Source organism: Amycolatopsis sp. NPDC041971, from assembly GCF_055588925.1.
The window spans coordinates 1-55,021 of the sequence record NZ_JBVJCE010000023.1; the positions used below are offsets into that span (position 1 = coordinate 1).

56 protein-coding genes and 1 pseudogene (1 of these 57 cut by a window edge) are annotated in these 55,021 nt (G+C 69.0%); 32 read left to right on the top strand and 25 right to left on the bottom strand.

The annotated features are described in order from the left end of the window. Positions 1-20: 20 nt before the first annotated feature. Positions 21-575 (bottom strand): hypothetical protein, encoded by a 555-nt coding sequence (locus tag ACZ6DT_RS34570; RefSeq protein WP_465603172.1) that lies wholly within the window; start codon positions 573-575, stop codon positions 21-23. Between the two features lie 908 nt (positions 576-1,483). Between ACZ6DT_RS34570 and ACZ6DT_RS34575 the strand changes: the two are divergent. Beyond that, positions 1,484-1,624 (top strand): annotated as a pseudogene (locus ACZ6DT_RS34575) (daunorubicin/doxorubicin resistance ABC transporter ATP-binding protein DrrA); the annotation flags it as partial. A gap of 147 nt (positions 1,625-1,771) precedes the next feature. Here the strand turns inward: ACZ6DT_RS34575 and ACZ6DT_RS34580 are convergent. The 4 genes from ACZ6DT_RS34580 to ACZ6DT_RS34595 form a co-directional block, all read right to left on the bottom strand. Then, positions 1,772-1,903 carry a hypothetical protein gene (locus ACZ6DT_RS34580; protein WP_465603447.1) on the bottom strand — a complete coding sequence of 44 codons (132 nt, stop codon included), beginning with the start codon at positions 1,901-1,903 and terminating at the stop codon, positions 1,772-1,774. 155 nt (positions 1,904-2,058) lie between these two features. Further along, entirely contained in the window at positions 2,059-3,117 is a 1,059-nt protein-coding gene (locus ACZ6DT_RS34585; RefSeq protein WP_465603174.1) for a fatty acid desaturase family protein, read from the bottom strand. A 511-nt stretch (positions 3,118-3,628) separates the two neighbouring features. Next, positions 3,629-4,306 carry a fasciclin domain-containing protein gene (locus ACZ6DT_RS34590; RefSeq protein WP_465603176.1) on the bottom strand — a complete coding sequence of 226 codons (678 nt, stop codon included), beginning with the start codon at positions 4,304-4,306 and terminating at the stop codon, positions 3,629-3,631. Between the two features lie 118 nt (positions 4,307-4,424). Continuing rightward, complete coding sequence (locus ACZ6DT_RS34595; RefSeq protein ID WP_465603177.1) at positions 4,425-6,008, bottom strand: molybdopterin-dependent oxidoreductase; 1,584 nt, start codon at positions 6,006-6,008, stop codon at positions 4,425-4,427. Between the two features lie 207 nt (positions 6,009-6,215). On the opposite strand from ACZ6DT_RS34595, the gene sigK reads away from it, so the two are divergent. The 8 genes from sigK to amaP all read left to right on the top strand — a co-directional run bounded on the left by sigK (position 6,216) and on the right by amaP (position 10,203). Further along, a complete protein-coding gene (gene sigK / locus ACZ6DT_RS34600; protein ID WP_465603179.1) occupies positions 6,216-6,824 on the top strand; it encodes an ECF RNA polymerase sigma factor SigK in 609 nt (202 codons plus the stop codon). After that, positions 6,821-7,522 carry an anti-sigma factor gene (locus ACZ6DT_RS34605; protein ID WP_465603180.1) on the top strand — a complete coding sequence of 234 codons (702 nt, stop codon included), beginning with the start codon at positions 6,821-6,823 and terminating at the stop codon, positions 7,520-7,522. Before sigK ends, ACZ6DT_RS34605 begins: the two co-directional genes overlap by 4 nt. A 170-nt stretch (positions 7,523-7,692) precedes the next feature. After that, entirely contained in the window at positions 7,693-8,163 is a 471-nt protein-coding gene (locus ACZ6DT_RS34610) for an Asp23/Gls24 family envelope stress response protein (RefSeq protein WP_465603181.1), read from the top strand. Between the two features lie 41 nt (positions 8,164-8,204). Then, positions 8,205-8,492: a hypothetical protein gene (locus tag ACZ6DT_RS34615; RefSeq protein WP_465603183.1), complete on the top strand. Its 288-nt coding sequence runs from the start codon at positions 8,205-8,207 to the stop codon at positions 8,490-8,492. A 32-nt stretch (positions 8,493-8,524) separates the two neighbouring features. Then, positions 8,525-8,701, top strand: coding sequence for a hypothetical protein (locus ACZ6DT_RS34620; RefSeq protein ID WP_044850562.1), 177 nt, complete (start codon positions 8,525-8,527; stop codon positions 8,699-8,701). A 4-nt stretch (positions 8,702-8,705) separates the two neighbouring features. Continuing rightward, the gene (locus ACZ6DT_RS34625) at positions 8,706-9,110 is read left to right on the top strand and encodes an Asp23/Gls24 family envelope stress response protein (protein WP_465603185.1); all 405 of its coding nucleotides are present in this window, start codon (positions 8,706-8,708) and stop codon (positions 9,108-9,110) included. Next, positions 9,107-9,634: a DUF6286 domain-containing protein gene (locus ACZ6DT_RS34630; protein WP_465603186.1), complete on the top strand. Its 528-nt coding sequence runs from the start codon at positions 9,107-9,109 to the stop codon at positions 9,632-9,634. Before ACZ6DT_RS34625 ends, ACZ6DT_RS34630 begins: the two co-directional genes overlap by 4 nt. Continuing rightward, positions 9,631-10,203 (top strand): alkaline shock response membrane anchor protein AmaP, encoded by a 573-nt coding sequence (amaP, locus tag ACZ6DT_RS34635; protein ID WP_465603188.1) that lies wholly within the window; start codon positions 9,631-9,633, stop codon positions 10,201-10,203. Before ACZ6DT_RS34630 ends, amaP begins: the two co-directional genes overlap by 4 nt. A 70-nt stretch (positions 10,204-10,273) precedes the next feature. Here amaP and ACZ6DT_RS34640 read toward each other — a convergent pair whose 3' ends face one another. Then, positions 10,274-10,813, bottom strand: a complete 540-nt coding sequence (locus ACZ6DT_RS34640; protein ID WP_465603190.1) for an STAS domain-containing protein — start codon at positions 10,811-10,813, stop codon at positions 10,274-10,276. Between the two features lie 842 nt (positions 10,814-11,655). Here ACZ6DT_RS34640 and ACZ6DT_RS34645 point away from each other — a divergent pair. From ACZ6DT_RS34645 to ACZ6DT_RS34655, 3 genes are read left to right on the top strand one after another with little or no spacing between them, the layout of a single operon-like run. After that, complete coding sequence (locus tag ACZ6DT_RS34645; protein ID WP_465603191.1) at positions 11,656-12,711, top strand: fatty acid desaturase family protein; 1,056 nt, start codon at positions 11,656-11,658, stop codon at positions 12,709-12,711. After that, positions 12,708-13,394 carry a GAF and ANTAR domain-containing protein gene (locus ACZ6DT_RS34650; protein ID WP_465603193.1) on the top strand — a complete coding sequence of 229 codons (687 nt, stop codon included), beginning with the start codon at positions 12,708-12,710 and terminating at the stop codon, positions 13,392-13,394. Before ACZ6DT_RS34645 ends, ACZ6DT_RS34650 begins: the two co-directional genes overlap by 4 nt. Before the next feature lie 4 nt (positions 13,395-13,398). Then, positions 13,399-14,202, top strand: coding sequence for a GAF and ANTAR domain-containing protein (locus ACZ6DT_RS34655; protein ID WP_465603195.1), 804 nt, complete (start codon positions 13,399-13,401; stop codon positions 14,200-14,202). Here the strand turns inward: ACZ6DT_RS34655 and ACZ6DT_RS34660 are convergent. After that, the gene (locus ACZ6DT_RS34660; RefSeq protein ID WP_465603197.1) at positions 14,191-14,577 is read right to left on the bottom strand and encodes an HPF/RaiA family ribosome-associated protein; all 387 of its coding nucleotides are present in this window, start codon (positions 14,575-14,577) and stop codon (positions 14,191-14,193) included. The two genes, ACZ6DT_RS34655 and ACZ6DT_RS34660, sit on opposite strands and share 12 nt — an antisense overlap. A 260-nt stretch (positions 14,578-14,837) precedes the next feature. Here ACZ6DT_RS34660 and ACZ6DT_RS34665 point away from each other — a divergent pair, with 260 nt between their 5' ends. Beyond that, entirely contained in the window at positions 14,838-15,350 is a 513-nt protein-coding gene (locus ACZ6DT_RS34665) for a DUF5994 family protein (RefSeq protein WP_465603198.1), read from the top strand. A gap of 222 nt (positions 15,351-15,572) precedes the next feature. Here ACZ6DT_RS34665 and ACZ6DT_RS34670 read toward each other — a convergent pair whose 3' ends face one another. Continuing rightward, the gene (locus ACZ6DT_RS34670) at positions 15,573-16,421 is read right to left on the bottom strand and encodes a hypothetical protein (protein ID WP_465603200.1); all 849 of its coding nucleotides are present in this window, start codon (positions 16,419-16,421) and stop codon (positions 15,573-15,575) included. Positions 16,422-16,474: 53 nt separating this feature from the next. Continuing rightward, positions 16,475-17,236 (bottom strand): hypothetical protein, encoded by a 762-nt coding sequence (locus ACZ6DT_RS34675; protein ID WP_465603201.1) that lies wholly within the window; start codon positions 17,234-17,236, stop codon positions 16,475-16,477. A gap of 951 nt (positions 17,237-18,187) precedes the next feature. Between ACZ6DT_RS34675 and ligD the strand changes: the two genes are divergently transcribed. Continuing rightward, positions 18,188-19,780: a non-homologous end-joining DNA ligase gene (gene ligD / locus ACZ6DT_RS34680; RefSeq protein ID WP_465603203.1), complete on the top strand. Its 1,593-nt coding sequence runs from the start codon at positions 18,188-18,190 to the stop codon at positions 19,778-19,780. A 71-nt stretch (positions 19,781-19,851) separates the two neighbouring features. Here the strand turns inward: ligD and ACZ6DT_RS34685 are convergent, their stop codons facing one another. After that, positions 19,852-20,340, bottom strand: coding sequence for a hypothetical protein (locus ACZ6DT_RS34685; protein ID WP_465603205.1), 489 nt, complete (start codon positions 20,338-20,340; stop codon positions 19,852-19,854). Positions 20,341-20,367: 27 nt separating this feature from the next. Further along, positions 20,368-21,645: an amidase family protein gene (locus ACZ6DT_RS34690; RefSeq protein WP_465603207.1), complete on the bottom strand. Its 1,278-nt coding sequence runs from the start codon at positions 21,643-21,645 to the stop codon at positions 20,368-20,370. A gap of 217 nt (positions 21,646-21,862) precedes the next feature. On the opposite strand from ACZ6DT_RS34690, the gene ACZ6DT_RS34695 reads away from it, so the two are divergent. From ACZ6DT_RS34695 to ACZ6DT_RS34710, 4 genes are read left to right on the top strand one after another with little or no spacing between them, the layout of a single operon-like run. Next, positions 21,863-22,846 (top strand): ornithine cyclodeaminase, encoded by a 984-nt coding sequence (locus tag ACZ6DT_RS34695; RefSeq protein WP_465603209.1) that lies wholly within the window; start codon positions 21,863-21,865, stop codon positions 22,844-22,846. Beyond that, positions 22,837-24,192, top strand: coding sequence for a type III PLP-dependent enzyme domain-containing protein (locus ACZ6DT_RS34700; protein WP_465603211.1), 1,356 nt, complete (start codon positions 22,837-22,839; stop codon positions 24,190-24,192). Before ACZ6DT_RS34695 ends, ACZ6DT_RS34700 begins: the two co-directional genes overlap by 10 nt. Then, complete coding sequence (locus ACZ6DT_RS34705; RefSeq protein ID WP_465603213.1) at positions 24,189-25,247, top strand: PLP-dependent cysteine synthase family protein; 1,059 nt, start codon at positions 24,189-24,191, stop codon at positions 25,245-25,247. Before ACZ6DT_RS34700 ends, ACZ6DT_RS34705 begins: the two co-directional genes overlap by 4 nt. Next, the gene (locus ACZ6DT_RS34710) at positions 25,244-26,626 is read left to right on the top strand and encodes an MATE family efflux transporter (RefSeq protein WP_465603215.1); all 1,383 of its coding nucleotides are present in this window, start codon (positions 25,244-25,246) and stop codon (positions 26,624-26,626) included. Before ACZ6DT_RS34705 ends, ACZ6DT_RS34710 begins: the two co-directional genes overlap by 4 nt. On the opposite strand, the gene ACZ6DT_RS34715 is transcribed toward ACZ6DT_RS34710, so the two are convergent. Next, complete coding sequence (locus ACZ6DT_RS34715) at positions 26,509-27,564, bottom strand: hypothetical protein (RefSeq protein WP_465603217.1); 1,056 nt, start codon at positions 27,562-27,564, stop codon at positions 26,509-26,511. The two genes, ACZ6DT_RS34710 and ACZ6DT_RS34715, sit on opposite strands and share 118 nt — an antisense overlap. A gap of 126 nt (positions 27,565-27,690) precedes the next feature. Here ACZ6DT_RS34715 and ACZ6DT_RS34720 point away from each other — a divergent pair, with 126 nt between their 5' ends. Together ACZ6DT_RS34720 and katG are read left to right on the top strand one after the other, a co-directional pair. Further along, positions 27,691-28,116 carry a Fur family transcriptional regulator gene (locus ACZ6DT_RS34720; protein ID WP_465603219.1) on the top strand — a complete coding sequence of 142 codons (426 nt, stop codon included), beginning with the start codon at positions 27,691-27,693 and terminating at the stop codon, positions 28,114-28,116. Between the two features lie 25 nt (positions 28,117-28,141). Further along, complete coding sequence (gene katG, locus ACZ6DT_RS34725) at positions 28,142-30,376, top strand: catalase/peroxidase HPI (RefSeq protein ID WP_465603220.1); 2,235 nt, start codon at positions 28,142-28,144, stop codon at positions 30,374-30,376. Positions 30,377-30,450: 74 nt separating this feature from the next. On the opposite strand, the gene ACZ6DT_RS34730 is transcribed toward katG, so the two are convergent. Together ACZ6DT_RS34730 and ACZ6DT_RS34735 are read right to left on the bottom strand one after the other, a co-directional pair. Beyond that, complete coding sequence (locus ACZ6DT_RS34730) at positions 30,451-31,233, bottom strand: GAF and ANTAR domain-containing protein (RefSeq protein WP_465603223.1); 783 nt, start codon at positions 31,231-31,233, stop codon at positions 30,451-30,453. Between the two features lie 83 nt (positions 31,234-31,316). After that, a complete protein-coding gene (locus ACZ6DT_RS34735; RefSeq protein WP_465603225.1) occupies positions 31,317-31,694 on the bottom strand; it encodes a VOC family protein in 378 nt (125 codons plus the stop codon). A gap of 94 nt (positions 31,695-31,788) precedes the next feature. Between ACZ6DT_RS34735 and ACZ6DT_RS34740 the strand changes: the two genes are divergently transcribed. Beyond that, positions 31,789-32,340 carry a hemerythrin domain-containing protein gene (locus ACZ6DT_RS34740; RefSeq protein ID WP_465603227.1) on the top strand — a complete coding sequence of 184 codons (552 nt, stop codon included), beginning with the start codon at positions 31,789-31,791 and terminating at the stop codon, positions 32,338-32,340. Between the two features lie 57 nt (positions 32,341-32,397). Next, positions 32,398-32,754: an STAS domain-containing protein gene (locus ACZ6DT_RS34745; protein WP_465603229.1), complete on the top strand. Its 357-nt coding sequence runs from the start codon at positions 32,398-32,400 to the stop codon at positions 32,752-32,754. A gap of 125 nt (positions 32,755-32,879) precedes the next feature. On the opposite strand, the gene ACZ6DT_RS34750 is transcribed toward ACZ6DT_RS34745, so the two are convergent. Continuing rightward, a complete protein-coding gene (locus ACZ6DT_RS34750) occupies positions 32,880-33,212 on the bottom strand; it encodes a plasmid stabilization protein (RefSeq protein ID WP_465603231.1) in 333 nt (110 codons plus the stop codon). 175 nt (positions 33,213-33,387) lie between these two features. Here ACZ6DT_RS34750 and ACZ6DT_RS34755 point away from each other — a divergent pair, with 175 nt between their 5' ends. Next, positions 33,388-34,242 (top strand): SigB/SigF/SigG family RNA polymerase sigma factor, encoded by an 855-nt coding sequence (locus tag ACZ6DT_RS34755; RefSeq protein ID WP_465603232.1) that lies wholly within the window; start codon positions 33,388-33,390, stop codon positions 34,240-34,242. Here ACZ6DT_RS34755 and ACZ6DT_RS34760 read toward each other — a convergent pair. The 3 genes from ACZ6DT_RS34760 to ACZ6DT_RS34770 all read right to left on the bottom strand — a co-directional run bounded on the left by ACZ6DT_RS34760 (position 34,212) and on the right by ACZ6DT_RS34770 (position 35,469). Next, positions 34,212-34,517, bottom strand: coding sequence for a hypothetical protein (locus tag ACZ6DT_RS34760; RefSeq protein ID WP_465603234.1), 306 nt, complete (start codon positions 34,515-34,517; stop codon positions 34,212-34,214). The two genes, ACZ6DT_RS34755 and ACZ6DT_RS34760, sit on opposite strands and share 31 nt — an antisense overlap. 51 nt (positions 34,518-34,568) lie before the next feature. Further along, positions 34,569-34,949: a DUF6292 family protein gene (locus ACZ6DT_RS34765; RefSeq protein WP_465603435.1), complete on the bottom strand. Its 381-nt coding sequence runs from the start codon at positions 34,947-34,949 to the stop codon at positions 34,569-34,571. Positions 34,950-35,028: 79 nt separating this feature from the next. Further along, complete coding sequence (locus tag ACZ6DT_RS34770) at positions 35,029-35,469, bottom strand: Hsp20/alpha crystallin family protein (RefSeq protein WP_465603236.1); 441 nt, start codon at positions 35,467-35,469, stop codon at positions 35,029-35,031. A gap of 115 nt (positions 35,470-35,584) precedes the next feature. Between ACZ6DT_RS34770 and ACZ6DT_RS34775 the strand changes: the two genes are divergently transcribed. Both ACZ6DT_RS34775 and ACZ6DT_RS34780 read left to right on the top strand, forming a co-directional pair. Continuing rightward, positions 35,585-36,190 carry an HSP18 transcriptional regulator gene (locus ACZ6DT_RS34775; protein ID WP_465603238.1) on the top strand — a complete coding sequence of 202 codons (606 nt, stop codon included), beginning with the start codon at positions 35,585-35,587 and terminating at the stop codon, positions 36,188-36,190. 69 nt (positions 36,191-36,259) lie between these two features. Then, positions 36,260-36,439 carry a hypothetical protein gene (locus tag ACZ6DT_RS34780; RefSeq protein ID WP_465603239.1) on the top strand — a complete coding sequence of 60 codons (180 nt, stop codon included), beginning with the start codon at positions 36,260-36,262 and terminating at the stop codon, positions 36,437-36,439. A gap of 76 nt (positions 36,440-36,515) precedes the next feature. On the opposite strand, the gene ACZ6DT_RS34785 is transcribed toward ACZ6DT_RS34780, so the two are convergent. From ACZ6DT_RS34785 to ACZ6DT_RS34800, 4 genes are all read right to left on the bottom strand, one after another. Then, positions 36,516-36,641, bottom strand: a complete 126-nt coding sequence (locus ACZ6DT_RS34785; RefSeq protein ID WP_007031507.1) for a hypothetical protein — start codon at positions 36,639-36,641, stop codon at positions 36,516-36,518. A gap of 92 nt (positions 36,642-36,733) precedes the next feature. Then, positions 36,734-37,495: a nucleotidyltransferase domain-containing protein gene (locus ACZ6DT_RS34790; protein WP_465603241.1), complete on the bottom strand. Its 762-nt coding sequence runs from the start codon at positions 37,493-37,495 to the stop codon at positions 36,734-36,736. Positions 37,496-37,554: 59 nt separating this feature from the next. Then, positions 37,555-37,899, bottom strand: a complete 345-nt coding sequence (locus tag ACZ6DT_RS34795) for a hypothetical protein (RefSeq protein ID WP_465603242.1) — start codon at positions 37,897-37,899, stop codon at positions 37,555-37,557. 369 nt (positions 37,900-38,268) lie between these two features. Further along, entirely contained in the window at positions 38,269-41,298 is a 3,030-nt protein-coding gene (locus tag ACZ6DT_RS34800; protein ID WP_465603243.1) for an AfsR/SARP family transcriptional regulator, read from the bottom strand. A gap of 270 nt (positions 41,299-41,568) precedes the next feature. Here ACZ6DT_RS34800 and ACZ6DT_RS34805 point away from each other — a divergent pair, with 270 nt between their 5' ends. Both ACZ6DT_RS34805 and ACZ6DT_RS34810 read left to right on the top strand, forming a co-directional pair. Beyond that, positions 41,569-42,777, top strand: a complete 1,209-nt coding sequence (locus ACZ6DT_RS34805; RefSeq protein WP_465603244.1) for a hypothetical protein — start codon at positions 41,569-41,571, stop codon at positions 42,775-42,777. Continuing rightward, positions 42,774-43,160: a hypothetical protein gene (locus ACZ6DT_RS34810; RefSeq protein ID WP_465603245.1), complete on the top strand. Its 387-nt coding sequence runs from the start codon at positions 42,774-42,776 to the stop codon at positions 43,158-43,160. The genes ACZ6DT_RS34805 and ACZ6DT_RS34810 overlap by 4 nt, the downstream gene beginning before the upstream one ends. On the opposite strand, the gene ACZ6DT_RS34815 is transcribed toward ACZ6DT_RS34810, so the two are convergent. Continuing rightward, a complete protein-coding gene (locus ACZ6DT_RS34815; RefSeq protein WP_465603246.1) occupies positions 43,061-45,199 on the bottom strand; it encodes an ATP-binding protein in 2,139 nt (712 codons plus the stop codon). The genes ACZ6DT_RS34810 and ACZ6DT_RS34815 overlap by 100 nt on opposite strands. A gap of 270 nt (positions 45,200-45,469) precedes the next feature. Between ACZ6DT_RS34815 and ACZ6DT_RS34820 the strand changes: the two genes are divergently transcribed. Then, a complete protein-coding gene (locus ACZ6DT_RS34820) occupies positions 45,470-45,946 on the top strand; it encodes a TspO/MBR family protein (RefSeq protein ID WP_465603247.1) in 477 nt (158 codons plus the stop codon). Here ACZ6DT_RS34820 and ACZ6DT_RS34825 read toward each other — a convergent pair. Further along, positions 45,939-47,261: a type VII secretion protein EccE gene (locus ACZ6DT_RS34825; protein ID WP_465603248.1), complete on the bottom strand. Its 1,323-nt coding sequence runs from the start codon at positions 47,259-47,261 to the stop codon at positions 45,939-45,941. The genes ACZ6DT_RS34820 and ACZ6DT_RS34825 overlap by 8 nt on opposite strands. Positions 47,262-47,556: 295 nt before the next feature. On the opposite strand from ACZ6DT_RS34825, the gene ACZ6DT_RS34830 reads away from it, so the two are divergent. From ACZ6DT_RS34830 to ACZ6DT_RS34845, 4 genes are read left to right on the top strand one after another with little or no spacing between them, the layout of a single operon-like run. Then, positions 47,557-49,698 (top strand): fibronectin type III domain-containing protein, encoded by a 2,142-nt coding sequence (locus ACZ6DT_RS34830; RefSeq protein ID WP_465603250.1) that lies wholly within the window; start codon positions 47,557-47,559, stop codon positions 49,696-49,698. Then, positions 49,695-50,648 carry an AAA family ATPase gene (locus ACZ6DT_RS34835; RefSeq protein ID WP_465603251.1) on the top strand — a complete coding sequence of 318 codons (954 nt, stop codon included), beginning with the start codon at positions 49,695-49,697 and terminating at the stop codon, positions 50,646-50,648. Before ACZ6DT_RS34830 ends, ACZ6DT_RS34835 begins: the two co-directional genes overlap by 4 nt. A gap of 2 nt (positions 50,649-50,650) precedes the next feature. Beyond that, positions 50,651-51,778 (top strand): DUF58 domain-containing protein, encoded by a 1,128-nt coding sequence (locus ACZ6DT_RS34840; protein WP_465603252.1) that lies wholly within the window; start codon positions 50,651-50,653, stop codon positions 51,776-51,778. After that, on the top strand, positions 51,775-53,946 hold the full coding sequence (locus ACZ6DT_RS34845) for a transglutaminase TgpA family protein (protein ID WP_465603253.1): 2,172 nt from the start codon (positions 51,775-51,777) through the stop codon (positions 53,944-53,946). Before ACZ6DT_RS34840 ends, ACZ6DT_RS34845 begins: the two co-directional genes overlap by 4 nt. A gap of 100 nt (positions 53,947-54,046) precedes the next feature. On the opposite strand, the gene ACZ6DT_RS34850 is transcribed toward ACZ6DT_RS34845, so the two are convergent. Further along, positions 54,047-55,021, bottom strand: the 3' portion of a protein-coding gene (locus ACZ6DT_RS34850) for a serine/threonine protein kinase (RefSeq protein WP_465603255.1). 453 nt of this gene lie beyond the right edge of the window; only the last 975 of its 1,428 coding nucleotides appear in the window; the start codon falls outside the window, past its right edge; the stop codon is at positions 54,047-54,049.

Consider the following 55,021-nt stretch of genomic DNA (forward strand, 5'->3'; position numbering starts at 1 on the left):
ACTCACAAGGTCCGATGTCATCACTCACAGTGCCCATCCCGCCGGACCTCAGCCCGGCGTGTCGGGCCGGAAACACCGATCCTGGAACAGTCCCCCAGTCGCTCTCGGGCCATGTTGCGGAGTAGGGCGGCGCCTGTGGCGAGTGCTCCGGATTCCGCGACAGTGGTCACGCGCTCGATCAGCGGGCGCGCACTGCTGTCTGGTGGTTCGTGCAGTCCGATGCCGTAGCCGACGAAAAGCAGCACGATGCCGTGCCGTGTCGCTTCTGGAATCCAGTCGTGGGGCAGGTCGACGGGCACGTGATCGAGCAGTGGTCGGCGGTGCGGCCAGTGCAGGGTCACCGCGCCGGTGTGGTCGATGAGGGCACGCCATCCAGGTGTCGGGACGGTGGGGAAGTGTCGGAGGTCGGTGGTCAGCTTCAAGCCGCGGGTGAGGACGGCTCGGAACAACCCGTCGCGCATCATGACGTCACCGTGTCGCCGATCGGGCGCTTCGCCTTCAAGGAACAGAGCCGCGAAGTGTCCGTCGCGGCGTGTCCAGAAGCCGGCCTGTAGGTGCAGTTCGATGGGGACCATGTGTCGTGCCTGCTTTCGTTCGATCGGACAGTCGCTTCGCCCGCAAGGTGGCCAGAAACGAAATTTCCCGCCGCGCGTCGGCCAATGTGGTCGTGGGCATGACGACTCCCGTCGCCTGGTCGACGGGAGTCGACGCGGGGCACAAGTTCCTCGGCGTTGGCGAACAATCAGGGCCCCACGGAGTTGATCAATTGGCCGAAGGAGGTGCGGTGGCCGTCCAGCCGGATTCCGCCGAACATCACCGCCGCCCTTCGCTGAAGGAGCACCGACCCTCCCCATCGATGATCGAGGTACACCAAGGATTCGGCGCCACCGTGGGAGCGGTTTGCCCTGTGATGCAGCTGCAACAGACCACCATGCCGATGGCCCACACGAGAGCACGTCGCGGTAGCGGATCTCGGTGTCCACGCCGGAACGTCCGGTAGTTCAGGCCGACGCTCCTGACAGCCGAAGGTGTGGCGCTGCGTCGACGTAGACCCGGTCGTGGAGAAACGGGGAACACCAGTGACGACACGAGGCGAGTTCGTACGCCACTTTGTGTCGTGGGCGGGGCGTAATACATCCTCACACCGCTGCATGGTTGTCGTCCACGGTGAGGTGATCGGCATGGCATGGTCGGCGATCCCCCAGCACATTCCGACCCCTTGCAAGCTTGAGCGGTTCTCCGGCAATGTGCAGTGCGCGTACGTCGTGCCGGACGGACGTGACAGCGGCCTCGGCGGACGGCCCATCTCGAAGGTTTTGACCTCGCCCGCCACCTGACGCTTGAGCGTGTGACGGTGCACTCCCAGTGCCCGAGCGGTTCCCGCTTATTCGGGCAGGGCTTCGAACGTCTCCCCGGTTGCTCCAGGCCGTTCTCGCGCACGTGGCCAAGCAGGAACCAACACACTGACGCGGCAGCAGCCACTCCCACGGTCGGCTTGGACCCGCAAAACCGCCTCGACACCTGGGAAATCGTAGGCGAGCTCGTCCGGAAAGGCACCACGGTCCTGCTCACCACGCAGTACCTCGAAGAAGCCGACCGGCTGGCCGACCGGATCGCGGGCATCGCCGGATGCAGACGCACAGGTCGGCGAATCTTTGTTGAACCCGGGCCGTCTTCGCCCGTGGACTTTGTCCCGCATCGTCAAGCCGGTGACGCAAAGGAGCGGGGGCACCGGATTCCGGTGCCCCCGCTCGGTGTTTTCCCGGAACCGTCAGACGGTGTGCGGGGTGTTGGCGATGTTCGAGCCCGTGGCGATGACATCGGCGTCGCCGCCGTCGCCCGCGGGACCGAAGTTGCCGCCGGGGGTGGTGCAGCATCTGCCGTAGCGGTCGTCGAAGTACATGGAGCTATCGACCTGAGCACCGCAAGGACGGTGCGGGACGAACTCCGTGCGGCGATACGGCCGCCGACCGCCGTGCTTGTCGTGGATCTGACGGACGTCGGTTTTCTGCAGGTCCCCGGCTCAGCGTCTTGGTGGACCGCCCGGCGCGATGCCCCTCATCCCGGGGATGGTGGCGCGCTGGGCGCGCGGAGCGGTGCGCTGACGTCGTGAAGGTGCTGAAGAACGTAACGGTAAGTCCGCAAAAGTCCACATTGGGCGTAGTCGATTCCGTGATCGGCGCAGAATGCGCGCACCAGGGGCTGCACGCGGCGCAGGTTGTTGCGCGGCATGCTGGGGAACAGGTGGTGCTCGATCTGGTAATTCAGGCCGCCAAGGGCGAAGTCGACCCATGGGCCGCCACGGATGTTGCGACTGGTGAGGACCTGCTTGCGGAGGAAGTCGAGCTTGGTCTTGTCGGTGTAGGTGGGCATGCCCTTGTGCCCTGGTGCGAACGAGCAGCCCATGTAGACGCCCCATAGTCCCTGGTGCACCGCGATGAACGCGATCGCCACCGGCAGGGACAACACGAGGAAAACCGCACTGAGGTAGACGCAGATATGTGCGATCAAGAGTGCTGCTTCAAGTCGACGGGCCTTGAGTTCGTCCTGCCAGACCGCTTCGATGCTGGCCCAATGCAGGCTGATGCCTTCCAGGAGCAGCAGCGGGAAGAACAGCGCTGCCTGGTGTTTCGTGCTCCAGCGTACGAAACCGCGCTTCTCATCCGTCTGCCCGCGGGTGAAGGCGAGCAGGGGGATGTCGATGTCGGGATCGTTGTCTTCGTGGTTGGGCCCGGCGTGATGCCGGGTGTGTTTGCCCATCCACCAGCCGTAGCTGATGCCGACGATCCCGCCGAAGGCGTAACCGAATCGATCGTTCATCCGTCCGGTACGGAAGATCTGGTTGTGCCCCGCGTCATGGCCGAGGAACGCCACCTGGGCGAATACGACCGCGAAGAAGGCCGCCAAGGCTAGTTGCCACCACGAGTCCCCCACCGCCACGAACGCCACGCACCCACCCACCAAAGCGAGCAACGTGAGACTGACTTTCACTGCGTAGTAACCGTAACGGCGCTCCAACAAACCTTCCCTCCGCACGAGCCGAGCGAGATCGGCGAAGTCGTTGCGTGAAGTAGCGCGAGCGTCACTGTCGAGCCGCTCCACCGAAGATGCACCCATAGACGTCCTTTCCCCAAATCCTGCGGCGCCGGGGGCTGGGGCGACCGGTCGTACTGTGTCTGGTTTCCCTGGAGTACGTGCATCAAACCAAGATCCGGGCAGCGAATTGGTGACCAGAGCGCCGGATAAGGGATCGGGTCACAGACCATGTTTTCCGGGCGTTCTGTGGGCGAGCCGGTACGTCCGCGGCCTGGCCCGGCCGAGCTGCTCGGCGTCGGTTGAGGCTCGTCCTCTGTCATCCGGTGAGCGGCTACCAAGGTGGAAGAGGGCCGGTCGCCGCCGCGGCCATGGAGTGAACCAGCGACGACGGCGACCGGCGGAACGCCGCCGCTACAGCGTTCCCCGTCGGCGGGTGGTCCGAGTCCCGCCGCGCGGCTGAAACCACAGTGTCCTCATCGGACACTGTGGGCGTGGAAGCGGCCGTCGCGGCTCCGGAGGTGATGGAAGCCGCGACGGCCGCTGAATCCGGGCCACCCACAAGGGGGATTCGTGGTGGCCCGGACGGGGGAGGCTAGTTCTTGTTGGTGCCGGGGGTCATCACCTTGTCGATGACGAAGACGGTGGCGTTCTTGGTGGGGATGTTGCCGCAGAGGATCTTGGCGCCGTTGACGGTCATGTTGTCGCCGGTGCCTTCGATCTTGACCGGGCCGCCGGCGGTGTTGAGGCTGTCGACCGTTCCGGCGGTGGCGAGGCCCTTGGCGTCGTAGCGCTTGGCGACGACGTGGTATTGCAGGATCGGGGCGAGCTGGTCGGGCTTGCCCGCGAGTTCGTTGAACTTGGCGTCACCGAGGGCGGCGAAGGCGGGGTCGGCGGGGGCGAACACGGTGATGGCCTGCTGGCTGTTGAGGGTGTCGACGAGGTTGGTGGCCTTGACCGCGGCGACCAGCTTGGTCAGCAGCGGGTTGGTCGAGGCGGCGCTGGCGACGGGCTGCGGGCCCATCGAGTCCAGCGAACCGGGCTCACCGCCCTGCGGCAGCTTCGAACACGCCGGGCCGAACACGTCGGCGTTGGTGGTGACCCCGTCACCGGAGGCGGCACTGGACATCGGAGCCGACATTGACGAGGACGGGGCGGGTGCGGGGGTGTTGGCGGCATTGCCGGATGACGGGGCGTCGTCACCGCTGCAGGCGGACAGGGCCAGTGCGGCGACCGCGGTGAAACCGATTCCTGCGAAACGAAGCTTGTTCATGAAATACCACTCCAGGTTGAGGCGGCTAGTGTTGTCCACTGTGGACGACTTATTTTTTTGTCTTCTTGCAAGGGATTCGGGCTGTCGGATACATGGATTGGTCGTTCGCCGATCTTTCTCAGGCGGCGGTGAACGTGACGTTGTGCCAGCCGGTCGCGCCGTCGGGGACGGTGCCCGCGCGCTGATCGGTCTGGGTGTAGCCGGACTTGTCGGTAGCGCGGCAGAACACCTGGTGCACTCCGGCGGGCAGGTCGACTTCGGTCCACCACATCCGCCAGGTGTTCAGGTTGACCTCCGTGGAGAGGGCGGCCGTCTGCCAGGGGCCCTGGTCCATGCGGACCTCGACCTTCTCGATCCCGGTGTGCTGTGCCCACGCCACGCCCGCGACCCGCACTTTTCCTTTTCGGACGTTCGCGAAGCCGCGGTGTGAGTCGATGCGGGATTCGGTCTTGATCGGCGCCTCTTGTGCCCAGCTTCGCTTGAGCCAGTACGCCTGGCGTGCCGCCCAGGTGGTGACTTCGATGTCCACGACCCATTTCGTGGCCGAGACGTAGCCGTACAACCCGGGGGTGACGAGCCGGGCGGGAAACCCGTGCTCCAGCGGCAACGGTTCGCCGTTCATGCCGATGGCGAGCATCGCGCCGCGATCGCGGTCCTGTGCCGCGGCGACCGGGGTGCCCGATGTCCAGCCGTCGACGCTGGTGCAGAACAGTTGCTCCGAGCCGGGTTTCACACCGGCTTCGGCGAGCAGGTCGGCCAGGTCGACGCCGATGAAGTTGGACGTGGACACGTAGTCCCCACCGACCTCATTGGACACACAGGTCATCGTGATGGTGCGTTCGAGCAGTGGCCGGTTCCGGATGTCGTCGTAGGTGTAGCGGATTTCCCGGTCGACCATGCCGTGCAGCCGCAGGCTCCAGTCCTCGGCGCGTAACTGGGGCACCGAAAGCGCGGTGTCCACGCGGTAGAACTTGTCGTTCGGCGTCAGGAACGGAGGCGTGCCCAGCCTCGCGAAGTCGGCGTCGACCGGGATCGTCGGCGCCGTCCGCGCGGGGACCAGTGTGCCGATCGCTTCCCGTGACGCCGTCGCGTCGCGGGTCGAGCTGATCAGCTGACCGCCCAGCCCCGCGGCACCGGCGCCGGCCACGACACCCGCCCCGCCGATCAGGAACGCCCGCCGAGAGGTGCCTGCCTTCTCCTCGGAGTCCGGCTCCCGCCACACACGCGGGGCGATCCGGTGCAGGAGAAGGAAGACGGCGATCCCGGTGATCAGGCTGGCGAGCGGCGCGAGCAGCGCGACCATCGTCAGGTCCGGGCGCTGAGCCACCGCGAACGCGCCGACCAGGCCGAACACGGCGATGACCACCGTGCCGGGCACCGGTGATCGTCGCGACAGAACTCCCGCGAGCGCGGCCGCCGCGACCATGACCACCGCCATACCGCCCAGCAGCACCAGTTTGTCGTAGATGCCGAAGGTGCGGACCGCGAAATCCTTCATCTCGACTGGGGTCAGGTCGATGGCGCCGTTGCCCACGGCCAGGTACGGCGAAGCGTTGACGCTGATGAAACCGGCCACCAGATGCCCGACCGCCAGCGCGGCGGTCAGGGCCAGGATGCCGTTGAACGCGGCCGCGAAGAACCGCAACCGAGTTCGTCGCGGCGGCTCGGGGCTCTCGACAGTGGTCAGTTCAGGGACGGCCATGTGCTGTCTTCGGCGCCGCAGGGCCGCCCGGATTGGCCTTGTGACCACACCGACACCCGGCTTCACCCGATCGGGGTGGGGCGAGGTCCCCGGAAACCCGCACCAATACGGACCGTGCTCGCCGACGAATCATCGGTAACAGCTCACTCGTGGCGCAGTCCGTTCGTCGCGAGGTGCAAGCTCGGCTCCGGCCGGGAAGGACTCGTCATGGCCGCCGCGCGCGCCACCGTAATCGCCCTCCGTCCATCTCTCCATCACGTACTCGACACGCCGCAGACGTCGGAGGAACTGCTCGGTCGCTCGGCGCGCGGTGATGAACAGGCCTTCGCGGCTCTCTACGACCGGCTCGCCGGCCCGGTCTTCGGCACGGTGCTCAACGTCTGCCGGTCCCGGGCCTTCGCCGAGGAGGTCACCCAGGAAGTCATGCTCGAGATCTGGCGCAAGGCCGCGCGGTTCGACCCGGCCCGCGCCAAGGTCACCACCTGGGCCCTGACGATCGCGCACCGGCGGGCGATCGACCGGGTCCGTTCCGAACAGTCCGCCCGTGACCGTGAGGACCGGGTCGACCTGCTGAACCCGCGTCTTCCCTGCGACGACGTGGCCGAGGCGGCGGTGTCCACCGACGAACGCGACCTGGTCCGGGGGGCACTGGCCGGACTCACCGAACTGCAGCGGGAATCGATTCTGCTCGCCTACTTCCACGGACTCACCTGCCAGGAGGTCGCCGACAAGCTCGGCGTCGCCCTCGGCACCATCAAGACCCGGATCCGTGACGGCCTGATCCGTCTGCGGGACACGGTAGGAGCAACACGATGACCACCGCCGAAGCCCACACCCTGACCGGCGCCTACGCGCTGGACGCGGTCACCGACATCGAACGCGCCACCTTCACCCGGCACCTGGCCGACTGCTCGACGTGCGCGCGAGAGGTCGCCGAACTCCGCGAAACCGCGGCGGCGCTCGGCGCGGCGATGACCACCGACCCCGGGGACGCCCTGCGCGGCCGGATTCTCATCGAGATCGCCGCCACGAGGCAGGCACCGCCCTTGATCAAGGCCGGGAAGAAGCCGGCCCGGCGTTGGCGTGCACGCGCCGCCGTGGCTGTCGTAGCCGCCGCGGCCACCGCGGCGGTTTTCGCGGGCGGCATCACCCTCGGCGCGACGCGCTCGGCTTCTGTCCCGGTCGCCGGGCCCATCGTGACACCGGACATGGAGACGGTCCACGCCGACGGCGTCCGGGGCGGGTCCACGACCGTCTACTTCTCCCGGCGGAGCGGCGAAGCCATCATCACCGCACAAGGACTGCCTCGACTCGATGACGGCCACGCCTACCAGGTCTGGCTCCTCGGCTCCCGTGGCGCGCAATCCGGAGGGCTTCTGCGATCGGACGCCGGAACAGTCGCCGTAGCCCTCGCCGCCGATGTCGACGGCGTCGGAATCACCGTCGAACCCGCGACAGGCTCCCCGCGGCCCACCACGGCACCCCTCGTCCGTGTACCGCTCGGGCCCCGGTGACGTTCACCGAACAGAGCGGTCGGTACTCGATCTTGAGCCGGGTGGGTGGGACGGGTGTCACACGATGGGGTCGTGACGATCTTCTCAGCACGGTGTCTCAGTGGTGTGGAAGTAAGGATGGAACTCCACGAACTTCCGCGGAGACCACAGGAACCGACCGAGGAGAAGTCATGACGAATTCGACTGCCACCAAGACCTCCAGCCAGTCGTCCGAGGTGGAAAAGACCGGCACGGGCGCGTTGGAGTCGAGCAAGGGCACCACCAGTATCGCCGACACCGTGGTGGCGAAGGTCGCCGGTCTGGCGACTCGTGAGATCTCCGGTGTGTACGACCTCGGTGGCGGTGCGGCCCGGGCGTTCAGCGCGATCCGTGAGCGCATTCCCGGTGCCACGGCCTCGGCGAGCCAGGGTGTTTCGGTCGAGGTCGGGGAAAAGCAGGCCGCGGTCGATCTGCAGATCCTCGTCGAGTACGGCGTGTCCATCGCCGATCTGTCCCGCGCGGTGCGCCGGAACGTCATCGGCGCGGTCGAGCAGATCACGGGGCTCGAGGTCGTCGAGGTCAACATCAACGTTTCCGACGTGCACATCCCCGGTGACGACGAGGACGAGGACACCAAGACCGACACCGGCCGCGTCCAGTGAGCCCCGGCGTCGAGATCGACGCCGACCGCATTGCCACCGCTGTGCAGGCCCAACCCCACATCGCGGGCCTGCACAGCGGCCGGTTCGGCGAGATCGCCACCCTCCTGCGCGGACGCCGGATCCCGGGAATCCGCATTCGCGAAGACGAGATCACCATCGGGGTCACCGGCCGCTACCCGGCGACCGCCGTCGAGATCAGCGACGACGTCCGCGCGGCGGTGGGGCAGGTCGGCCTTCCGGTACATGTGCGGATCGGCGATATCGCCCCCGCACCGGCTGACCCCACGGTCGAAGTCACGGACACGGTGTCCGACGCGTCTCTTTCCTGATCCACGCCGACCGGCACAGCCAAGGAGAAACCATGAATTCCACGCATCTCGGCCTTCTCACCGGCCTCGCTCTCGGACTCGCGGCCGCCTTCGGCGGGTTCAGCGCCTTCATCATCGTCCTGGTCCTCGGCGCCCTCGGCCTGCTGGCCGGCCGTGTCCTCGACGGCAAGCTCGACCTTTCGCAACTCACCGGCCGCGACAGGGGCTGACCCCATGACCGCCACTCTCTCGAGCGCGGCCCTCGAAACGGCTCCCGCGGATGCCGGAGACCGGGGCATCCTCACTATTTCCGACAGCACCGTGCAGCGGATCGCGGCGCACGCGGTGACCGAGGTCGAAGGCGTCGGCGGCGCCGCCGGCCGGGTGCTCGGTGTCGCCGTCGGCGGCGAAGACATCGACAACAGCGCCAAGGTCACCGCGAAAGTCACCGGTGGCACCGCCAGCCTCAACGTCAGGATCTCCATCAGCTATCCGATGCCGGTCGCTCGCACCACGGAGAGCGCCCGGCGGCACGTGATGCGCCGCGTCGAAGAGTTCACCGGTCTCACGGTGTCGCAAGTGGACATCACCGTCACCGCGCTGCACACCGCCGGCGCCGAAACCAGGAGGGTTCAGTGAAACGCCGCCCACGCCGCAGCATTCCCGCGACTCTCACCGCGATCGTCCTGCTCGCCGCTTGCGCCCTCGTCGCGGTCGTCGCGATCCAGATGATCCTCGGTGAAACTCCTTGGATTCGCTACGACACCGTCGCCGGCGCCCTGCACGACCTGCGTTGGAACGACGTCACGACGGCCGTCATCGGCGGCGTCGCGGTTCTTCTCGGGCTGATCCTGGTCTTGGCGGCCGTCCTGCCGGGCGGGCTCACCGTCCTGCCGCTTCGAGGCGAGCTGGACTCCGGAGCGTCGCGCCGAAGCTACCGCTCCACCCTTCGCGCCGCGGCCGCCACGGTGGACGGCGTATCCAGCGCGACGGTGAAACTCAAGCCCCGCAAGGTATCCGCGAAAGTGAGCACCGGGCGGGCGACCACCGATGGTCTCGCCGAAGCCGTGCGCGGCGCGATCACGCACCGGCTCGACCAGATCGACCCCGCCCTCCGTCCGACCGTCAAGGTCAAGGTCCGCAGTGCCAGGAGCACGTCATGACCAGCCTCAACCGGCCCGCCCGGCTCAATCGCGCTTTGCTCGCCTTCTTAGGACTCGTCCTGATCGCGGCCGGTGCCTTCACCTTGCTGACCCATTTCGGCACGCTCACCGTCCTGCGACCGGAATCCGAGTTGGTGGCCGGTACGGGACAGCCGCCTGTCTGGGCGCTCTACGTCGCCGCCGCGGTCGCGGTCGTACTGGGCCTGCTCGTGCTGCGGTGGCTCATCGCGCAGCTGACACGCAAGCCCAAGACCCACACCTGGCGCCTCGAGAACGATCCCGCCGCCGGCCGCACCGAGCTGGCCGCGAGTACCGCGATCGAGCCGTTCGTCACCGAGGTGTCGAACTATCCCGGCGTCCACGCCGCGCACGCGACGCTCGGCGGAACCCGCCATACGCCGGCTGTCGCGCTGGTGATCAGCGCCGAACAGGACGGCGACGTCACCGAAATCCGCCGCCGGATCGACACCGACGGCCTCCCGCGGCTGCGGCGAGCACTCGACCTCGACACCCTGCCGGTGACCGTCGAGTTCCGCTTTTCCGCCAAGACGGGCGCGCGCGCCCTTTAGCCCTGAGCTGCCTCCGCGGTCACGCCGGCGGGATCCGGATCGCCCGCGGAAGCCGCGAGCGCTTGCCTCGTCAGCCGGACGGGTGCGCGGGCAGGGGTTTCCCGAGTGGGTCGCCGGTGCCGGCAGGTGAGGCGACGGCCGCCGAGCGTGAGCTGTGGATGATCAGTTGTTCGTGCAGCCGGGTGATCCGCAGTGGCCGCCAGACCGCGCGCGTGGTGGCGACCAGCCGGAGGTCGGTGTGCGGGACGGCTTGCCGGTGAGCGGCGAGGAGGACCGCCAAACCGGCGGAGTTCAGGAACCGGACGAGACTCAGGTCCACGATCAACCGTCGTGGCCGGCGGCTCAACGCCGCCTCGATCGCCTGGCGTGCCGTGGGGGCGGTGTGCAGGTCCAGGTCGCCGTCGACGACGAGCACCAGTGTCCGGTCGAGTTGCTCCACCGTCACGGCCAAAGGCGGAGAACACCGCACCGGGGGCTCTTGTCCGCCGGTAGGGGTCTCGATGACCGCGCGAACGACACCGAGGTCCGTCCTGTTCCGCGGGGCCGCGCCGAGCGTCGCGGGATCCTGTCGCGGACGACGCAGGCGAAGATCGAGCGTTATGAGTTTCACGATCCGGGCTCCAGACTCGGCCGGTCGCCGCTGAAGCTCACCGCACGGAGGCATGTGCGCGGCCAGGTGCGAATGCGGCCAGTTCGACGGGCGATCGTCGCGAGGGCGGTGTCTGGGCACTCCGGCGCTGTCCTGTGCAGTCTAGCGCGTGGACAGCGGAAAAGACGTCTTCCCGGACCGGCTTCCCGATCGTGGGGTACCGGTCCCGCATCGGCGGGCCGGGCACCGGGGATCAGGGTCTACGCTGACCGGTGTCACCCGATCGGCCGCCCGGGATCGGCGGAACGGATCGTGGTGTGTCGGGTTTCGCCCCGGACCTTGGCGTCGCAGGCTCGAAGCGCGATCGCCGTCAGCGGATGGTTTCGGTGTCCTGCGCCATCGTGAGAGTTCCATCGGCGGCCTCGCCGCGATCGTGTGGCCGGGCATCGGGGCACTGACCACGATGGCTGATCCGCCGGTTGGCGCTGCTCCGGCCAGGGGAAGTCCTGCTGCCGACTCGGCGTTCCGGGGTACTGGAGGCTATCGTCGAAGACAGCACATCGTTGCCTTCACGCGTGGGACGGCCACCGCCCGACGGGCTGAAGGACCGCTCCGGACCCGGCGGCGCACGTTCGGTGTCGTCCTCGACGACCGAATGGGCCGGCGAGCCGTCCGCAGCGCACGAGAGGCCCCGCCATGGCCGATCCCCCCGCAAGATCCGCCGTTCCCCTGCCGGCGGTGCTCGATTCCGCCGCCCCGTCCTTGCGCGGCGAAGCCGACGAACACGCGAGCAGACCCGTGGAATCCGGCCCGCCCGAACCCGGCCTCGACCGGAAACCCGAACCACGGCAAGGAGATGCTTCATGACCACGACCACCCGGGAACTCGACCGAGAGCGGACGGAACTCATCGGCGAGGAACTGGATTCGGTGCGGCGGCGGGTGGTGGCGGATCTCGGCGCGGAAGACGCCGACTACATCCGCCGGGTCGTCGCGGTGCAACGGCTCAGTGAGTTGTCGGGCCGGGTGCTGCTGTTCGCGGGCTGGTTCCCGCCGGCGTGGATCGCCGGTGTCGGGGCGCTGTCGTTGTCGAAGATCTTGGACAACATGGAGATCGGCCACAATGTCCTGCACGGTCAGTACGACTGGATGAAGGATCCGACACTGAATTCACGGACCTTCGAATGGGACATGGTCTGCCCGAGCGAACAGTGGCGCCGCTCGCACAACTTCATGCACCACACCTACACCAACGTCCTCGACAAGGACCGCGACGTCGGTTACGGCATCATCCGGATCACCGAAGACCAGAAGTGGAATCCGTACTACCTCGGCAATCCGCTCTACGCGGCGGCGCAGGCGCTGTTCTTCGAGTACGGGATCATGCTGCACGACCTCGAAGCGGACCGGATCGTGCAAGGTCGCCGTTCGTGGGCGGACGTCCGCCCGTTGCTCGGCCCGATGCTGCGCAAGGTGTGGCGGCAGGCGGGCAAGGACTACCTGCTCTTCCCCGCGCTGACGGGCCCGCTGTTCCCGGTGACCCTGGCGGCGAACGTCAGCGCGAACCTGGTCCGCAACCTGTGGGCCTTCTCGATCATCTTCTGCGGCCACTTTCCCGACGGTGCGCAGGTGTTCACCGAAGAGGAGAGCGAAAACGAGAGCAAGGGGCAGTGGTACCTGCGCCAGATGCTCGGCTCCGCGAACATCACCGGAAGCCCGCTGTTCCATCTGCTTTCCGGGAATCTGAGCCATCAAATCGAGCACCACCTGTTCCCGGATATCCCGTCCCGCCGCTATCCGCGGATCGCCGCGGAGGTGCGGGAGATCTGCGAACGCCACGACCTGCCGTACAACACGGGTTCCCTTTCGAAACAACTCGGCTCGGTCATCCGCAAGATCATCCGCCTCGCTTTGCCATGACCGAAGAACTACTCGCACTACTCGGTGACGCCGACGACGGCCTCGAGCTGGTCCGGCGCATCTGTGAGCTGTGCGTCACCGAACTGGCCGTCTCCGGCGCCGGGCTGAGTGTGATGGTGGGCCCGTCGACCGACGGCGCCCAAGCCCTCGTGCACAGCACCGGCGAGCTGGGGACAAAGCTGGAGGATCTGCGGCTGACCGTGGGCGAGGGACCGAGCGTGGAGGCGTTCATTTCCGGTTGGGCGGTCCTGATACCGAATCTCGACGCCGAGCATGACCGGTGGCCCGCCTACGCTCCGGGTGCCGCGGGGCTCGGTGTGGCGGCGGTGTTCTCGTTCCCGTTACAGGTCGGCGCCGCGCGCCTGGGTGTGCTGGAGCTGTACCGCACCACACGGGGGCCGCTCAGCGAGGCGCGGCTTTCCAGCGCCTTCGCACTGGCGGAGGCGGGCACGGTGGCGTTACTGGACGACGCCGAGACGGCACAGGGCGCGAGACTGCTGGGGCAAGGCGAAGTGCACAGCGCGGTGCACCAGGCCACCGGCATCGTGACCGTTCAACTCGAAGTGAGTCTCCAAGAAGCCTTCATCAGGATCCGCGCGTACGCCTATGCCCATCACCTTCCGCTGAACGAAGTAGGCAGGCGGATCGTGCGGCGCGAATTGCTCCTCGGAACGGAAGAGTGAAGTCATGACAGGAAAACCGCAGGAACACGCGTCCATGTCCGCGACCGGTGGGACGCCGCCGGACGGAGGACGAGACCGGCTGCTCGCGAACACCTTCGTCGAGCTCGCGGACACCCTCGTGGACGAATTCGATGTCGCGGACTTCCTGCGCACGCTCGTCGAACAGTGCGTGCGGCTGATGGATGCCTCCGCCGCCGGCGTCGTACTCGCCGATTCCCGGGGCAGGCTCGCGATGGCCGCAGCCTCCTCCGAACGGGCCGGTCTGCTGGAAACCTTGGCGGTACAGGCCGAAGACGGACCGTGCATCGACTGCCTCCGCGGTGGCAGCCCGGTGCGCAGCACCGACCTCCGTCAGGACACCGCGCGGTGGCCCCAGTTCACGGCCGCGGCGGCCGCGGCCGGATTCCGCGCCGCGGAGGCCGTCCCGATGCGGTTGCGCCGGATGGTCATCGGCAGCCTCACCCTGCTCCACACCGAACCCGTGCGGGAAGACACCGATCGCACCGCGCTCAGCCAGGCGCTCGCCGACGTCGCCACCATCGGACTCCTGCAACAACGCGCCATCGTCCGTGGTGAGATCCTCACCGAACAATTACAGTCCGCGCTGAACAGCCGGGTGATCATCGAACAGGCGAAGGGCGTCTTGTCCGCGCGCAGCCATGATCCGGACATGGAACACGCCTTCACCGCCCTGCGCGGCTACGCTCGCAGCCACCACCAGCGCCTGGTGGACCTGTCCCGTGAGGTCGCCGACGGCACCGCCGACATCGACGCCATCCTCGCCCACGCGTCGCGGTCACACCCCTGAGATGGGCGGCACCGGGGTCTGCCGCAGCGCCCGGTTGTGCCGAGGTTCGGTGCGGGTCTTCGCGTGGTCCACCTGGCGGATCATTTCGGTGCGGACCTCGTTGAGCGCGACCGGCAGGTCCGGTGCCGAAGAACCGGCCACCAGATGCAGGCCGGAAAAGCGATGGAGCCGGCATTCGAGAGTGAGCTGCTGTCCCGCGCCGTCCCGGTCCTTCACGCTGATTTCGAGATCGACCTTTCCTTCGCCGAAGGAACGCAGCCTGGAACCGAGTGCGGCCAGTCGTTCGGCGACCCAATCGTGTTCGGCGGCGGAGAATCCGGCGCCGAGACGGAGCTGGTCGGCTATCAGGCTCAGGTCTTTCCGATCGGCGGTCATGTCGTCTTCTTCCCTTTGTCGCAAATAGACAGTCCTCAATGGACGATGCTTTGGTCGTTCTCGCGTAAGCGGCGGACAGGTCCTACTGTACGCCGTTTCGGCACCGAAATACGGAGCGGGTGAATTATTGCCGCGTCACCACGCGGTTTTCTCTGTACAATAAGAAGTACCGAGAGTATTTCGCGCGTCGGATAGCGGCCGATGTCACCTTCGGTTCTTCATCGACGCCGGCCTTCGTGGCCGGAGACCGGAGCCCGAACATGCGTGCCGACTCTCTCTCCCTGGACTCCGCCGAACGGCTGAGGATCAAGCCCCGTAACTCGGAGTGCGGTCGTGTCGACGGCGCCTGGTGGCCCCGGTCCCGCGACCTGACAGCCGAGCTGCCCGAACTCACCACCGCGCTCGACGGCCGGATCGGCCCGGTGTGGCGGGTCGCGTTCCCGCCGTCGGGCTGGGCGGTCACGGTCCGCGAAATGATCTACCAGGGACGGCTGGTCAAACTGGAGGGCATCGACTCGCAGAACGTCCATGTCGTGCACGTGACCGGCGGGAACATGCACCGGGTGACTCTCCTGGTCGTCCCGCCGGAGACGGATGCGGTGGCCGCCGAGGCTGTGCTGATGGCGGCCTCCGGGCAGAACAACGTGGACCACCCGGAGGCGCTCCTCGACGAGTTCGGCGCGCGGCCCGCCCCGGAAAACGCCCTCGCCCGTTGGGAATCCGAAGGTGGTCGTGGCGACATCGCCGGCGCAGGCCTGGCCACGTACGAGTGACCCGCCTCCGGTTCGCCTTGCCGGGCCTGGTCCGTGGCAGCAGTGCCGGACCCGTGCCTCGCTGGTGCGCTCCTGACGTAACACGCGTGATGGAAAGGCGAACACGCGTGATTGGAGAGCGAACACGCGTGTTGGGAAGGCGAACACGACATTGACGGGGTTTCATGCGGCGAGCCCCAGCGGGGAGTCCGCTGGGGCTCGCCGTGCGACGGCGGGGTTCGGTCAGCCGGTGCAGTTGGGTACGGCAGGGGCGCTTCCGACACAGTTGTTGGGTGTGTTGGCGGTGATCGGCGCGTTGTTGGTGGTCATGGTGCCGTTGCTCCGGTAGACGCCGCCCGCGGTGAGCAGCGCGTGGTTCGCGGTCACGGCGGTCTGGGTGATGGTCGTCGCGGTCGAGTCGACCGCGGCGATACCGCCACCTTGGGCGCCGCTGTTGCCGCTGATGAGCATCGGCGTGCCGGAGACGCCGGTGGTGGTCAGTGTGCCGCGGAGACCGTTGTAGAGACCGCCGCCCTGGAGCAGTGCGGTGTTCCCGAGAACGCTGCTTCTGGTGAACGACGCGGCGGGTGCCGTGCCGGACGGGGTGTCGGCGTTGGCGAGGCCGCCGCCGGCGAGGGTGGCGTAGTTGCCGCTCAGGCTGCTGGTGGTGAGCGTCACGGCGCCGCGGTTGAGGATGGCGCCCCCGTTGCCGACCACGCTGCCGTTGGTGAAGGCGACCGAAGTGGTCAGGGTGAGGTTGCCGGTCGGGCCGACTTCGGCGATCCGGAAGGGCAGCAGTGCGGTGCGCGTGATGGTCGCCGGGCCGAGCAGTTCGATCGGTGTGGTGATGACCGGCAGTCCGTTGGCGGGCCCGCCATGCGGCGAGGTCAGTGTGTAGGTGCAGCCGCCGGCCAGCGTCAGGGTGTCGCTGTCGACCGTGGAGTTGGCGAGGTTGATGGCGGCGACGAGGGCGTTTTCACCGCAGGCCACGGGAATGGTGGTGGCCTGCGCCATGGGGGCCAGCACGATCATGCCGCCGGTCAGGGTGGCGGCGCCGATGACGGCCCGCAGAATGCCACGGTTTCTTCGCATCAGATCTTCTTTCCTGGAAAGGATTCCGCTGGGATTCGAGAAGGAGACGGCGGTCATCCGACGCAGCCGGGAACGGGAGAGGGGCTGCCGGTGCAGTTGGTCGCGGTGTTGGCGGTCACCGTGGAAGTGTTCAACGTCGCCGAACCCGCCACGTAGTGGATCCCGCCGGGATTCACCGTCGCGGTGTTGGTGCCGACCACGCTGCTGGTGAGGGTGAGCGTGCCGTTCACACTGGCGATTCCGCCGCCCTGTCCGGCGGTGTTGCCGCTGACCGTGCTGTCGGTGAACGTCGCCGCCGACGGAGTTCCGGTGCTGTACAAGGCGCCACCCAGCCCGTTGGCCGTGTTGCCCGACAACGCACTGCCGGTCAGGGTCACCGCGCCGAAACTGAGGATGCCGCCGCCGTCGTCGTTGCCCGCGGTGGTCGCGTGGCCATTGCTCATGGTGACCGCTTTGAGCGTGATGCCGCCGGTGGGTGCCACTTGGCCGATGCGGAAAGCGGCCGCCGCCGGTGCACGGGTGATGGTGTTGGCGTTGCCCTCGAAGGTGATGGGCGTGGTGACGACCGGTAGACCGGCCGGACCGTGAACGCCGTCGTCACCATGGGCCGAGGTGAGGGTGTAAGTGCACCCTGGGGTCAAGGTCACGGTGCCGCCACCGGCCGCGTTGGCCGCGTCGACCGCGGAGACCAGCGCCGCCTCGTCGCAGGGAACGGATTCCGCGCGGGCCTGTGCCGGGACGGGGAGGAGAACAGCCGATCCGGCGGCAAGGGCCATGGCGGCGGCAAGCGTGGAAATCGTGCGATTGTTTCGCATTTTGACTTTCCTGGATCCGAGACCGATGGTGGAGGAGCAAGAAGCTCAAACGTCCCGCTGAAAGCGGTCACCGGCGGTCAATGAACAACCACCCCGGACCCTACACCGAACGGTCGTGAATAGACAGGCCGGCATTATCGAGCAGGGCCCATTTTCTGCTTGTGGAAAAAGAATTATAAGGTTTCGCAACGAGCGTGTTGGGTATGCAACTGCGTTGTGCCGCGGAAACCGTGCAATCCCATGTCGAATTCTGCGGAATGGTCGGTGTGTCGAATAATCCGGTTCTCAACATCGAGCCGCCCGAATCGCTGTAGTGGCGGAAAGCCGTTGCCGGGTAAGGATTCCAGTCGCAATCGAGGAGCAACCCCCACTTTGCTCGATCCGGCCATGCCGTTCTCCCGCGAGGAGAACTTTCACGCTTCAGCGAATGTCTGTTGCACTGCGCCCTCGCAAGTGGGGTAGCGTCTCGTGGGGCGACTGTCGTCCACCTACGCGCGCAACGTCGACGTACGTCGCGGACAGGGCGAGGGGAAAAGGGAGCACCGTGGCCGGGGGCGATTCGTCGATGACACCCGCTGACGCGGCCATTTCACCGACGCTGCTGAGCGCGGTCGTGGCGATCGGGCGCCAAGCCGGGCTGTCGGTCTCGGCCCGGTTTTGGGGACGGGGCTCGCCCCCGGGCTCCTCGACGCGTTGCTGTCCTTCGGCTTCGTCGGCGTGGCGATGAGATCGTCCGCAACCGTCGGCGACGCGTTCGGGGTGGTCGACGAACTGCACCGGGCTTCCGGCAGCCTCGCCGACTTCACGGCCGACTTCGCGGGGGCAAACCGGACACCTTCCGCGTCGGCTCCAGGGATGCGAACTTCACGCTCCACAGTGGACCCGCCGGCGACGGAGGTTCGCGTCGCCCGTTCGAGGTGAGACCGCGCGCGGAACGGGTATTCCCTCCCCATGACAGCGGCACCTGCTCGTAAGCTGCGGCGCTACCAGGAGATGCGCGATTTCGGCCGGACCGCGGAGCCGTCGGGCGGCGAGGCGGCGCGGCCGGGCGGTCACCGGTTCGTGGTCCAGCGGCACCGGGCGCGCAGGCTGCACTACGACTTCCGGCTGGAACTCGACGGCGTCCTGGCGAGCTGGGCGGTGCCGAAGGGGCCGACACTGGACCCGAAGGCCCGGCGCCTCGCCGTGCATGTCGAGGACCACCCGATCGAGTACGCCGACTTCGAGGGTGTGATCCCGCACGGAGAGTACGGCGGTGGTGACGTCATCGTCTGGGATCGAGGCGTCTGGCATCCGGTCGAGGACGATCCGGCGCGGGCGATCGAAGCGGGGACGCTCCACTTCGACCTCGACGGTGAGAAGCTGGCCGGGCGGTTCGTGCTGGTGCGGTCCGATCGCGGCGGCGACAAGGAACAGTGGTTCCTGCTCCACAAACGCGACGACCATGCCCGCACCGGCTGGAACGCGGAAGACCATCCGCGTTCGGTCAAGAGCGGCCGCACCAACGACGAGGTCGCGGCCGCACCCGACGCGTGGTGGCACGGCGACCGGCCCGCCGCGACGGCGGAGGTCGCGGCGACCACCGGTTGGCAGGCGGCGACCGAGGAGGAGATCGAGGCTCTCGACGGTCTCGGAGCGAAGGGAAAGTGGTCGGTCGCGGGACGGGAACTCACCTTGACCAATCTCGACAAGGTGCTCTTCCCGGCCGCCGACGGCGGGAAGCCGGTCACCAAGCGTGATCTCATCCGGCACTACGTCACCGTCGGACCGGTGATGCTGCCGTATCTGGCGGACCGGCCGCTGAACACCCATCGGTTCCCGCGAGGTGTGACCGAACCCGGCTTCTGGCAGAAGGAAGTCCCCTCCCACGCTCCGGAGTGGCTGGGCACCTGGCATAACGAACGGGCCAAGAAGGGGGAGACCCGGCGTTACGTCATCGCCGACGGGGTCGCCTCGCTCGCCTGGTTGGCGAACTACGGTGCGCTGGAACTGCATGCCTGGACCTCGCGCGCCACCGACGTCGACCACCCGACGTGGGTGTTGTTCGACATCGACCCGGGTCCGGCGACGACCTTCGACGAGGTGCTGGAGCTGGCAAGGCTGCACCGGGTCGCCCTCGAGCATTTCGGCCTGACCGGCAGGCCGAAGGTGACCGGGCAGCGTGGGATCCAGGTCTGGGTGCCGATCGCGCCGCGCCTGACCTTCGCGGAGACCCGGCAGTGGGCGGAGACCGTGTCCAAGACGATCGGGCGGGTCCTGCCGGACCTGGTCAGCTGGGCCTGGACGAAGGACAAGCGCGAGGGCCGCGCCCGGCTGGACTACACGCAGAACGCGCTCAACAAGACACTCGTGGCGCCGTACAGCGTGCGCCCGCGTCCTGGCGCGCCGGTGTCGGTCCCGCTCGACTGGGAGGAACTGGACGATCCCGCGCTCACACCCCAGCGGTGGACGATCCGGGACGTGCCCGGTCGGCTCGCCGATCGCGGCGACCCGTTCGCGGCGTTACTCGGCCTGGAACAGGAACTACCCGGTCTGTCGGGCTGAACGGGTCAGGACGAGCGCCTGCTCGCGCATCCGCGCCACGGCGGAAGGCGTGGAGGAACTCGTCCGACGCGTCAGGCTGTGAAGCAACTCAAGACCGGCGGTGCTCCCACCGCGGTGTCGGACAGTTCCTTCAGCCACATGAGCAGGTTGAAGACCGCGAGCACGAAGTCGGTTGTTCCACCGCCGCCCGCCAGCCGCACCTGGATCGCTCGGCCGTCACTGTCTCCGGCCAGTTCGGCGAGCACCGCGCGCAACGCCGCACGCGGACCCGGGGGCATGTGGTCGATGGTGACCCCGGAACCCGATCGATCCGTCAAGGCCACGGTGTGAAGATCCCCGGGCTCGGCGGGGAACCTCGCACGGATCGTCGCCGCACACCTGTCGACGAGTTCGTTCAAGACCGCGGCCGAGGTCGTCGCCGAACCGGCGTTCGCCACGATCGCGAGCGCGTCGGCGATGTCATCGAGGGCTTCCGCACGCACCGCGGCCAGCAATTCCTCCGTGAAGGACCCGACGTCCGGCTCGGTCGTGGGAATCCGCTCCTCGTTCATCCTGAACACATACCCACGGTGGAGCCCGCTAACCGGTCAGATGTCGCCGAGCAGTCGTTCGACGAAAGCTCCGGTCGCCAGCAATTTCCGGTCAGCGCCGACCGCGCCGTCGAGCGCCAGTCCGGCGGGCAGGCCATCGCGGCCGCGTCCCATCGGTACGGTCAAGCCGGGGACGCCCGCGATGCTGCCGGGCTGGCAGTTGCGGATGAACGTCGGGAAGGTGGGGACCGCCCGTCCGCGGTGGAGGAACTTCTCGACGGCGGAGAAGTCCTGTGCTGTCGCCGGTGTGGTGGGGAATCCCAGTGCGTCGATGCCGGTCTCGCCGAAGATCTTCGCGTAGGTGCGGCGTAAGGCCGAGCGGTTGGCGAGGGCGGCCTCGTAGACGGCCGGCTCGACGCCCGGCACGACCGACTCGGCGAAGATCGCCCGGACGTCGGCGGCGGCGACCTCGTCCACGAGTCGCTCGAACGAAACCTCGGGCACGTACTCGGCGAGGTACGCCCGTAGCCCGGTGCCTGCTTCGTGGATCACCAGCGGCATGCCCTGATCGGCGACGAGTTCGGCGAGGGGTGTGTCGTCGATCGGCACCAGGGTGACCCCGGCCGCGCGCAGGCGGATCAGCGCGGCCGTCCACAGCTCTTCGACGTCGTCGGCCAGGTCGCCGGTCAGGAAACCGTGCGGCACGCCCAGCCGGATCGACGGGAGTTCGAGCAGGGGTTCCGGTTCCTCCGCCGCGAGGACGGCGTCGAGGAACGCGAGATCGGTGACCGTGCGGGCGATCGGCCCCACCGTGTCCCGGGTGCTGCTCAGCGGCGTGATGCCGTCGGACGGGTAGCGGCCCGTGGTGGGCCGGAAACCACAGACCCCGTTGAGCGCGGCGGGCACGCGCACCGAACCCCCGGTGTCGGTGCCGAGGCCGGCCGGGACGATGCCCGCGGCGACGGCCACGGCGGTCCCGCCGCTGCTGCCCCCGGCGAACCGGGACGGGTCGCACGCGTTGCGCACCGGACCCAGCGGAGTCGTGTCACAGGTGATGCCGAACGCGAGTTCGTGCATGGCCGCCTTGCCGATGACGGTGGCGCCCGCGTCGAGCAGGCGCCGGACCACGCCCGCGTGCGCACGCGGAACGTGGTGCGCCAGCGCCGGGGTGCCCGCGGCGTTCGGCATGCCCGCGACGTGGATGTTGTCCTTGACGACCACCGGGAAGCCCGACGTCGGGCCGATCGGCTCCGGCGCGAGGTGGCTGATCGCGTGGAGGTCCTGGACCTCTGCCGCCCGTATGCGGCATTCGGCGGTACTCCGAGTTCCACTCACCGGCGGCTCCTCCAGGTCGCGGACAGTCAGCTTAGCGACGAGGCGAGGTGGCGTGCCGCGAAAGAAGCTTTCGCGACATGTCGCCCACAGCGTGACAAAGGCCACAGTCACTGATAAAGACAATCATTTTCATTAAGCTGCGGCCGGGCTTCATCCGTCGTGCTCCCGAGATCCGGGACGCGCCTGTCACCCCGTCCACCAGAAAGGCCGAACGTTCATGAGCTCCGGTCCCTCGCTGCACATTCTCACGCGCACGGATCTGCACAACCTCGAACTCACGCCGGACGAGGCGATCACCATGGTCGAAGACGGCTATCTGGCCTACGCGTCCGGAGCCTCGCGGAATCCGGCGAAGTTGATGGTGCCGATGCCGGATCCGGCGCGGGACGCCGTCGCGTACTCCATGCTCGGCTACGACGGCTCCCTCGAGCAGGCCGCGTTTAAGACGAGTTACCGGCAAGGCAGCACGTCGGCCGAGAAGTACTACACGACGATCACCCTTTACGACGACACGACCGGCCTGCCGTTCGCGCTCATGGACTGCCACCGCGTCGGCGCCACCCGCACGCCGGCCAGCACCGCGCTGATCGCGCGTTCCTGCGCCCGGCCGGGTGCGCGATCCGCGCTCATGGTCGGCACCGGCGCGCAGGGGATCCGGACGCTGCCGTACCTGCTCACCGCGTTGCCGGAGCTGGAGCGGCTGCGGCTGTTCGGCACGCATCCCGACGGTCTTCGCGACAGCGTCGCCGCGCTCGAAGAACGGTTCCCGGACCGCGCGGTCGAACTCGTCGACGACGTGGAGGCCGCGGCGCGCGAGTCCGACATCGTGGTCGCCGCGTCGGGCCGGGCCGCCCACCCGAAGATCCGCCTCGGCTGGCTGCCGCCGGGCGGGCTGTTGATCTCGGTCGCCAGCAAGGGCGTCCAGGAGGGCACGCTCGCCGAGGCCGACTACACCGTGGCCACCAACGGCGCGCAGGTCGAGGTGACCGGGCGGCGGATGGCCGGTCCGGACGGGGTGTTCCGCATCGACGCCGAACTCCCCGAGATCCTCGCCGGTCGCGCGCCCGGCCGCCGCGGCGACGAAGACCGGGTGTTCGCCTTCAGCAGCGGCATGATCATCACCGACATCCCGGTGGCGCACGCGCTGGCCGCCCGCGCCATCGCGGCGGGCCGCGGCCGTGAGGTGGCCCTGTGGACCTGATCGACACCCTTTCCCCGCCCTTGACCGCGATCGAGCGTCCCTGGGCGCACCGGTTGCGTGACTCGGAGACCTTGTGGGAGATCGCCCGCGGTATCGGCGGCGGCCCGTTCCACGTGATCCATCCGGCGACCTTCGCCGACAACCTCGGGGCGATGTTCGCGGCGCTCGCCGCCGAGGGCGTCGGCGGCACCGTCTACTACGGGAAGAAGGCGAACAAGGCGGCGGCGTGGCTGCCGGAATGCACCCGGCCCGGCACGGGGGTCGACGTCGCGAGCGTGCCCGAACTGGTGCACGCCCTCGGCAACGGCCTGCGCGGGGAGGCGATCGGCGTGACCGGCGCCGCCAAACCGGACGGCCTCCTCTGGCTCGCCCTGCGGCATCGCTGCCTGCTCGCGGTGGACGCGGCCGACGAACTGGAACGCGTCGTACGACTGGCCGCGGAACTCGGCGAGACGGCGGAGGTGCTGCTGCGGGTGCGGCCGCCGTCCGCGCCGGAGAGCCGGTTCGGTTTCGCGCCCGACGCCCTTTCGGCGGCGGTGCGGCGGTGCGCCGAACCGGGCGGCCCGATTGTCCTGCGCGGTTTCTCGTTCCACCTCGACGGCTACGACCCGGTGCCGCGGGCGGAACTCGCCGCGTACCTGATCGAGCTCTGCCAGGACGCCCGCGCGCTCGGGCATCCCGCGTCGAAGATCAGTATCGGCGGCGGGATCGCGGTGTCCTATGTGGACGCCGAGGCCTGGGCGCGGTTCGAGGCCGGCAGGCACGACGGCTGGTTCCACGCCGGTCGCAATCCGGCGCGGACGTACCCGTACCACCAGGCGCCGACCGGAGCGGCCATGGTGACCGCGATCCTTCGGCACGAGGTCGCCGGGAAACCGCTCGCCGAACGCCTGCGCGCGGCCGGGATCGAGCTGCTGCTGGAACCGGGGCGGGCCCTCGTCGACGGCGCCGGGTTCTCGGTGTTCCCGGTACTGGGCTGCAAACCGGCCGAAGGTCACCTGATCACCACGGTCGCGGGCCTGTCCATGAGCCTGTCCGAGCAGTGGAAGGGCAGCGAGTTCCTCCCTGACCCGGTCCTCGTGTGCAGGGAAGCGAGAGACGGCATGCCGGCGCGCACCGTCGTCGGGGGTTCGAGTTGCATGGAGTACGACGTGCTCACCTGGCGCGCGGTGGAACTGCCCGCCCGGCCGAGGACCGGTGACCTGCTCGTGTATCCCAACACGGCCGGCTACCAGATGGACAAGAACGAGAGCGGTTTCCACCAGCTTCCCCTGCCGCCGAAGGTGGTGGTCGACGGCGATCAGTGGCACGTCGACACCGACTACCCGATCCAGGAGATCCGATGACGATCGTCCAGCGCGCGTCCGAGCTGATCGGGAACACGCCGCTGCTGGAGCTCGCGCGCACCGGCACCGGCACGCGCCTCCTGCTCAAACTCGACCACCTCAACCCGACCGGCTCGTGCAAGGTGCGCATGGCGAGGCAGATGATCGACGAGGCGGAACTCGAAGGACGGCTGTGCCCTGGCGGGCACATCGTCGAGCCCACCTCCGGCAACACCGGCAACGGGCTCGCGCTGGTGGCGCTCGAACGCGGCTACCGGTTCACCGCCGTGGTCGATCACCACGCCGCCCGTGAAAAGCTCCGGATGCTGCGCGCGCTCGGCGCGGAACTGGTGTTCGTCGAAGCCCCGCCGGACGGCGGGGTCAGCTCGGTCCAGCGGAGGCGGGTCGCGGCCCGGATCGCCGCGGAAACCGGTGCCTACCATCCCGATCAGCACAACCATCCCGGAAACGGCAACGGCTACACCGGATTGGCGCGGGAACTTCTCGAGGAGCTCGGCGCCGTCGACGTGCTCGTCGCGGCGATCGGCACCGGCGGCTCGCTGTGCGGCACGGCCCGCGCCCTGCACGCGGCGGGAGCGGGCACCCACGCGGTGGCGGTCGAACCCGTCGGCTCGATCATCTTCGGTGGCGCGCCGGGGATCTACCACCAGACCGGGGCGGGCAGCCCCGCCGGTTTCCCGGTCGGGGACAACGTGGACCGATCGGTGATCGACGAAGCTCATCGCGTCTCCGACAGCGACGCCTTCGCCGGAGCACGCGTCGTCGCCCGGCGCACCGGCGTGCTGGTCGGCGGGACCACCGGCGGCGCGATCCAGGTCGCGCTCCGGCGGCTCTATGCGTATCCGGCCGGAAGTATCGTCGTGGTGCTGTGCAACGACGCGGGGGAGAAGTACCTCGACTCGGTCTACGACGACGAATGGCTGCGGGTCAGGGGAGTGCTCGACGAACTGGCCCACCGCCGGATGGACCGCTGGTTCGCCGCCTACGCCGAGTCCGTGCGAGTGGCCATCCGCGACAGGACGGCTCGTTCGGCACCGGTGGCGGTGGGCGTATGACCACGATGGTGGCCACGCGCGGATACCGGGCACTCGTCGCGCTGGCCGCGCCGATCGCGGGAATCCAGCTGGCACAGGTGGCGCTCACCAGCGTCGACCTGGCCATGCTCGGCCTGCTCGGGGTGACCGCGGTGGCGGCGGGCGGGCTGGCGATCCTGCTCTACAACCAGATCCGCACCATGTGCGTCGGCATGGTCACCGGCGTCGGGAACCTGGTGGCCACAGCCGCCGGGGCGGGTGAACTCCGCACCGGCACCGGCGAACTCGACGAACGCGCGCGGGACGAGATCCGGGCGCTCCTGCGGTCCGCGCTGCTCGTCGCGACCATGACCGCGGCGATCGGCGCGGCGGTCCTGTGTGGTTTGGCGGCCGGTTTGCCTTTGCTGGGTCAGAAACCGGAGATCGTTTCGCTGGCCAGGGCGATGATGTTCGCGCTGGCGGGCGGACTGTTCCCCATGGTGTGGCTGAACGTGCTGCGCCAGTTCGCCGTCGGGCTGCGGCGTCCGGGGTCCCTCCTCGCCGTGACGCTGGTCTCGATCGCGGTCAACGCCGCCCTCAACGCCGCGTTCGTCTACGGCTGGGCGGGCTTGCCTGCCTTGGGCGTCGCCGGGATCGGCCTCGCGACGACACTGGTCCAGTTCTTCACCCTCGCCGTGTTCGCCTCGGCCGTCCGCCGGGACCCGCGGCTGCGCCCCATGGTGTCGCTCGCGCTCTGGCGCGCGGATCCGGCGGTGGTCCGGCATATCGTCCGGCACGGGACCCCGATCTGTTTCACCTACGGGTCGGAGGCCGCGATCACCTCGATCGCGACGGTGCTGATGGGAGCCTTCGGCCCGGCGATGCTCGCCGCTTCGAACGTCGCGAACCAGCTCGCCTACATCGTCTACCAGGTCAACATCGGACTGTCGCAGGGATCGTCCATCCTGGTCAGCCGCGCGGCCGCCCACGGCGAACGACGGCGGGCGCCGGTGATCGCCCGGCAGGCGCTCACCCTTTCGTGGTCCTTCATGGCGGTGGTGAGCCTGGCGTACCTGGTGATACCGCAGGTGTTGTTGTGGCCGTTCCTGCACGAAGAGGCCGACGCGGTGATGCTCGGCACCGCGTCGACCCTGCTGGTGTTCGCCATCGCGCAGCAGTACAGCAAGGGAACGCAGAACATCCTCGTCGGCCTGCTGCGCGGGCTCGGCGACACCGTTTCCGGACTCCGCTGCACCCTCGCCGGGTACTGGGCGATCGGTGTGCCGGCCATGGTCTTGTGCGCCTACGTGTTCGCTTGGGGCGGCTGGGGTGTCTGGGCCGGATTGTGCGTGGGTTTCGCGGCGACCGCGGCACTGCTCGGCCGGCGGTTCGCCGGACACGGGACCGGTTCGGCGCGATAGGCGTCGATCCGGGCGAGCAGATCGCGGGAGGCGGGGTCGGTCGCGTGGGCGCGCAGCAGCTCCGCCAGCGGAGCGAGCCGGTCCTTGGTGCGGGCGGATCCGAGGCCGCGCGCGAGGTCCACCGCCTCGGTACCGACGCGGAAGGCCTCGTCGAAATCCCCTTGGAGCGCGTGGTTCTGCGCGAGCATGATCAGGGTGAGTGCCAGGCTGCGGGACATTTCCGCGCCGTAGTGGCCGGTCGCGTCGCGAAGCCGCGCGATCGCCTCGTCGCTGTGGCGGGCGGTGACCGTCCGAGCCAGTTCGGTGAGGACGGTACCTCGCATCGCTTCCATGTCCGTGGTGCCGAAGAAGGCTTCCCAGGGACGCGCGGCCGCCCACGTGTCCGCCCCCTCGAACTGGCGTTCCGCCTGGACGAGGCAGGCGAGGGCGGCACGCTCGTCACCGGTCTTCGCCAAGGCCCACGCCTCGTTGACGGTCAGGATCGCCCGCGCTCGCCCGGAACCGGACCGGTGGGCGGCGGCCTGTCCCCGCCGGAGATGGCTCAGCCCGGCGTCGACGTCGTCGTGGTGCAGTTCCAGCCTGCCGAGGCGGTAGCAGATGTTGGCCACGAGACCGTCGTTCCCCGCCTCGGTGGCGAGAGTGAGCGCGCGGTCGAACCGGATCCGCGCCGGAATCCGGCGGCCGATGTCGAATTCCGTCCAGCCCAGCAGGTTGTGCAGATCGGCGAGCACGGTCAGCAGCCGTGCCCGGAGCGCGCCGGGGAGCGCGCCCCAATGAAGCAGGAGGCTGATCCTCTTCACGACGTGGACCGCGTCGTGGGAAAAGGCGCCCCCCTGCCGGTAGTCCAAGGCGCGCAAGACGTCGACCGCGTTTTCGAGGCACTCGACGTCGGCGATCTCGATGCGGTCCGGCGGCTTGCCTTTTCCGGTCGTTGTCATGAACTCACCTCACGCAAGTCATGGCCCGATCCCTGGCTACCCGGAGTCGATCGGCCCGAAACCGGCCGTCACTCCCCAGGGGTCTTGATTTGACTCGTTCCAGAGAAGCTCTTATCGTCCTTGGTGATGTCCGACTTAGAGGCACAGCTGCGAGCGGTTTCGCTGCGCGTGACCCGGCCCAGGCTGGCCGTGCTCGCCGCACTGCGTGATCATCCGCACGTCGACACCGAAACGGTGATCGCGCTGGTGCGAGCCGACCTCCCCACGGTCTCGCACCAGGCGGTCTACGACGTGCTGCGAGCGCTGACCGAGACCGGCCTGATCCGCCGCATCCAGCCGGCGGGCACGCTCGCCCGCTACGAGACCCGGGTGGGAGACAACCATCACCACGTCGTGTGCCGGTCCTGTGGCGCGATCGCGGATGTCGACTGCTCGGTCGGCCATACCCCTTGTCTCACCGCCTCCGACGACCACGGTTTCATGATCGACGAGGCGGAGGTCGTCTACTGGGGCGTCTGCCCCGACTGCGCGGCCGAACCCGTCCAGCGTTGAATTCACCTGCCCGGAAGGAAAGAAATTGAGTGACACCCCGGAGAAGGGCTGCCCGGTGGCCCACGACTCCGTGACCGCGCACGGTAGCGAGAGCGAGAACCCGGCGATCGACTCGCCGACGCCGAAGTCGGGCGGCCGCCCGCGCACCAACAAGGACTGGTGGCCCAACCAGCTCGACCTCTCGGTGCTGCACGTCCATTCTTCCAAAGCCAACCCGCTCGGCGAGAACTTCAGCTACGCCCAGGAGTTCGCCAACCTCGACGTCGAAGCCCTCAAACGGGACATCACCGAGGTGCTCACCACCTCGCAGGACTGGTGGCCAGCCGACTTCGGCCACTACGGCGGCCTGATGATCCGCATGAGCTGGCACGCCGCGGGCACCTACCGCATCCACGACGGCCGAGGCGGGGCCGGTGACGGCGCGCAGCGGTTCGCGCCGCTCAACAGCTGGCCCGACAACGCCAACCTCGACAAGGCACGGCGGCTGCTGTGGCCGGTCAAGGAGAAGTACGGCCAGCAGATCTCGTGGGCCGACCTGCTGGTGCTGGCAGGCAACGTCGCGCTGGAGTCGATGGGCTTCAAGACGTTCGGCTTCGGTTTCGGCCGCGAGGACACCTGGGAGCCCGAGGAGATCTTCTGGGGCCCGGAAGACACCTGGCTGGGTGACGAGCGCTACTCCACCGACACCGAGATGGTGCCCGACGTCGGCGCGACCGAGATGGGGCTCATCTACGTCAACCCCGAGGGACCCCGCGGCAGCGCGGACCCGGCCGCGGCGGCCCACTTCATCCGGGAGACGTTCGCCCGGATGGCGATGAACGACGAGGAGACCGTCGCGCTCATCGCCGGAGGCCACACCTTCGGCAAGACCCACGGCGCGGGCATCGCCGACGACCACGTGGGCCCGGAGCCCGAAGCCGCTCCGATCGAGACGCAGGGCCTCGGCTGGCTGAGCACCCACGGCACCGGTAAGGGCGCCGACGCGATCACCAGCGGTCTCGAGGTGACGTGGACCGACAAGCCGACGGAGTGGAGCAACCGCTTCTTCGAGATCCTCTTCGGCTACGAATGGGAGCTCACCACGAGCCCCGGCGGCGCGAAGCAGTACGTCGCCAAGGACGCCGAGGCGATCATCCCGGACGCACATGACCCGGCCAAGAAGCACAAGCCGACCATGCTCACCACGGATCTGGCGCTGCGCGTCGACCCGACGTACGAGAAGATCTCGCGCCGCTTCCTCGAGAACCCGGACGAGTTCGCGCTCGCGTTCGCCAAGGCCTGGTACAAGCTGCTGCACCGCGACATGGGCCCGGTCAGCCGCTTCCTCGGACCGTGGATTCCCGAACCTCAGCTGTGGCAGGACCCGGTGCCGGAGGTCGACCACGAACTCGTGGGCGACGACGACATCGCCGCGCTCAAGCGAAAGGTGCTCGAATCCGGCCTCACGGTCGCTCAGCTGGTCGGCACCGCCTGGGCATCCGCGGCCAGCTTCCGCTCCACCGACAAGCGCGGCGGCGCCAACGGTGCCCGGATCCGCCTGGAACCCCAGCGTGGCTGGGAGGTCAACCAGCCAGAGCAGCTCGCGAGCGTGCTGGAGACCCTGGAAGGCATCCAGCGCGAGTTCAACGACGCCGGCGGCGCCAAGATCTCGCTGGCCGACCTGATCGTGCTGGCGGGTTCGGCCGCCGTCGAGAAGGCCGCGCGCGACGCCGGCACCGAGGTGACCGTGGCGTTCCGCCCCGGCCGCACCGACGCCACGCAGGAGGACACCGACGTCGAATCGTTCGGGCAGCTCGAGCCGCGCGCCGACGGCTTCCGCAACTACCTGCGTCCTGGGGAGAAGTTGCAGCCGGAGGTCCTTCTCGTCGAGCGCGCCTACATGCTCGACCTGACCGCGCCCGAGATGACCGTCCTCGTCGGCGGCCTGCGTTCCCTCGGGATCAACACCGGCGGCTCCCGGCACGGCGTCCTCACCGACCGGCCCGGCGTGCTCACCAACGACTTCTTCACCAACCTCCTCTCACCGGGCACCCGGTGGAAGGCGTCGGAGTCCGAGGAGAACGTCTACGAGATCCGTGACGTCGCCACGGACGCGGTGAAGTGGACGGCCACCGCCGTCGACCTCGTTTTCGGCTCCAACTCCCAGCTGCGGGGGCTCTCCGAGGTCTACGCGGGCCAGGCCGCGCGCGAGCGGTTCGCCGCCGACTTCGCCGCCGCCTGGACCAAGGTCATGGAGCTGGACCGGTTCGACCTCGCCTGATCGCGGGTCCGCCGTTGCGCGGGTAGGCCCTCTTCCCCCCGGCTTCACCGAGGGGAAGGGGGCCTACCCGCGCTTCAGGGGAGGTCGAGTTCGGTGTGCCGGGTGGCGAGGGTGCGGGCGAGTTCGGCGAGTTTGACGTTGAGGTCCTGGGAAGTGCGGCGCAGCACGTCGAAGGCTTCGTCGGCGGTCAGGCCACGTCGTTGCATGAGGATCCCTTTCGCCTGCCCGATGACGTCGCGTGATTCGATGGCTTGGCGAAGGTGATGCGCCTCCAGTTCCGTCCGGCTCACGGCGTCGGTGCTCGCCAAGGCGAGTGAGCCGTGGGTGGCCAGCAGCAGCGCGGTGTCCTCCGCGACGGCGTCGAGGGCGTCCGGACGGCGGCTGTAGATGTTCAGCGCCCCGGGGAGCTTCGGCGGAGCCGCGTTCGGGATCAGCACAGTGGAGAGGATCGCCGTGTAACCCTGCCGCACGGCGGCCCGGGAGAACTCCGGCCATCGCTTTTCCGTCGCCAGGTCGTCGCTGCGGACGTGACCGGGGTTTGCGCTGTCGGCGGCATCGACGCAGGGCCCGGTCCCGGCGCGGTACTGCACCTTGTCGAGTTCCAGCGCGACCTCATCGGTCCACACCGGCGTGTGGAAGGTCCCGTCCGGGGCCCGGAGGGTGACCGACACCAGATCCGCGCCAGGGACCACCCGATACGCGGCGTCGATGACCTGCTGAAGGACCTGGGCGGGCGTCGAGGCGGCGAGCAGCAGGCGCGTGAGCTCGACGAACTGCTCGGCCAGCGGGCCGGCCGAGAGGTTCTCGACGGAGCCGAACTCGGCCCTGTCGCGCTGCCACAGTCGTTCGTCCGCCATCACTGACCATCCGCTCGTGTTCGGTGTCCCGCACCGGATACCCCGCGGCGTCTTCGGCCAATCGAGTCCGATGTGGACAGTCCTCAGGGATCGACTCGCTCGCGAAGAAGGCAGAACACGTTTCCTTCGGGGTCGGCGAGCACCTGCCACGACTCTTCCCCCGTCTGGCCGACGTCGGCGGGCACCGCTCCGGCGGCGAGCAGCCGCTCCAGCTCCGCGTCCTGATCGCGGTCGGTGGGATTCACGTCGATGTGCAGGGGGAGTTTGCCGGGTTTCGGATCTTCGCCGCGGCTCAGGATCAACGTGGGCTGCGGGCCGCCGAAGCCGGTCCCGGGCGGGCCGATCTCGATGTCGTCGCCCTCTTTGCCGATCTCGACGTACCCGAGTACTTCGCACCAGAACGCCGCCATCCGGACCGGATCGGCGCAGTCGAGGACGAGTTCGGTGATACGGCAGGCCATGCGGTGAGAATAGCCCGGCGACGGAAGGAATGAATCGGCTCCGCGCGGGTATTCGGCGGCGTCGAAGTGATCCATCCGGACCGAGGAGGCGGCTTTGTCGGGTGACGTAGTGGACTTGATCATGCAGGACCATCGCGAGGTGGAGCGGCTGTTCGACGAACTCGAACGGCATCCGGAGAAGCGGCCGCTGCTCGTCCCCGTACTTTCGTCGCTGCTCACCGCGCACAGCCGGGCCGAGGAGGCCGAGGTGTACCCGGCCGCCAAAGGCGAGGCGGACGAGTCCGACGAGGTCGCGCACGGCCAGCAGGAACACGCCGAGGCCGAGCGGCTGCTGGTGAAGCTGAACAACACCGATCCCGGATCGAAGCAGTTCGACAAGGTGCTTTCCGACCTCGTCGAGGCCGTGACGCATCACGTGAAGGAGGAGGAATCCACCGTCCTCCCGAAGATGCGGCGCGAACTGGACGAGGAACGGCGGCGCGAGCTGGGGGCGGCCTTCGTGACGAGCCGCACTTCGCACCTCGGTGACCGTCCGGGCGAGGCCACCAAGGAAGAACTGCTGATCCAGGCCCGTAACGCGGGTGTGACGGGCGCCTCGAAGATGGACAAGGACGAGATCGCGCGGCAGGTCGTCCAGTCGTCCTGAGCGGGCCGCCGGAAGACGACGGTTGCGGTCCGAACCGAGCCCTTTTACCGTCTACGCATGGCGATCGACACTGAAGCCGGGCAGGCCGCTCCTCTCGTAGTGGTCGAGACGGTGCGCTCGGAAAACGCGATCACCGTCGAGGTGGCGGGTGATATCGACAGTGCGACCAGTCCCCGGCTGCGGGCCGAGCTCAAGGCATTGCTGGAGCGGTGCCCCGGCGCCCTGGTGCTCGACCTGACCAGGGTCGGCTTCTGCGACTCGTCGGGTCTTTCGGTGCTGGTGCAGCTGAATCGGCACTGCGGGGAGGCCGGCGTCGACCTGAGTTTGGCGCCGTCCAAGGTCCTGCTCCGCGCGCTGGAACTCACCGGACTGCTGCCGACCCTGAAGGTGGTCGTGCGGGACGAGGACCGTTAGAGCGGACGACCCCGGCAGGTGCCGGGGTCGCCGATTCCTCCATCGTCGTGAGGTGACGTTGATCAACGTCACGCCCGCGGCCTGCGGCAGACATGCCGGACGCCGAACGTCCGTCCTGCCTCCGATCAGCGGCCGAGGGCGTTCTGCAGCTCCTTCTTGGTCATGTTCGAGCGGCCCTTGATGTCGCGCTTCTGCGCCTCGTTGTAGAGCTGGTCCTTGGTCGGCCCGCCGGGACCCTTCCGGTTGCCGGACCGCTGACCGCCGCGCTTCTGCGGTGAGGAGCCCCTGGTCGAACTCTTGCTCGCGGTCTTGGCTTCACCGGACCGCGCACGGTTCTTGTTGACCGTGCGCGCGGCGATCTCTTCGGCGCGGTCGGTGCTCGCGCCCTGTTTCTTCTGAGAGGACTTGATGTGCTCGTACTGACGTTCGCGTTTGTCGCTCCAGCTCTGTTCAGGCACGGCTCCTCCTCCTTACAGTCGTGACCTGCGGGTACCCCTTCGGTCACGGACGAATCGGGTGGTCACCCGTCCAGGTCACAGCGGGTCGATGTTTGTCGTACGCGCCCACCGGGTACCTCCTTGACGACGAGGGGAGCGGACCCATGCCAGTCCACAAGGGACGGATGTGACTTTGATGAACGCGTCGCTCATGGAAGACGTCGAGCATTCCGTCCCGCGGGAAGAGCGGGAAGTGGTGGTGACGTCCCCGCCTGACCGTCGAAACGGCAGGACGCGGAAGGACGACTATTCGCATTGCCGCCCCTTGTTCGACGAGATGGCCGCCTTGCCCGAGGGCCACCCGGATCGGCGCCGTCTGCGCGAACGGCTGATCCTCGAACTGCTGCCGATAGCCGAGCACATCGCCGTCCGGTTCAGCGGACGAGGCCAGCCGAGGGAAGACCTCATCCAGGTGGCGCGGATCGGGCTGATGAAGGCCGTGGACCGGTTCGATCCCGGAATGGGCGGCGAGTTCCTCGCTTTCGCCGTGCCGACGGTCATGGGCGAGGTGCGGCGTTTCTTCCGCGACACCGGCTGGGCGGTGCACGTCCCGCGCGGGATGCAGGAGCTGCGCACCCGGCTTTCGCGGGCGACCACGGAGCTGACCCAGACCATCGGGCGCGCGCCGACCCCCACCGAACTCGCCGGTCACCTCGACCTGGACGTCGACACGGTCCGGGAAGGCCTGCTCGCCGCGAACAGCTACCAGACTTCCTCCCTCGACCGGCCGGTCAACGATGGCGAGGGTTCGCTTCCGCTGTCCGACGTGGTGGGGGAGCTGGATTCGCGGTTCGAGCACATCGAGGATCGGCACACCGTGGTCCCGCTGCTGGAGAAGTTACCGGAACGGGAACGGGCGATTCTCGCGATGCGGTTCTTTGACGGCCTGACCCAGTCCCAGATCGCCGAGCGTATCGGGATCTCCCAGATGCACGTCTCCCGCCTGCTGACGAAGACCCTTCAGGAGCTACGCGGCAGGCTCAAGGTGTAGAGACCGCCGCGAACAGCTTGCCGAGGCCCCGCCGGATCGGCAGCGTGCCCAGGGCGTGCAAAGCTCCCCAGAGCCGTGACGCCGTATGCCCAGCTGACGACCTGCGGCGTCGTACCGGCTTCGTGCTTTCCGGCCGGATCGACTCGGCCGATCTTCTCTCCCCACGGGACGTACGCGAAGTCCACGATGACGCCCGGATCCAGTTTCGCCGCCGGGGCGAGGAAATCGTCCTCACCGCAGTCCCGCGTCGGGTACAGCAGGCCGATCCTGGTCACGGCACACGCTTTCCGGGGCGAAGCCCTTGAGTTACCCGACGCGTGCCGCGGTCACTCGTGCACAGCGGACAGCATGCCGAAGTCCGGCGGGGTGAGCTGCCCGAAGCGGTGGTCGTCTTCGCGGACGGCCCTGACGAAGCGCGCGACCTTGGCGGGCTCCGGGGTGGCGGTCTTCCCGCCCAGGTAGCGGAGAACGATGAGGTCTTCGCCGGAATGGGTCTCGATCGCCGCGGCCCAGCCGTGGATTTCGTCCCACAGCAGGGCGACGTCGCGGTCTGGATGGGTGGGGAGGCGTCCGTCGAGCGCGACGTAGGCCGAGACCGGGCTGTCGTGGTCGACGGTGCAGGATTCGAGGCCGACGCCGAGGGCCTCCGTGACGTCCGCGAGGTAACCCCACACGGCTTCGCGGGCGTGGGGGTGCCGGACAGGCATGGTGAGCAACGAGGACGTCCTTTCTTCCCCGGTCTCCTCCGGTGCGGGACCCGGGCGGGCCCCGCACCGGAGGAGACACTCAGGCCTGGATCTCCTTGTGGTCGGACTCGGAGCCCTTGATTTCGATGCGCCTCGGCTTGGCCCTCTCGGCGACCGGGATGCGCAGGGTCAGCACGCCGGCTTCGTATCCGGCCGCGATGCGCTCGGTGTCGAGGGCGTCGCCGAGGAACAGCTGACGGGAGAAGACCCCCAGCGGGCGTTCGGAAACCTGCATCTGGACGTCTTTACCGGGGGCCGGCCGCCGTTCCGCCTTGATCGTCAGGACGTTGCGTTCGACGTCCAGCTCGATCGCGTCGGCGGCGACGCCGGGAAGGTCGAAGCAGACGACGAATTCGTCACCGTCGCGGTACGCGTCCATCGGCATCGTGGCCGGCTTGGACCACGTTCCCGGCGTCGCGGCGCCGAACATCTGCTGGGTGAACCGGTCCAGCTCACGGAACGGGTCGGTGCGCATCAACATCGGGTTCCACCTCCTGGCTCGTTTGTCTCTGGTGTCAACACGCACTACTGTTCTAGCATGTCATCGAGGCGATGACAAGTGTAGTGTCGTCGATGGGATGACAGGTGGGATGACGATGGACGAGGACGCCGCTCGGACAGTGCGCTCCGTGCACGACGTCGTGGCCGAGGCCCGTTCGGGCGCCTCGAAACCGGAGCGGCTTCTGGAGGCTTTGGTCGCGCTGAAGGCGGTGCGCGAACAGCTGGCCGCGTGGGAGCCGGAGCTGATCGCGGCGGCTCGCGAGGGCGGCGCCAGCTGGACGGCGCTCGCCCCGGCCTTGGGGGTCGCGAGCCGTCAGGCGGCGGAGCGACGGTTCCTGCGGTTACGGCCGTCCGCCGGCGGTGAGAACACCGGGGAGGCGCGGGTCGACGCGGAACGCGATCGGCGGGCGGGTGATCGCGCGGTCGCGGACTGGGCCCGGCGCAATTCGGCGATCTTGCGGCAGCTGGCCGGTCAAGCCGGCGCGCTGGACGGGTTGAACGCCAGGGCGCGGGAAAGCGCGGACCGGGTGAGCGCGGTACTCGGCGAGGACGACGTCACCGGTCTGCTGGCGCCGCTGGCCGATCTGCGCGCGCGGCTTCCCCGCGAGCACACCGGATTCGCCGAACGACTCGGGGAGATCGGGGTGCACGCCGAGCGGGTCCGGCGGGACGCCGTCGACGACCGGCGGTCTTCACGGTGAAAGGGGGTGTGAGCACGATCCTGAGCGGGTACCAGGACGCCTGTCTGCCGACCAAGCCGGAGGTCCCTCATGCCTGAAGCGCCACCTTCCGCCGACGTCATCAGCCTGGCGCTGAAAGTGCTCGGCACACAGGGATTGCGCGGACAGGCCGCCCGTGCCGCCCTCGAGGCGATGGCGCGGGAACGGCGTCTGCCGGTCAAAAGGTGCGCCACGCTCATCGTGGCGGCCGTCGATGGGCGGGTGAACTGACTCCGGCGCCGAAGGACGCTTTCCCCGCCTCGCACGCCAGGAAAGCGCCCTTCACCGCGTGAGAACCGGCAGGCGGCTACTGGCAGGCTTCGCAGTCCGGGTCGTCGATGCGGCAGGCGGCACCGTCGGTGAGCGGGAAGTCGAAGTCGTCGAGGGCGGGGACGGCCAGAGCGGTCTCTTCCGGCGTGGCGGTGGCGGACATGTCACTCCCTTGGTACGGAACGGGTCTCATCTCTCTGTAGCGCTGAAGAGCGCCGGTCATTCCGTGACGCGCGCCACAGGCGATGATCGCGGCTATTCGGTGGCGGAATCCGCCGCCCGGAACAGCGTCTCCGCGTCGTCGACCGCCTTGGCGAGGACCTCCGCGTCCGCCCGCAGCCCGGCGATGATCGCGTCGAGCTCGCGCAACCCCGCCCGCCGCAACAGCCGTTTCTCGTTGGTGACCCACTCGCCGCGGGCCGCGAGGACCGCGTGCGCCGTCTCCATGGCGGCGGTGGCCAGCGCGCCCGCGACCTCCGCGGCCTGCCCGCGCGGGACGAAGGCGCCGCGGGTGTAGCGCAGGGTCAGTTCCGCGCGACCCCGCCACATCGCGGGAGCCGTTTCGCGCAACGCTTCCGGATAGTCCGGCCGCGGCAGGTCGCCGCGCAGCACGCGGTTGACGGCGAGCTCGGCGACCGGCAGGTAACTGGGGACGCCCGCGAGGTGGAACATCAGCGGCTCCCAGCGGAACCGGCCTTCCCTGGCTTCGGCGAGGTGCTGTTCGACGGCGTCGAGGTCGCGGTAGTGGACGTCGACCTGCCTGCCGTCGATCGTGAGCCAGGCACCGCCGTTGAACACGCCGCCGCCCCAGGCACCGATCTCGGAAACCTCACCGTCCCAGCCGAGGGCGCGCAGATCCGCCGGGTCGAAGCCGCCGCGGTAGTAGACGGCGAAATCCCAGTCGCTGCCGGGGCCGTGAGTCTCCTGGGCGCGTGATCCGCCGAGCGTGACGGCGTGCACGGCGGGCAGCGCGGCCAGGCCGTCCGCCACGTGGGCGAGGAAAGTCTCGTCGTTCATCGCGCGATGATCTTAGTGGCGCGCCAAGGTGGACGCGACGCGTTTTCCGTGGCCCCGGATCAGAACGAGATGTTCCCGTGGACGTCGCGGGCCTGCACGACCTTCCCGGATACCGTGCCCGAGACCGTGTTCACCACGCCACCGGTCTCGGCCCTGTTCCCGCCCGCCTTGTCCCACTCGCGGTGAAGCCGTTCCGCGAATTCGGGGTCTTCGGCTTCGACCGTGGACAGCCGCGTCGCCAGCGCGCGCACCTCAGCGGAGTCCTCCGCTGCGCCTTCGGCGGCTTCGAGCACCGCCGTCGCCTCGGGGTCTTCGGAGAATTTTTCCTTCACCAGCTTGTACAAACCGACGACGGAACGGGCCGCGAGGGCGGCGGCGAGAGAAATGAGGACCGGTTCTGGCATCGGAGCGCTCCCCGTCGGGTCCGGTCGGGCACGGTCACCTCACGGTACCGGTATTTCGGGAGCTTGATGGTGCCCGGACCGAAGTCCGGGCGACCCGGGATGTGTCAGCAGTTCCACCAACTCGCGACGACCGCGAAAAGCGTCGAGACGTCCGGCAGTACAGCAAGAAACGTGGTCGTGCTCAAGGTTCTCCTCGAAATGCGAAGCCGACGAGGCTTATTTTCAGCCTCGCGCGCATCGTAGGAGATCAACTTGTACGGCCGCAACAAGCAGCCTACTCAGAGTTGTTCGGCCATCCGGGGGGCACTCGTTCGACGTGCACCTTTAGGGGAGGAACGGGTGACCAGCGGAGTGCTTTCGCGCAAGTTATCACTCTTTGTGGTTAAGGCGTCGACCTATAGGACGAGGAGGTGCCGGGAGAGCCACGGTGTCCTCGTCGCCCGATCTCGCGAGCGGGACGACCGGATCAGGCTCGTCGATCTCGGCGACGAGCCCGTCGAGTTTTTTGGCTTTCCGGTCCCTGCCCGTGTCCCGGTAGAGCCCGGCGGCCTGCCGCCACACCCCCCGGGCGTCTTCGCGGTTCCCGCGATCGGCCAGTATCGAACCCAGCGCGACGTAGGCCCGCGCCCTCCCGTTGACATGGTTCGCTCTTTCGGCCAGTTCGATGGCGTGGTGCGCGTGCTTAAGCGCATCGCGGTCCTGGTGGCGGGCGTGCGCGAGTTCCGCCATTACGGTGTACAGCCGCGTCGCGGCCGTCAGCCCGACCTGATCGAGGAGTTCGTGTGCGGGGCGCTGGTGCGCGTCCGCGGCGTCCAAGTTCCCGAGTTTCGTGTACAGATCGACCAGCGCGGTGTGGGTTTTCACCGTGCCCGCCACGTCGTTCGCCTTCCGGCGCAGTTCCAGTGCGAGCAGATAGTGGGGCAGCGCGTGGTGGTGGAGGTCGAGTTCGACGAGCGCGTCACCCAGGCGGTGAGCGGCCACGGCGTGCCGTTCCCGATCACCGAGGGATTCCGCGAGCCGCAGGCCTTCCCGGTAGACGGCGACGGCCTCGGGGAGCCGACCGGCGTACTGGTGGCGGCGCGCCAGGTTCAGCGTCACCGTCAGTTCCCCCACCGCGATCCCGTGACGCCGGGACAGTTCGAGCGCGCGGCCGAGGCAGCGGTCCGCCAGGTCGTACGCGCCGGTGATCAGGTAGATCTCACCAAGGTCATTACTGGAGGACGCTTCCGCGTGGGTGTTCCCGTCCGCGACGGCGGACGAGACCGCGGTGGTCATCGTGCTGATGCAGTCTTCGTACAGCCCATAGCGCTTCAGGGTGTCGATCAGGCAATGCGGTAGCCGCCAGGCGTAACCGTGCAGGCCCTCCTCCGCGGCGCGGCGGACCATGGACACGAGATTGGACCGCTCGAGAAGGGTCCAGCGCAGAGCCTCCGACACGTCGTCGAAGCGGTGTGGAACGCAGCCCGGCTCGATCGGCGGCATCGGGGGAGCCTGGCGATGCGGGGAAGCCGTCCGCTGCGCCGCGTCCGCACTGTGCAGGTAATAGGAGAACATGCGATTCGTGGCAGGCGCGAATTCGTGATCGTCCCTGATGAGCACCGCCGCGAACCGGTGCAGGAGGTCGTGGACGCGGTAGCGGTCGATGTCGGCGGGCTGGAAGACGAGATGTGCGGAAACGAGCGAATCCAGGGCTCGCTGGGTTTCCAGACGGCTGGTGGCGGCCATCGCGCTCAGCGCTTCGACGCTGATCTCCGCGCCGGGGTGGATGCCCAGCAGCCGGAAGACGCGTGCGTTGGCCGGAGGCAATGCTCGATAGACCCAGGAGAACGCCGAATTGAGGCTGGCGTCCGCGCTGTCGCCGTCGTCGCCGATGTGCAGCAGGATGTCGGGATCCCGCAACTGACCGACGAGGGTCGTCAAGGTGGTGCCGGCCCGGTTGGCGGCGCGTTCGGCGATGAGGGCGAGGGCGAGCGGGAGTCCGTCGCCGATCTGCGCCAGTTGTGCCACGGCCTCCGGTTCCCGCGTCGTCCGCGCGCCGATGCGCCGGGCAAGGAACTCGGCCGCGTCGTTCGGCGGCAAGAGGTCCAGGGTGAGGTTCCGGACGTCGTGGCGGACCGAGAGCGCGGTGAGGCGACGGCGTGAGGTGATGACGACGACGCAGTCGGCCAGCGCGGTGAGCAGCGGACGGACGTGTGCGCTGTCGGCCGCGTTGTCGAGGACGATCAGCATCCGGCGTTCGGCGAGCAGTGAACGGAGTTTGGCCTCCCGTCCGGCGGGGCCGGTGATGGAGGTGATCTCGTAACCCAAGGCGTCGAGGAGGTCATCGATGACCTGGGTGGTCTCCACCCGTGGCGCGGTGCCGTCGCCGTGGAGGTCGATGAAGAAGGTGCTCCAGGCAAACCGGGCACTCGTGCGATGGGTCCATCTCAGCGCGGTGGCGGTCTTGCCCACCCCGGCCGCGCCGACGAGCGCGATCACCGCGGGATGGGGTGGTCCTTCGTGCGCTCCGGTGAGCTGGTCGAGAGACGCCAGGATCGCTTCGCGGCCCGTGAAGTCGGTGATGTCGCGAGGCAATCGGCGCAGCAGCAGGGGGACGTTCGGTTCATGGCGGGGCGGCGTGAGCAAGGTGGCCGCCGGCGACGGATCGGCTTCGGCGAGAGAATCCTGGAAACGGCGGAGTTCTTCGGCGCCTCGGTCGTCGCCGTCGGCCAGGAGTTGCCGCCGCGCGGTGAAATAGTATTCGGTGGCGTCATCGTGCCGCCGGAGTTTGTGCAGGAGCGTCAACCGGCGCCGGGCGAGACCGACGATGAAACCGTGTTCGCGTTGGAGATCGTTGAGCCTGCGAAGCGCGGGATCGAACTTCTCCAGCCCGATGTACGCGTCGATCAGCAGACCATTGGCGGGTATCCATTCATCGAAGATGACGGAATTCCGCCAGTTCTCCGCCCATTCCGTGTGCACTTCGGCGAGTGGAATGTCACGCCAGAGAGGAAGGGCACCTTCGAGAAGTGAACTTACTCGTTCGTGATCGTGTTTCCGGAACGCCTGGTGCGCGGAAGTGATCAATTCGCTGAGCCGGAAGTAGTCGATCGACTTACGGTCGACAAGGAGTTGGTAACCGCCGCCGGTGTTGTCGAGTCTCGCTTCCGTGTCGCTGTCCTGCAGGATCGCGCGAACCCGGTTGGCGTAGGTATGCAGTGTCGCAGCGGGATTTCGTGGTCTTCGGTCCTCCGGCCAGGCCTGCCTGACGAGCGTCTGGATGGAAATGTGCCGTCCCGCCTGTGCGAGCAGGACGGCGAGGACCGCGTGTTCTTGCGCTCTTCCCCATCGCACGGTCAAACGACCGTGCATCCGGACGATTGTCTTGCCGAGAAATCCGAGCGAAATGTGCTGCTCCACGGCGCCTCCCCTCCCAAGGTGTCACCGAAGTGACCGCGCTCCCACGGTCGAGTTTCGCAGGTGGACCCGGATCTGGCCAGGTCAAGACGTGCCTGACAGGCATCTGTCATGTCTCTGGCATCTCGTGAAAGGGCGGTGTTATTCCCGGAACAGGAGGCTGAACGATCGGGCCGCCACTCTTTTCCGTAGTGACGATGAATCACTGAAACGAGTGGAGGCGGAAATGGCGGAACGACTACGGATTTCGTCGGCGACGGGATGGGGGCGAAGATGACCGGGATCTCGTGGGCGCGTGTGCCGGGAAGCAGGACGGCGGAGCGATGGCTGACCCGGACGGGGTGCCGCCGGGTGCTCGCGGTGGTGCCGCATATGACGGCGGGTACCCGGCTGGCGGACGTACTGCCCCTCTTGGAGGCGGACGCCCGGGTGCAGATCGCCTTCACCACACCCGACGGCCCGGACACGTGGCCCGGTGTCGACGAGTACCTGCGTCGTTCGGGCGGCCTCGTCCTGCCGTGGCACCAGGCTTCGCGGATGCGCTTCGACCTGGCCCTCGCGTCCAGTCATGTGGGCATCGACGAACTGGAGGCGCCGGTGATGGTGCTTCCCCACGGCACCGGGGGGATCCGGTCACGGGTCAGCCCGCACGGGACGGCGATTCCGGGGCATCCCAGGGATCTGCTCGTCCGTGACGGCCGAGTGGTGCCGGAAGCGATGGTGTTCGCCCACGAGGACGACGCCAGGCGAATGTGCCGGGCTTTTCCCGAGGCGGCTTCACGGGTCGTCGTCGCCGGAGATGTCTGCTACGACAGGATCCGGGCGAGCATGCCGCTGCGACTGCGGTATCGGGACTCGGCCGGCATCGAGGCGCACCGGAAACTGGTGATGATCAGCTCGACCTGGTCCCCGCATTCCCTGTTCGGCGGGAACCTGGACCTGATCACCCGGCTGGCCTCGGCGCTGGAAGGCCCGGAGTACCGCGTGATGGTGGCTCTGCACCCGCTGACGTGGTCGGCTCACGGGACCCGCCAGGTTCGCGCGTGGCTCGCCGAGGCGCTCGAAGCCGGAATCCGGCTCCTGCCGCCGGAGGAGGGCTGGCGGGCGGCGCTGGTCGCGTCGGACTGCGTGCTCGGGGACCACGGTTCGGTGACGCAGTACGCGGCGGGGCTGGGGAAACCGGTCCTGCTCAATCCCGGCTCCGTGCTCGACGTCCGGAAGGGGAGTCTCGCCGACCTGCTCTGGAAGTCCGCGTCCGTTCTCGACCCCGCGCGGTCCTTGCGGGGGCAGGTGGACGAACTCGTCGCCGGGGGTTCGCGGCGTCGGCTTCCGGCCATCGGGAAACGGATCACCTCGATGCCGGGGGAGGCGGCGGCGCGGCTGCGCGAGGAGATCTACCGGATCCTCGGAATACCCGAGCCGGACCGTCCGGCCGAGGTCACGCCGGTGCCGCTGCTCACCCGAGAATCGCCGGGGACATGAGGGCGCGGGCGCGCGGTGCCGTCGTCGAGGTGCGGTGGACCGACGAATGCGGGCTGCCGGACCACGTGCTGGTCGCCTGGGCGGACAAGACATCCGAAGCCTGGCTGCGCCGCGCGGATCTGGTCATCTGCGCCGCCGCGCCGGAGGACGCGTGGCGGCACGCGGGCGACGTTCTGAACGCGTTGCCCGGGGCGCTGGTGGTCATCGCCGGAGGCTTGATCCGGTTCCGGGACCACCGGTTCGTTCCTCGCCCGGCCGAGTCCGGGATCGACGGCTGGCCCCGTTATTCCGGCGGTGGCCAGGAAGGGCTTTCGGTGTCGTCCGCGATCGCCGCGATCCGCGCTTCGACCCGATGTGCCTTGAGATCCCTCGAATCGCGGTAGATCTCCAGCGCCCGCCGGAGATGGGTGCGGGCCGCGTGAGTGTCGCCCTCGCGCAGCCCGCATTCCGCGAGACTTTCGAGTGCTTCGGCGTAATACGGATCGGCGCCCGAACTGTGCAACGTCGCGGCCGCCTCTTCCAGCAGCCGGGAGGCTTCGCCGACACGACCCAGGGCGAGGTGGGCGTTGCCGAGCCGTGTCCGTGCCCGGGCGTGGAGGACGACGTCGTCGATCGCCAGTGCTTCGGCGGCCGAGCGCTCCAGGTGACCGATCGCCTCCTGAGTCCGCCCTAGAGCCGCGTTGGCTTCCCCTATCCGTCTCAGATGCAGCACCACACCGCGGTGTTGTCCCGCTCGCTCCGCGAGCCGCAGAGCGCGGGTGAAGTACTCCAATGCGCGCTCGTGATCTCCGGTGCTTTGCGCGACGACGCCCAGGTGTTCCCACGCGGTCGCCTCACCGCCCGGATCGTCGATCGTTCGCGAGGCTTCCAGGGAGGCCGCGAATTGGGTCCGCGCTTCTTCGAATTTGCCGGTGTTGAGATAGGCGTAGCCGAGTTGGATGTGCATGCGCGCTTCCGCGGCGGGATCCGCGCAGCGCCGGGCGGCGTCCACCGCCCATTCGTGCGTCTTCTCCCATTGACGATAATGCTTGCGATAGAGGAAGAAACCCCACAAACCCTCGCAAAACTGCCAGACCTCCTGCCACCAGCCCTGTTCGACGGCCGCGTGCATGGTCGCGACGACGTTCGCGAGTTCCTGTTCCACCCAGTCCAAGGCACCCCGGGCATCGGAGAACCGTGATGGCCGCGCGTGTTCGTGGCGCGGGCTGAGCCGATGACGGTGCGGGATGATGGTGAGGTCGGCCTCCGCGACGTTGTCGAGATACCAGTTCAGCATTCTCCGCAGCGCGTCCGCGCGGGTCGACCGGTCCTCCGTTTCGGCCGCCTGCTGACGCGCGTGCACGCGCGTCAGATCGTGGAACTTGAATCGGTCGGGCCCGATATCGGTCAGCAGGCTCGAAATGATCAGGGAGTCCAGCGCGTCCTCGGTCTCGGTCGCGGGACGGTCGATCGCGGCCGCGGCGAGGCCGAGACCGAAGTCGCGGCCGGGATGGAGACCGAGCAGGCGGTAGACCCGCGCCGTCTCCGCGTCCAGTTCGGCCAAGGAAAGATCGAAACTCGCCTGTACGACCGCTTCGTCGGCGATTTTGAGGCCCGACAGACGGCGCTTTTCATCGGAAAGCACCCCCACCAGCCGGGAAATCGGCCATTGGGGCCGGGTCGAGAGCCGTGCGGCCGCCACGCACAGGGCGATCGGCATACCACCGCAGAGCGAGACCAATTCCCGGGCGCGGTCGGGTTCGGTCGTGACCCGTTGCGTGCCGACGGTTCTTTCGAGCAGCCGCAAACCCGCGTCTTCGTCGAGCGGGGAGACGACGAACGCCCGCGCGCCGTCCATGGCCAGCGCGCCGAGCCGCCATCGGCTGGTCACGACGACGACGCTGTCCGGTGACGCGGGCAGCAACGGCCGGACCTGCGCGGCGGAGTCCGCGTCGTCGGCCAGGACGGCGAACCTCTTCCCGGCGGTGACCGACCGATACATGGCCGCCTGCTCCGAAATCTCGGCGGGCACCTGCTCCGCGGGCACGCCGAGCGCCCGGAGAAAGCCGCCGAGCACATCGTCGGGAGTGGTCGGCCCGTCGGCGCTGAAGGCTCCCAGATTCACGTAAAGCTGGCCATCGGGAAAACGGTCGACGTGATTCGTGATCCAGCGTGACGCGAGCGCCGTCTTCCCCATTCCGCCGGATCCGGTGATCACCGCCAGCGCCGGCCCCTGCCGCTGGTCGTCGTCGAGCAATCGGGTCAGCGCGGTCAGTTCCCGTTCCCGGTCGGTGAACGACGAGGACACCGGAAGCAGCTGTCGCGGGATGACCGGCCTGATCCCCTGTTGGAGGAAGATGTCACCATGAACGGCGCCGACCTGTACCGAGGTTCCGGAGACGTCTCCGGTTATCCTGTTCTCGCCTCTGTCACCTGAGTCCATTCCGAGCAGCACCCCCCTGCACCGAGTCTGGTCACACGAGGCCTGCCGCGGTACCGCTTTCACAGCGAAGCTGAATGTGATGTTCGACTTACTGATCGGCGCGGATCGGGCTCGTGTCGAGCTATCGACCGGGTAGAGTCACGGCGGGTATTGCACTCCGTGCTCACGCCACCCGAACGGTGTAGGTAATCGCCTGGTGCGTTGCGAATCGATCCTGCGCGGCCGTGTTCCCTGACTTACGCTCGAACGAGCCGAAGACAGGAGCCCAGGATGACCACGATGCCAGGACGACTCCGCGCGCCGCTGGCGTTCCTTCCGTTCCTGGTCGCGGTCGCGGTGGTCGCGCTCATCGGCGGCCTGGCCGCGACCGGCGCCCGGTCTGTCTACAGTGGACTAGACTTGCCGCCGTTCGCCCCGCCCGCGTGGCTGTTCGGTCCGGTGTGGACGGTCCTGTACCTCGGGATCGCGGCGGCGGGCTGGCTGTACTGGAAGGCCGGCGGCGAACGCCGCGGGCTGGTCTGGTACGCGGCACAACTGGTCCTCAACGCCGCTTGGACGCCGTTGTTCTTCGCCGCCGGCGCGTACGGCCTCGCGCTGGCCGACATCCTCGTGCTCGACGTCGCCATCGTCGTCACCGCGCTGTACTTCCGCCGCTCTTCCCGGGTTTCGGCCGCGTTGCTGCTGCCGTACCTCGCCTGGACGTTGTACGCGACCGCGCTCACCGTCGCGATCGTCGTGCTCAACTGACGCCGATCGGCAGGGTGGCGGCCACCCCCTTGGCGTGCCTGCCGTCGAGGCGGTCCAGTGCCAGTCCGCCCCGGCGTGCGACGAGTTCCAGGTCCCGCACCGCGTGTTCCACCGGCTGAGCCCCCGCGGCGGCGATCCGGATCGCCGCGCTGACCCGGGGTTCGGTCTCGGCGGCACCGCGGCGGGCGGTCACGGCGAGCGTCACCGCGGCGCCGGGCGCGGCGGCGAGCAGACGGCGCGTCAGATCCGCCGCGAGCACCGGTGAAAGCGCGTCCCAGCCGTCGAGGCGGAAGGTCGCCTGGCAGATCGGGCCGCTGTGCCAGAATCGCCAGTCCTCCCGGATCCGCGCACGGCCCGCCGTGACGTGTGCCAGCGACGCGAGCGCGCCGAGGACCTCGTTTTCGGCGAGCGCCCGCACCGGCAGTCCGTCGCGCCGCAGCTGCCGCCGCACCCGCCGGATCGTGTTCCCGAGTGCCTGCCGCACGTCGGCGTCCCGGTGGACATCGACGGTGCGCAGCGCCTGAAGGGCGACCCAGCCGCGTGGCGGCCGGGAGCGGTCCGCGCCGATGTGGTGGAGGACCTGCGCGGCGACGTCCAAGGCCTGCTCCCGTGACGGCGGCAGCAACGTCAGCGGTGACGGCATCGGCCGCTCACGGACGGCCGACTTCGGTTGCAGCACGGCGGTGATGCCGTCGGCGCGGCTGACCATGAACACCGTCTCGTCGCCGATCTCGCCGGTGATCCCCGTCGCTTCCGGCGACAGCAGGCGCAGCAGCGCGCGGCCCGCCTCGCCCGCGTGCCGGAGATCACGGTCGCGGTCGCGGGTCAGGTAACCCGACGCCGAACCGAGCCAGGAGTAGAGCCAGCGCCCGCGAATCCGCACGGTGGTCAGCGCGAGGACCACCACGGCGGCGGTGAGCACCGCGGCCACCAGCGGCCAGGGCCGCCCCGCCACCAGGACGAGCGCGACGAGGACGAGTTGCCAGCAGACGATCTGCGTGATCCCGATCCCGCCGAACCGGCGGGACCGCCGCACCGCGACGGGCACCGGCGGGTTCGGCCGCGGCGGACCGTGCGCCGGAGCGGGAACGGGCACCGCCGCGGACCAGCGCGGCTGCTGCTCCACCTGGCGAGCGGCGGTGAGCGCGGCCAGCGCGGCTTCACGTGCGGCCGCCCGCGCGGCAGGCGCCGCGTAGGCGAGCGAGTCGGGCATGGCCGCGGCCCGCGGTACGGCAGGCCCCGTTTGGGGAAGCGGCGGAGGCGGTGCCTGGTACCGCCCACCCGTCCTGGCCGCGCCGAGATCGGTCATCTTCATGCCTCCTCAGAGTCCGGTGGTGAATCCGCGACCGCGATCGACGTCGGCGGGGCGCTGTCCGGTCGTCCACGTCGAGGTGGCGGGCAAGGCGCCCTGCCACCGCGATAGCGGGGCCTGCGGCCGGGCAGGTTCACGCGTTTGGTGTTCTTTCGATCCCATCTCAGCTCCGCCGACCGGCACTCGAGCCGTGTCGCTTCAGCCTGCCGGGCGAACATGAGGTTTCGATGACAAGCGACCGCGAGCCCGAGACAGGCTGTTTCATCGAAATTTCATGGTCGGTCTCTAGCTTGATCGCGTGAACACCGACGAGCGGGGCACGAAGCGGTTCAGCGTGGTGGCCAGGACGAGGATGGCCGTGGCGTTGGTGGTCGCCGGCTGCCTGGCGCTGGTCGGCCTGGCCGTCACCGGGCAGGCGTCGACCCCGGAACGGCTGGAGTTCGTCCAGGTCGGCCACTGGGTCTACAACGACGCCGCCCAGTCCGCGTTCCACGTCGACGGCTCGACGAACCGGGTCGACGCGCGCGCGGACGTGCCCGGGGCCGCGAACGGCAGCCAGGTCGTGCAGGGGGACGATTCCGGTTACGTCGTCGAGCGGAACCGCATCACGGAGTTCGACAAGGCGACCCTGAGCGTCGAGGAGTCCACCCCGCCGCCCGCGCCGGAAACCCCGTTCGTGATGGAGATCGCGGGCGGTCCGTACCTGGTCTACCGCAACGCCGGTCAGATCGTGCGGCTCGGCGACCCGGCCGCGACAGTGCCCGCAGGGGGGCCACTGTCCCGGCCGGTCGCGACGAACGACGGGACGGTGTGGGCGCACCGCGTCGACAACGGCTCGATCTGCGAACTGCCCAAGGGCGCCGTCGTCATGACCTGCCCCGCGCGACTCCCGCCCGGGCACGGCGGAGGACTCACCCTGGTCGGCGACCGGCCGGTCGTGCTCGACACCACCGGCGACAGCCTCCACCGCGTCGGCCCGGACGGCCTCGGCGAAGCCCTTCCTCTCGGCATCAAGCTCTCGCCGTCGGCGCAGGTCGCCAACAGCGCCGTCGGCGACCGGCTGGCCATCGCCGACCCGGAGCGCAATCAGCTGCACCTCATCGACATCAGCGGTCTCGACCAGGACCGTCCCTCCGCGAAGCCGATCTCGGTCGAGCTGACCAAGGGCAGCCGGTTCAACGGTCCGCTCTCCTCGTCGAACGTCGTCGCCATGGTCGACGAGACCCGCGGGGAGGTGCTGACCTACGACGTCGCGGGCAAACTCAAGGCCACCGCGAAGGTGCCGGGCCAGGGAACGGCACCGAGGCTCGCCAAGGGTGAGGACAACCGGATCTACGTCGACAGTTCCGACGGCTCGCACGTGCTGGTCGTCAACGGCGACGACGGCACGGTGGTCGACGTCGACGTCGACAAGGCGGCCAACAGCCAGACCGCGGGCGCGCCGTCGGCCGATCCGGAACCGTCCGGCGACCAAGCCCCGCCGCCGCAACCGCAACAGCCGCAACAGCCGCAGGCGCCTCCGAAGACCCAGCAGGCGCCCCCGCCGGTGGCGAAGGCGACGCCGCCCGGCGCGCCGAGGAAGGTGAGCGCGACGTCCGGAGACGGCTCGATCAAGGTCTCGTGGAGCCCCGCCGCGGACAACGGCGCGCGGATCAGCGGCTACCGGTTGACCTGGAACGGCGGTTCCACCCGGGTCGGCGGATCGGCGCGGGGGACCACGATTTCCGGGCTGACCAACGGAACCCCGTACGTGATCACCGTGGTCGCCGAGAACTCGGCGGGCATCGGGGCGGGCGCCAGCGCCAAGGCGGTCATCCCGGGACCCGCGAACCGGCCCGCCGGAGCACCGGTCGTCACCGCGAACGCCACCGCGGCCGGAAAGGTGTCGGTGAGCTGGACCCAGCCCGACCTCCGCGGCGGCACGCTGGTGCACTACCTGGTGAGTGTGACGGGCCAGGGCCAGCGCACGGTCACGGCCACGTCCGCGGAGTTCACCGGGGTCACCGGCGCCGCGACCGTCACGGTCCGCGCGGTCACGAAGTTCGGTTCGGGGGCCGCGATCACCGGGGCCACCGGCAGCAGGAAGGTCACCGTGCCGGTGGTCTCGGGGCCGCCGACGATCACGATCACCCAGGTGCGGGGCAAGGACAACAAGCTGTTCGTTTCCGTGAAGGCCGACGGCAAGGGCGCTTCCGCGACCTGCCAGGCGGAGTTCTTCGAACCGACGAAACCGGTACCTTGTTCCGGGGCGACGACCCTGACCATCCCCGAGGTCGCCTGGGTCGGCGCCATCACGATCACCGCCACCATCAAGACCTCCGCGGGTACCGCCACGGACTCCTGGCGAGGAGTACCCGCGATGAACGGTGGCGCGCTGCTCTGGCTCGGCCCGCTGGCGCTGGTGGGTTTGCGCCGACGAAAGGAAAAGGAAGTTCTGTGACGCTCACACCCAGGGTCGCCTTCGAGCAGATCGCCGAGAACGTGCAATCGGTGGTGCGCGGTAAACCGGAGGTCGTCCGGCTCACCGTGGCGGCGCTGTTCGCCGAAGGGCATCTGCTGATGGAAGATGTGCCCGGCGTCGGGAAGACGACGATCGCGCGCTGCCTCGCCGCCAGCATCGGCGGCCGGTGGAACCGCATCCAGTTCACCCCGGACCTGCTCCCCGGCGACATTACCGGCGTGATGGTCTACCACCAGAACAACGAGCGGTTCCAGTTCCACCCCGGCGGGATCTTCGCCAACGTGGTGCTGGCGGACGAGATCAACCGGGGCACGCCGAAGACGCAGGCCGCGCTGCTGGAGGTGATGGCCGAACGCCGCGTCACCGTGGATTCGGTCGGCCAGGCGGTGCCGCGGCCGTTCCTCGTGGTGGCCACGCAGAACCCGATCGAACTGGAGGGCACCTACCGGCTGCCCGAAGCGCAGCTGGACCGGTTCCTCATGCGCATTTCGGTCGGCTACCCGGATCTGGAATCCGAGATGCGGGTGGTGATGGGGGACTGCGCCGGCGTGACCCCGGACGAACTGAAACCGGTGCTGACCATCGCCGACGTCCAGTCGGTCATCGACGAGGTCCGGAAATCCCATCTGGCACCGGAGATCGTCAACTACGCGGTGCGGCTGGCCGCGGCGAGCCGTTCGCATCCGGACGTCCGCTACGGTGCCAGCCCGCGTGGCAGTATCGCGCTGATCCGGGCGGCACAAGGGCTCGCCGCCACCTTCGGCCGCGATTTCGTCACCCCGGACGACGTCAAGGACGTCGCGCATCCGGTGCTCGACCACCGGCTCGTGCTGAACCCCGACGCGGAACTCAACCAGCGCCGGACGGCCGACATCGTCGACGAACTCCTGGGCGCGACGGCCGCGCCCATGGCCGCGATGGGGAGGTAGGCGTGCGGCTCACCCGCCGCGGCGTCATCGTGCTGGTCTTCGCCGCCGGGTTCTACGTCCTCGGCGAACTGGCCGGGTACACGTTTTTCCGCGCCTTCGCGGGGATCGCGGCGGGCGCGGTGCTGATCGCGTTGGTCACCACCCGATTCCGGCCGCGGGTCGAGATCGGCCGCACCGTCCAGCCGGACCGGGTCGAGCGCGGGAAACCCGCGCTGGCCTCGCTCGTCGTGCGCAATACCGGTGCGCGGCGGCACGGCGGTTTCGCCGCGGGGGACGGGATCGGGGGCGAAACGCACCGCCTGCGGGTCCGCCCGCTCGCGCCCGGTGCGGAGGCGACGTACCACTACGAACTGCCGACGACGACCCGCGGGAAACTGCGGGTCGGCCCGCTCGTGGTGCACCGGCCGGACCTGTTCGACCTCGCCCGCGGTGACCAGACCGTCGGCGGTACCGCGTGGTTGTGGGTGCACCCGCGACGGCATTCGGTGCGCGCGGCGCAGGCCGGTCATCCGCGCCACCACCACGAGGGACCGATCACCGACCCGCCGCTGCGCGGTTCGGCGGATCTGCGCGCGGTGCGGGAGTACGTGATCGGCGACGAGGTCCGGCATCTGCATTGGAAGGCGAGCGCCAGGACCGGACGGCTCATGGTGCGGGAGTACGCCGACCCCGCCCAGCCCCGGTTCACCGCGGTGCTCGACACGCGGCCCGCGTCGATGAGCCCGGCCGTTTTCGAAGAGGCCGTCGAAGTGGCGGCCTCCCTGTTCTACGCGTCGGCGTCGGCGGGACAGCACTGCCGTCTGATCACCGCCGCCGGCGCGGACACGCTGACCGACAGCGGGGTGCGCGCGGCGAGGACGTTGCTGGACGAACTCGCGCTCGTCACCCAGGACGCGGCGGACGACGCGCCGTTGCTGCCTTCGGTGCTGGCCGCGGCCGAACGGCCCGGGGGTGTGCTGGTGGTGATCACCGGCCCGGACGCCGATCTCGGGCACGCGGCCCGCTGGCGGCCCGACACCGTGGTCCGGCTCGGTGACCTCAGGCCGTCGGCGGGGTCCGGCGGCGTGCTCATCGCGGTCGACGCCGCCGGTGCCGCCGCCCAATGGAACTCCTTGGTGGGGAAGGTATGAGCGCCCGATTCGACCGGATCGCGGTCGCCGGGCTGCTCGGTGCGACGGGGGTCGCCGGCCTGCTGTTCGCGCCCGTGTTCGGCTGGGCGCCGCTGCTCGTCCCGGTGCTCGTGGTCGTCCTCGTCGGCTACGGCTGCGCCGAGCTGACCGCGAAGTTCCCGAAACTGGTGCCCTACCGGCCTTTGTTCGTCGCGCTGTTCGGGTTGCTCGGGTTGATCGAGACGGTGCTGAACTCGACCACGCTCGCGTTTCTTCCCACGGGCGCGTCTTTGCAAGGGATCGCGCGCGGCTTCACCGAAGGCTGGCAGCTCACCCTGCAGTCCACCTGGCCCGCGCGCCCGATCCCCGAACAGCTGCTGTTCGTCCCGCTGTCGGTGTTGCTCGCCGTGGTACTCGGGCTGGAACTGGTGCTGCGACTCAAGAAGCCGCTGGTGGCGCTCGTGCCGAGCCTGGCCGTCGCCGGGCTCGCGCAGGCGTATCAGGCGTCGACGGGGGTCGTCGCGGTGGCGACGGCGCTCGGGTACGCGCTGCCCGCCGGGCTTCTGCTGTGGTCGGGGCGCCGCGTCCGGCCCGTGAACCGGGCACCCGGCGTGCCGCGATCCTGGCGGGTGACGGGCTCGGCGGTCTGGCCGGCACTGTCCACTGTGGTCGCACTCGTCGCCGGGGCGGTCGCGTTCGCCGGGCTCGATCCGATCGGCCGTGATCCCCTGACGCTCAAGGACACCCAGGCCGCGCCACCGCCGCGTGGCAGGCTCGGCAACCCGCTGCACGAGATCGCCCAGCGGCTCGTCCGGCCGGACGAGGAGGTGTTCCGCTACCTTGGTGACACCCCGGTCGAGCAGTGGCGCCTGATCGTGCTGAACGATTTCGACGGCGCGAACTGGCTGTCCGATTCCCGGTTCCAGCGGCTCGGCGCGGGCCTCGACGGCGCACCCGGTGGCGCGGGCGGCACCGCCGAACTGAAGGTGCGCGGGCTCTCCGGGCCCTGGTTGCCGAGCCATCAGGGCCTGACCGGGGTGGACGGTGTGACGCCGCTGGTGGACCAATCCGCGGGCACCCTGATGCTGGAGTCGCCGTCGGCGGCCCAAGAGCGGAACTACCGGCTCAACTGGTCTTCGCCCGAGGTCGACCTCGGTTCCGGCGAGATCGACGCGCGGGTCCCCGGCGGTCTCGGCGGACTCGGCGCGGTGCCCCCGGACGTCGAGCAGGTGGCCAAGGACGCCGTGCGCGGCCTGCGCCCGACGTTCCAGACCGCGTTGCAGCTGGAACGCTTCCTCAGCACGAACTATCAGGTCGCGGTGGGTACGGAGGAGCTGCCGACCGGGCACGGCTGGCCGCAGCTGCGGCACTTCCTGCTGGAGAGCAAGCGGGGGACGAGCGAGCAGTTCGCCGCCGCGTACGTGGCCCTGGCGCGGATGAACGGTATCCCGGCGCGGCTCGTCGTCGGGTTCCGCGGTTCGGCGGAGATCGACGGCGGGATGCACGTCGTCCGCAACCGCGATGTCCTGGCGTGGCCCGAAGTCGCGGTCGCCGGGGCGGGCTGGGTGGCGCTCGACCCGACCGCCACGGCGGGCAAGGCGGGACGGAATCCGGCGGGCCCCGGCAAGGCGGTCGCCAGGGCGAGGGCCCAGCTGCCCGCCGAACAGCAACTGCGGCCGCCCCAGCTCCCGCCGGGCACGCCGTCGGAGAACGCCGAGGACCAGGCAGCCGACGTGGGTGCGAGCCGCTGGTGGATCGCCGTCGCCGCCGGGATCGTCCTTTTCGGACTCATGTGGCTCTTCGGGGTTCCGGCGGCGAAGGTCCTCCGCGCGCGGAGGAGGCGTCGCCGAGCCGGTGCCGAAGGGGTGCTCGGCGCCTGGGACGAGATCCGCGACCGGTTGCGCGCGCACGGCGTGCCGTTCCGGATCGGGATGACCCCGCGCGATCTCGCCGAATCGGCCGGATCGCTTGCCGGGGAAGGGATCCGCGAGCCGGTCGCCCGGCTGGCCAAGGTGCTGGACGTGACGCTGTGGTCCGGGGTCCCGGTGGGTGACGGCGCCGTCCGGCGGGCGTGGCAGGAGGTCGGCGAGCTACGCCGGGGCCTGGCCACCAGACCGTTCGCGGCTCGGGTGCTGGCGGCACTCGAGCCGCGGACCCTGGTGCCGATCAAGTCCCGCGAAGGTCGCTGAAGGGAGCGGGTCTTCCGTCTTCTCTTAAGTACGTGAAGGCCCCCTTCCTGTACCTAGGCGCAAGGATGGGGGCCTTCATGTACTCGAGGAGGGGGTCAGCTCACGGGTTGCAGCGGGCGCCGCGGATCGCGACCGGTTCGGTGGTGTAGATGTGGCGGCCGTCGGTCGCCCTGAGCTGGAAGCAGTACCGGCGCGCGGGGTCGACCGGGACGTCCAGGCCGCGCTGGCGGTGGGCGACGAGTTGTTTCGTCTCGATCCGTTCGCCCGCCATGATCACGACGAAGTCCAGTTCGCCTTCCGCGGTCCAGCGCAGCTGCACGTGATCGCTCTGGTCCTTCGGCGGCGCGAGGGCCAGCTTCACATCCGGCGCCGGTGCGGAAACCGGTGAGGGCGGCGGGATCGCGGCCGCCACCGGGACGGCCTGCCCACCGATTTCCGCCGGGCCGAGGACCAGCGGCACCACGGCCAGCCCGGCGGCGAGCACGCCGGCGCCCGCCAGCGCGACGGTCTTCCAGGGAAGCGTGCGCTCGGTTTTGAGCGGACCGTTGAATTCCCGGATCAAGGTGCGTCCACTCGGCGGCGGTGCCTGCACCACCTGGACCGGCGCCGGGGCCGGGGCCGCGTGGACCGGCGGGGCGGCGGGCCGGTGCACCTCGGCGAAGTCGTCGAATTCGATGTCGATGGGTTCTTCTTCGCTGGGTACGTCGAAGGATTCCCCGGTGACGACCTCGCCGCCGGGCGAGCGCAGCTTCGTGAACAGCCGTGCCAGCGACGCGACGTCACGCGGGCGATCGGCCGGCTCCTTGGCCAGCAACCGGAGGATCGTCGCGGAGAGCTCCCTCGGGACGCCCGCCTCCTTGATCGGCGCCACCGGTTCCCGCAGCACCTGGAGGATCCGCTCGCCGGGCTGCTGCCCGGTGTGGCGGGGGAAGGGCGGTGTGCCGGTCAGCGCGGCGTAGAGCACCGCGCCGAGTCCATAAAGGTCGGACGCGGGGGAAAGCGTGTCGTCGCGCAGGGTTTCCGGTGCGGTGTACTCGACCGCGTACATCGGATCGCGCGGGAATCGCCGCCGCAG

Coding starts and splice junctions, on each gene's coding strand:
- ACZ6DT_RS34705 (WP_465603213.1), top strand. CDS start 24,189: ATGACGATCGTCCAGCGCGCGTCCGAGCTGATCGGGAACACGCCGCTG.
- ACZ6DT_RS34730 (WP_465603223.1), bottom strand. CDS start 31,233: ATGGCGGACGAACGACTGTGGCAGCGCGACAGGGCCGAGTTCGGCTCC.
- ACZ6DT_RS34590 (WP_465603176.1), bottom strand. CDS start 4,306: ATGAACAAGCTTCGTTTCGCAGGAATCGGTTTCACCGCGGTCGCCGCA.
- ACZ6DT_RS34780 (WP_465603239.1), top strand. CDS start 36,260: ATGCCTGAAGCGCCACCTTCCGCCGACGTCATCAGCCTGGCGCTGAAA.
- ACZ6DT_RS34805 (WP_465603244.1), top strand. CDS start 41,569: ATGACCGGGATCTCGTGGGCGCGTGTGCCGGGAAGCAGGACGGCGGAG.
- ACZ6DT_RS34735 (WP_465603225.1), bottom strand. CDS start 31,694: ATGGCCTGCCGTATCACCGAACTCGTCCTCGACTGCGCCGATCCGGTC.
- ACZ6DT_RS34585 (WP_465603174.1), bottom strand. CDS start 3,117: ATGGGTGCATCTTCGGTGGAGCGGCTCGACAGTGACGCTCGCGCTACT.
- ACZ6DT_RS34795 (WP_465603242.1), bottom strand. CDS start 37,899: ATGCCAGAACCGGTCCTCATTTCTCTCGCCGCCGCCCTCGCGGCCCGT.
- ACZ6DT_RS34715 (WP_465603217.1), bottom strand. CDS start 27,564: ATGACAACGACCGGAAAAGGCAAGCCGCCGGACCGCATCGAGATCGCC.
- ACZ6DT_RS34610 (WP_465603181.1), top strand. CDS start 7,693: ATGACGAATTCGACTGCCACCAAGACCTCCAGCCAGTCGTCCGAGGTG.
- ACZ6DT_RS34570 (WP_465603172.1), bottom strand. CDS start 575: ATGGTCCCCATCGAACTGCACCTACAGGCCGGCTTCTGGACACGCCGC.
- ACZ6DT_RS34765 (WP_465603435.1), bottom strand. CDS start 34,949: ATGCCTGTCCGGCACCCCCACGCCCGCGAAGCCGTGTGGGGTTACCTC.
- ACZ6DT_RS34650 (WP_465603193.1), top strand. CDS start 12,708: ATGACCGAAGAACTACTCGCACTACTCGGTGACGCCGACGACGGCCTC.
- ACZ6DT_RS34665 (WP_465603198.1), top strand. CDS start 14,838: ATGCGTGCCGACTCTCTCTCCCTGGACTCCGCCGAACGGCTGAGGATC.
- ACZ6DT_RS34595 (WP_465603177.1), bottom strand. CDS start 6,008: ATGGCCGTCCCTGAACTGACCACTGTCGAGAGCCCCGAGCCGCCGCGA.
- ACZ6DT_RS34655 (WP_465603195.1), top strand. CDS start 13,399: ATGACAGGAAAACCGCAGGAACACGCGTCCATGTCCGCGACCGGTGGG.
- ACZ6DT_RS34770 (WP_465603236.1), bottom strand. CDS start 35,469: ATGTTGATGCGCACCGACCCGTTCCGTGAGCTGGACCGGTTCACCCAG.
- ACZ6DT_RS34820 (WP_465603247.1), top strand. CDS start 45,470: ATGACCACGATGCCAGGACGACTCCGCGCGCCGCTGGCGTTCCTTCCG.
- amaP (WP_465603188.1), top strand. CDS start 9,631: ATGACCAGCCTCAACCGGCCCGCCCGGCTCAATCGCGCTTTGCTCGCC.
- ACZ6DT_RS34605 (WP_465603180.1), top strand. CDS start 6,821: ATGACCACCGCCGAAGCCCACACCCTGACCGGCGCCTACGCGCTGGAC.
- ACZ6DT_RS34810 (WP_465603245.1), top strand. CDS start 42,774: ATGAGGGCGCGGGCGCGCGGTGCCGTCGTCGAGGTGCGGTGGACCGAC.
- ACZ6DT_RS34775 (WP_465603238.1), top strand. CDS start 35,585: ATGGACGAGGACGCCGCTCGGACAGTGCGCTCCGTGCACGACGTCGTG.
- ACZ6DT_RS34660 (WP_465603197.1), bottom strand. CDS start 14,577: ATGACCGCCGATCGGAAAGACCTGAGCCTGATAGCCGACCAGCTCCGT.
- ACZ6DT_RS34720 (WP_465603219.1), top strand. CDS start 27,691: ATGTCCGACTTAGAGGCACAGCTGCGAGCGGTTTCGCTGCGCGTGACC.
- ACZ6DT_RS34695 (WP_465603209.1), top strand. CDS start 21,863: ATGAGCTCCGGTCCCTCGCTGCACATTCTCACGCGCACGGATCTGCAC.
- ACZ6DT_RS34625 (WP_465603185.1), top strand. CDS start 8,706: ATGACCGCCACTCTCTCGAGCGCGGCCCTCGAAACGGCTCCCGCGGAT.
- ACZ6DT_RS34675 (WP_465603201.1), bottom strand. CDS start 17,236: ATGCGAAACAATCGCACGATTTCCACGCTTGCCGCCGCCATGGCCCTT.
- ACZ6DT_RS34710 (WP_465603215.1), top strand. CDS start 25,244: ATGACCACGATGGTGGCCACGCGCGGATACCGGGCACTCGTCGCGCTG.
- ACZ6DT_RS34745 (WP_465603229.1), top strand. CDS start 32,398: ATGGCGATCGACACTGAAGCCGGGCAGGCCGCTCCTCTCGTAGTGGTC.
- ACZ6DT_RS34790 (WP_465603241.1), bottom strand. CDS start 37,495: ATGAACGACGAGACTTTCCTCGCCCACGTGGCGGACGGCCTGGCCGCG.
- ligD (WP_465603203.1), top strand. CDS start 18,188: ATGACAGCGGCACCTGCTCGTAAGCTGCGGCGCTACCAGGAGATGCGC.
- ACZ6DT_RS34580 (WP_465603447.1), bottom strand. CDS start 1,903: ATGTACTTCGACGACCGCTACGGCAGATGCTGCACCACCCCCGGCGGC.
- ACZ6DT_RS34815 (WP_465603246.1), bottom strand. CDS start 45,199: ATGGACTCAGGTGACAGAGGCGAGAACAGGATAACCGGAGACGTCTCC.
- ACZ6DT_RS34620 (WP_044850562.1), top strand. CDS start 8,525: ATGAATTCCACGCATCTCGGCCTTCTCACCGGCCTCGCTCTCGGACTC.
- ACZ6DT_RS34825 (WP_465603248.1), bottom strand. CDS start 47,261: ATGAAGATGACCGATCTCGGCGCGGCCAGGACGGGTGGGCGGTACCAG.
- ACZ6DT_RS34785 (WP_007031507.1), bottom strand. CDS start 36,641: ATGTCCGCCACCGCCACGCCGGAAGAGACCGCTCTGGCCGTCCCCGCC.
- ACZ6DT_RS34670 (WP_465603200.1), bottom strand. CDS start 16,421: ATGCGAAGAAACCGTGGCATTCTGCGGGCCGTCATCGGCGCCGCCACC.
- ACZ6DT_RS34645 (WP_465603191.1), top strand. CDS start 11,656: ATGACCACGACCACCCGGGAACTCGACCGAGAGCGGACGGAACTCATC.
- sigK (WP_465603179.1), top strand. CDS start 6,216: ATGGCCGCCGCGCGCGCCACCGTAATCGCCCTCCGTCCATCTCTCCAT.
- ACZ6DT_RS34845 (WP_465603253.1), top strand. CDS start 51,775: ATGAGCGCCCGATTCGACCGGATCGCGGTCGCCGGGCTGCTCGGTGCG.
- ACZ6DT_RS34755 (WP_465603232.1), top strand. CDS start 33,388: ATGAACGCGTCGCTCATGGAAGACGTCGAGCATTCCGTCCCGCGGGAA.